This is a genomic window from Pseudomonas fluorescens (assembly GCF_902497775.2).
Classification (GTDB): Bacteria; Pseudomonadota; Gammaproteobacteria; order Pseudomonadales; family Pseudomonadaceae; genus Aquipseudomonas; species Aquipseudomonas putida_F.
The window spans coordinates 5,711,550-5,769,220 of record NZ_OZ024668.1 but is presented as its reverse complement, the minus strand read 5'-3'; the positions used below and the strand labels follow the sequence as shown (position 1 = coordinate 5,769,220).

At 59.8% G+C, this 57,671-nt stretch carries 51 protein-coding genes and 1 tRNA gene (2 of these 52 cut by a window edge); 28 read left to right on the top strand and 24 right to left on the bottom strand.

Annotated elements, in window-relative coordinates:
• On the top strand, positions 1-131 hold the 3' end of the coding sequence (locus F8N82_RS26570) for a methyltransferase (RefSeq protein WP_038998275.1). It extends 1,090 nt beyond the left edge of the window; only the last 131 of its 1,221 coding nucleotides appear in the window; its start codon lies beyond the left edge, outside the window; its stop codon occupies positions 129-131.
• A 230-nt stretch (positions 132-361) separates the two neighbouring features.
• Here the strand turns inward: F8N82_RS26570 and mdtI are convergent, their stop codons facing one another.
• On the bottom strand, positions 362-691 hold the full coding sequence (mdtI, locus tag F8N82_RS26565) for a multidrug/spermidine efflux SMR transporter subunit MdtI (RefSeq protein WP_038998274.1): 330 nt from the start codon (positions 689-691) through the stop codon (positions 362-364).
• Positions 685-1,044: a multidrug/spermidine efflux SMR transporter subunit MdtJ gene (locus F8N82_RS26560; protein WP_038998273.1), complete on the bottom strand. Its 360-nt coding sequence runs from the start codon at positions 1,042-1,044 to the stop codon at positions 685-687. The genes mdtI and F8N82_RS26560 overlap by 7 nt, the downstream gene beginning before the upstream one ends.
• A 516-nt stretch (positions 1,045-1,560) precedes the next feature.
• Here F8N82_RS26560 and F8N82_RS26555 point away from each other — a divergent pair.
• The 11 genes from F8N82_RS26555 to F8N82_RS26505 all read left to right on the top strand — a co-directional run bounded on the left by F8N82_RS26555 (position 1,561) and on the right by F8N82_RS26505 (position 9,435).
• The gene (locus F8N82_RS26555) at positions 1,561-2,139 is read left to right on the top strand and encodes a hypothetical protein (protein WP_010221300.1); all 579 of its coding nucleotides are present in this window, start codon (positions 1,561-1,563) and stop codon (positions 2,137-2,139) included.
• A 9-nt stretch (positions 2,140-2,148) separates the two neighbouring features.
• On the top strand, positions 2,149-2,355 hold the full coding sequence (locus tag F8N82_RS26550) for a helix-turn-helix domain-containing protein (RefSeq protein ID WP_010221299.1): 207 nt from the start codon (positions 2,149-2,151) through the stop codon (positions 2,353-2,355).
• Positions 2,356-2,373: 18 nt separating this feature from the next.
• Positions 2,374-2,754 (top strand): hypothetical protein, encoded by a 381-nt coding sequence (locus F8N82_RS26545; RefSeq protein WP_038998272.1) that lies wholly within the window; start codon positions 2,374-2,376, stop codon positions 2,752-2,754.
• A 24-nt stretch (positions 2,755-2,778) separates the two neighbouring features.
• Positions 2,779-2,985 carry a hypothetical protein gene (locus tag F8N82_RS26540; protein ID WP_038998271.1) on the top strand — a complete coding sequence of 69 codons (207 nt, stop codon included), beginning with the start codon at positions 2,779-2,781 and terminating at the stop codon, positions 2,983-2,985.
• A 24-nt stretch (positions 2,986-3,009) separates the two neighbouring features.
• Positions 3,010-3,276 (top strand): hypothetical protein, encoded by a 267-nt coding sequence (locus F8N82_RS26535; RefSeq protein WP_036994997.1) that lies wholly within the window; start codon positions 3,010-3,012, stop codon positions 3,274-3,276.
• Positions 3,277-3,373: 97 nt separating this feature from the next.
• Positions 3,374-3,449: transfer RNA gene (locus F8N82_RS26530), tRNA-Thr, on the top strand.
• Positions 3,450-3,621: 172 nt separating this feature from the next.
• Complete coding sequence (locus F8N82_RS26525; protein ID WP_150776908.1) at positions 3,622-4,956, top strand: tyrosine-type recombinase/integrase; 1,335 nt, start codon at positions 3,622-3,624, stop codon at positions 4,954-4,956.
• Position 4,957: 1 nt separating this feature from the next.
• Positions 4,958-5,287, top strand: a complete 330-nt coding sequence (locus F8N82_RS26520; RefSeq protein WP_072434748.1) for a hypothetical protein — start codon at positions 4,958-4,960, stop codon at positions 5,285-5,287.
• An 896-nt stretch (positions 5,288-6,183) separates the two neighbouring features.
• The gene (locus F8N82_RS26515; protein WP_150776907.1) at positions 6,184-7,161 is read left to right on the top strand and encodes an integrase domain-containing protein; all 978 of its coding nucleotides are present in this window, start codon (positions 6,184-6,186) and stop codon (positions 7,159-7,161) included.
• A 441-nt stretch (positions 7,162-7,602) separates the two neighbouring features.
• Positions 7,603-8,694, top strand: a complete 1,092-nt coding sequence (locus tag F8N82_RS26510) for an ATP-binding protein (RefSeq protein WP_191626729.1) — start codon at positions 7,603-7,605, stop codon at positions 8,692-8,694.
• Positions 8,695-9,435: a hypothetical protein gene (locus F8N82_RS26505; RefSeq protein WP_150776905.1), complete on the top strand. Its 741-nt coding sequence runs from the start codon at positions 8,695-8,697 to the stop codon at positions 9,433-9,435.
• 92 nt (positions 9,436-9,527) lie between these two features.
• On the opposite strand, the gene F8N82_RS26500 is transcribed toward F8N82_RS26505, so the two are convergent.
• Genes F8N82_RS26500 through F8N82_RS26490 form a run of 3 tightly spaced genes read right to left on the bottom strand, consistent with a single transcriptional unit; the run spans position 9,528 to position 12,893 of the window.
• Positions 9,528-11,414, bottom strand: a complete 1,887-nt coding sequence (locus F8N82_RS26500; protein WP_150776904.1) for a hypothetical protein — start codon at positions 11,412-11,414, stop codon at positions 9,528-9,530.
• The gene (locus F8N82_RS26495; protein ID WP_177009286.1) at positions 11,398-11,907 is read right to left on the bottom strand and encodes an ABC-three component system middle component 2; all 510 of its coding nucleotides are present in this window, start codon (positions 11,905-11,907) and stop codon (positions 11,398-11,400) included. Before F8N82_RS26495 ends, F8N82_RS26500 begins: the two co-directional genes overlap by 17 nt.
• Entirely contained in the window at positions 11,895-12,893 is a 999-nt protein-coding gene (locus tag F8N82_RS26490; RefSeq protein ID WP_177009287.1) for an ABC-three component system protein, read from the bottom strand. Before F8N82_RS26490 ends, F8N82_RS26495 begins: the two co-directional genes overlap by 13 nt.
• A gap of 555 nt (positions 12,894-13,448) precedes the next feature.
• Between F8N82_RS26490 and F8N82_RS26485 the strand changes: the two genes are divergently transcribed.
• Positions 13,449-13,787, top strand: coding sequence for a hypothetical protein (locus tag F8N82_RS26485; RefSeq protein ID WP_038999686.1), 339 nt, complete (start codon positions 13,449-13,451; stop codon positions 13,785-13,787).
• 76 nt (positions 13,788-13,863) lie between these two features.
• Here F8N82_RS26485 and F8N82_RS26480 read toward each other — a convergent pair whose 3' ends face one another.
• From F8N82_RS26480 to F8N82_RS26470, 3 genes are all read right to left on the bottom strand, one after another.
• Positions 13,864-14,193, bottom strand: coding sequence for a DUF3077 domain-containing protein (locus F8N82_RS26480; protein WP_038998264.1), 330 nt, complete (start codon positions 14,191-14,193; stop codon positions 13,864-13,866).
• Positions 14,194-14,633: 440 nt separating this feature from the next.
• Positions 14,634-14,924, bottom strand: coding sequence for a type II toxin-antitoxin system RelE family toxin (locus F8N82_RS26475; RefSeq protein ID WP_038998263.1), 291 nt, complete (start codon positions 14,922-14,924; stop codon positions 14,634-14,636).
• Complete coding sequence (locus tag F8N82_RS26470; RefSeq protein ID WP_038998262.1) at positions 14,914-15,153, bottom strand: type II toxin-antitoxin system RelB/DinJ family antitoxin; 240 nt, start codon at positions 15,151-15,153, stop codon at positions 14,914-14,916. The genes F8N82_RS26475 and F8N82_RS26470 overlap by 11 nt, the downstream gene beginning before the upstream one ends.
• Positions 15,154-15,617: 464 nt before the next feature.
• On the opposite strand from F8N82_RS26470, the gene F8N82_RS26465 reads away from it, so the two are divergent.
• A complete protein-coding gene (locus F8N82_RS26465; protein ID WP_038998261.1) occupies positions 15,618-16,997 on the top strand; it encodes an NAD(P)-binding domain-containing protein in 1,380 nt (459 codons plus the stop codon).
• On the opposite strand, the gene rfaD is transcribed toward F8N82_RS26465, so the two are convergent.
• From rfaD to tagH, 15 genes are all read right to left on the bottom strand, one after another.
• Positions 16,998-17,990 carry an ADP-glyceromanno-heptose 6-epimerase gene (rfaD, locus tag F8N82_RS26460; protein ID WP_038998260.1) on the bottom strand — a complete coding sequence of 331 codons (993 nt, stop codon included), beginning with the start codon at positions 17,988-17,990 and terminating at the stop codon, positions 16,998-17,000.
• Positions 17,991-18,060: 70 nt separating this feature from the next.
• Entirely contained in the window at positions 18,061-18,483 is a 423-nt protein-coding gene (locus F8N82_RS26455; protein ID WP_038998259.1) for a hypothetical protein, read from the bottom strand.
• Between the two features lie 2 nt (positions 18,484-18,485).
• Entirely contained in the window at positions 18,486-19,418 is a 933-nt protein-coding gene (locus F8N82_RS26450) for a hypothetical protein (protein ID WP_038998258.1), read from the bottom strand.
• A 79-nt stretch (positions 19,419-19,497) separates the two neighbouring features.
• On the bottom strand, positions 19,498-20,451 hold the full coding sequence (tagQ, locus tag F8N82_RS26445) for a type VI secretion system-associated lipoprotein TagQ (RefSeq protein ID WP_038998256.1): 954 nt from the start codon (positions 20,449-20,451) through the stop codon (positions 19,498-19,500).
• Between the two features lie 81 nt (positions 20,452-20,532).
• Positions 20,533-22,272 (bottom strand): formylglycine-generating enzyme family protein, encoded by a 1,740-nt coding sequence (locus tag F8N82_RS26440; RefSeq protein WP_052251612.1) that lies wholly within the window; start codon positions 22,270-22,272, stop codon positions 20,533-20,535.
• Positions 22,265-23,467, bottom strand: coding sequence for an FtsX-like permease family protein (locus tag F8N82_RS26435; protein WP_038998255.1), 1,203 nt, complete (start codon positions 23,465-23,467; stop codon positions 22,265-22,267). Before F8N82_RS26435 ends, F8N82_RS26440 begins: the two co-directional genes overlap by 8 nt.
• A complete protein-coding gene (locus tag F8N82_RS26430; RefSeq protein ID WP_038998254.1) occupies positions 23,467-24,183 on the bottom strand; it encodes an ABC transporter ATP-binding protein in 717 nt (238 codons plus the stop codon). The genes F8N82_RS26435 and F8N82_RS26430 overlap by 1 nt, the downstream gene beginning before the upstream one ends.
• Positions 24,183-27,137: a serine/threonine-protein kinase gene (locus F8N82_RS26425; protein ID WP_038998253.1), complete on the bottom strand. Its 2,955-nt coding sequence runs from the start codon at positions 27,135-27,137 to the stop codon at positions 24,183-24,185. The genes F8N82_RS26430 and F8N82_RS26425 overlap by 1 nt, the downstream gene beginning before the upstream one ends.
• Before the next feature lie 11 nt (positions 27,138-27,148).
• Positions 27,149-27,868 carry a PP2C family protein-serine/threonine phosphatase gene (locus F8N82_RS26420; protein ID WP_038998251.1) on the bottom strand — a complete coding sequence of 240 codons (720 nt, stop codon included), beginning with the start codon at positions 27,866-27,868 and terminating at the stop codon, positions 27,149-27,151.
• Positions 27,869-28,519, bottom strand: a complete 651-nt coding sequence (gene tagF, locus F8N82_RS26415) for a type VI secretion system-associated protein TagF (RefSeq protein ID WP_038998249.1) — start codon at positions 28,517-28,519, stop codon at positions 27,869-27,871.
• Entirely contained in the window at positions 28,519-32,022 is a 3,504-nt protein-coding gene (gene tssM / locus F8N82_RS26410) for a type VI secretion system membrane subunit TssM (RefSeq protein WP_038998248.1), read from the bottom strand. The genes tagF and tssM overlap by 1 nt, the downstream gene beginning before the upstream one ends.
• Positions 32,019-33,329, bottom strand: a complete 1,311-nt coding sequence (locus F8N82_RS26405; protein WP_038998247.1) for a DotU family type VI secretion system protein — start codon at positions 33,327-33,329, stop codon at positions 32,019-32,021. Before F8N82_RS26405 ends, tssM begins: the two co-directional genes overlap by 4 nt.
• 6 nt (positions 33,330-33,335) lie before the next feature.
• Positions 33,336-34,670, bottom strand: coding sequence for a type VI secretion system baseplate subunit TssK (tssK, locus tag F8N82_RS26400; RefSeq protein WP_038998246.1), 1,335 nt, complete (start codon positions 34,668-34,670; stop codon positions 33,336-33,338).
• Positions 34,671-34,685: 15 nt separating this feature from the next.
• Positions 34,686-35,183 (bottom strand): type VI secretion system lipoprotein TssJ, encoded by a 498-nt coding sequence (gene tssJ, locus F8N82_RS26395; RefSeq protein ID WP_038998245.1) that lies wholly within the window; start codon positions 35,181-35,183, stop codon positions 34,686-34,688.
• 36 nt (positions 35,184-35,219) lie between these two features.
• Positions 35,220-36,542, bottom strand: a complete 1,323-nt coding sequence (tagH, locus tag F8N82_RS26390) for a type VI secretion system-associated FHA domain protein TagH (RefSeq protein WP_038998244.1) — start codon at positions 36,540-36,542, stop codon at positions 35,220-35,222.
• Positions 36,543-36,934: 392 nt separating this feature from the next.
• On the opposite strand from tagH, the gene tssA reads away from it, so the two are divergent.
• From tssA to F8N82_RS26325, 13 genes are all read left to right on the top strand, one after another.
• Positions 36,935-37,975: a type VI secretion system protein TssA gene (gene tssA / locus F8N82_RS26385; RefSeq protein ID WP_038998242.1), complete on the top strand. Its 1,041-nt coding sequence runs from the start codon at positions 36,935-36,937 to the stop codon at positions 37,973-37,975.
• 95 nt (positions 37,976-38,070) lie between these two features.
• Positions 38,071-38,586 (top strand): type VI secretion system contractile sheath small subunit, encoded by a 516-nt coding sequence (gene tssB / locus F8N82_RS26380; RefSeq protein WP_010221277.1) that lies wholly within the window; start codon positions 38,071-38,073, stop codon positions 38,584-38,586.
• Positions 38,587-38,601: 15 nt separating this feature from the next.
• Positions 38,602-40,095, top strand: a complete 1,494-nt coding sequence (gene tssC, locus F8N82_RS26375) for a type VI secretion system contractile sheath large subunit (RefSeq protein ID WP_010221276.1) — start codon at positions 38,602-38,604, stop codon at positions 40,093-40,095.
• Between the two features lie 81 nt (positions 40,096-40,176).
• The gene (locus F8N82_RS26370) at positions 40,177-40,665 is read left to right on the top strand and encodes an Hcp family type VI secretion system effector (RefSeq protein WP_038998241.1); all 489 of its coding nucleotides are present in this window, start codon (positions 40,177-40,179) and stop codon (positions 40,663-40,665) included.
• A 106-nt stretch (positions 40,666-40,771) separates the two neighbouring features.
• Positions 40,772-41,287, top strand: coding sequence for a type VI secretion system baseplate subunit TssE (gene tssE, locus F8N82_RS26365; RefSeq protein WP_038998240.1), 516 nt, complete (start codon positions 40,772-40,774; stop codon positions 41,285-41,287).
• Positions 41,284-43,143, top strand: coding sequence for a type VI secretion system baseplate subunit TssF (tssF, locus tag F8N82_RS26360; protein ID WP_038998238.1), 1,860 nt, complete (start codon positions 41,284-41,286; stop codon positions 43,141-43,143). Before tssE ends, tssF begins: the two co-directional genes overlap by 4 nt.
• Complete coding sequence (gene tssG / locus F8N82_RS26355; protein ID WP_038998236.1) at positions 43,107-44,159, top strand: type VI secretion system baseplate subunit TssG; 1,053 nt, start codon at positions 43,107-43,109, stop codon at positions 44,157-44,159. The genes tssF and tssG overlap by 37 nt, the downstream gene beginning before the upstream one ends.
• Positions 44,152-46,830, top strand: a complete 2,679-nt coding sequence (gene tssH, locus F8N82_RS26350) for a type VI secretion system ATPase TssH (RefSeq protein WP_038998235.1) — start codon at positions 44,152-44,154, stop codon at positions 46,828-46,830. Before tssG ends, tssH begins: the two co-directional genes overlap by 8 nt.
• 23 nt (positions 46,831-46,853) lie before the next feature.
• Positions 46,854-48,797, top strand: a complete 1,944-nt coding sequence (locus F8N82_RS26345; RefSeq protein ID WP_038998234.1) for a type VI secretion system tip protein VgrG — start codon at positions 46,854-46,856, stop codon at positions 48,795-48,797.
• A 15-nt stretch (positions 48,798-48,812) separates the two neighbouring features.
• Positions 48,813-49,247 carry a DcrB-related protein gene (locus F8N82_RS26340; RefSeq protein ID WP_038998232.1) on the top strand — a complete coding sequence of 145 codons (435 nt, stop codon included), beginning with the start codon at positions 48,813-48,815 and terminating at the stop codon, positions 49,245-49,247.
• 12 nt (positions 49,248-49,259) lie between these two features.
• Positions 49,260-53,684, top strand: a complete 4,425-nt coding sequence (locus F8N82_RS26335; protein ID WP_338918944.1) for an RHS repeat-associated core domain-containing protein — start codon at positions 49,260-49,262, stop codon at positions 53,682-53,684.
• A gap of 1 nt (position 53,685) precedes the next feature.
• Entirely contained in the window at positions 53,686-54,117 is a 432-nt protein-coding gene (locus F8N82_RS26330) for an Imm30 family immunity protein (protein ID WP_038998230.1), read from the top strand.
• An 80-nt stretch (positions 54,118-54,197) separates the two neighbouring features.
• Entirely contained in the window at positions 54,198-55,349 is a 1,152-nt protein-coding gene (locus tag F8N82_RS26325) for a lysozyme inhibitor LprI family protein (RefSeq protein ID WP_052251611.1), read from the top strand.
• 262 nt (positions 55,350-55,611) lie between these two features.
• Here the strand turns inward: F8N82_RS26325 and F8N82_RS26320 are convergent, their stop codons facing one another.
• On the bottom strand, positions 55,612-56,802 hold the full coding sequence (locus tag F8N82_RS26320) for an MFS transporter (protein WP_038998229.1): 1,191 nt from the start codon (positions 56,800-56,802) through the stop codon (positions 55,612-55,614).
• Positions 56,803-56,899: 97 nt separating this feature from the next.
• On the opposite strand from F8N82_RS26320, the gene F8N82_RS26315 reads away from it, so the two are divergent.
• Positions 56,900-57,671, top strand: partial view of a LysR family transcriptional regulator gene (locus F8N82_RS26315; RefSeq protein WP_038998228.1) — the 5' portion only. Its footprint extends 131 nt past the window's final position; 772 of the gene's 903 nt are visible here — the first part of the coding sequence; the start codon lies at positions 56,900-56,902; its stop codon lies beyond the right edge, outside the window.

Below are 57,671 nucleotides of genomic sequence, written 5' to 3'. Positions count from 1 at the left end.
CGCTGGAATTGTGGCTGGTGCTGGATCGCGCACTGTTCCTGCAGGAACAGTCCTATCAGGTACAGCTCGGGGTGTTTTGTGAACAGCCTCTCACGCCACGCAACCTGATGCTGTTGGCCGAACGTCAGTAAAGGTGCTCAGCCTGTGGATAAGTCTGTGCGCAACCTTGCGTCGAACCCCTGCAAATTCGTGGATCCAAGCGCTTTCACAGGCTGGTCATTTTTTGTTCACCGATTAATCGCCAGCAAAAACAGCCATTTGCGCAAAGACCAACGGCGGGCGTTGGTCCGATGCAATGCGCACCTGCTTGGCATGCGGCTTGTGCATAAGCCTTCGCGCGAATAGCGCTAAGCAGGCTAAATCAGGCCAGTTTCAACAGGCTCATGCCCACCAGCAACAGCGCCAGCCCCAACCAGCCACGGCCCACCAGGCGTTGACCAAACAACGCCCAGCCCATGGCCACGGTGGCGAGGATGCCGAAGCCACCCCAGATGGCATAAGCCAGCGACAGTTCGATATCTCGCACAGCCTGAGCCAGTGCGGTAAAGGCGGCCAGCACACAGAGAATCGAGGCAATGCCCAGGCCGCGCTTTTTGAAACCGTCGGAATACTTGAGCAGCAGGTTGGCGATCACTTCCAGCACGATCGCCAGGCCCAGCCAGGCGAAGGGAATCCAGTTCATGCTCAGCATGGCAGGGCCTCCATGTTGCGCGGGGCAGGTGCGGCGCGGGTACCCGACTTGATCAGCAGGATACCGGCGATCATCACACCCAGGCCGGCGGCCTTGAGCAGGCCCAGGCTCTCGCCCAGCCAGGTGACGCTGATCAGGGTAATCAGCACGATACCGATGCCTTCCCACAGGGCGTAGGCCACGCCCACCGGCACGCGTTTTACCGCCAGTGCCAGGAAGAAGTACGACAGGCCGATCATCAGGTACATCAACCCGTGACCAAGAATCGGGAAATGACTGGCGGCGAATTTCATCGACGCGGTACCGATCACCTCAGCGGTGATGGCGATAAACAGATAGATCCAGGAACGCATGATGCCCTCCCACGGGCGACACAAGCCGAGCGAAATCGCGCTGACGGCTGCAGACAAAAAGAGAAACGAGGCTGTTTGTCGGGGGAGGCGCTAGAGGTCGCCGGTCCAGTGACGTTCACGGGAAACCAGGCGGGAGGTGAGGAGCGGAAACGCTTTAGTGTTCAACATAATGAACAACAAATTAGCTCAAGGCATCGTTAAAGTCAAATCGATAGAAAATGACTAATTAATTTTCGCGTCTTTCAGTCCGTATTTAGGTGAAAGCCCTTAAAGGTTACAGAAAGGTTCGTAAATTATATTACCCGGCCATTTTGGGGCTGCTGCGCACCCCATCGCCGGCAAGGCCGGCTCTGTGGGAGCTGGCTTGCCAGCGATTCAGCCACCGCGCAGCCTCTGACACCCCTCTCCTGCCCTCGTGTCAAAACGCCGCACCCCTACCAAAATCACAATTAATTATTGTAATACGATAATTTTTCACAAATAATGCACCCCGCTCAACTAGCACGGAGGGAAACCATGAACAGTAAGACAGTGGCTTACGCGAGATCGCGTCTGCGAGTGATCGGTGCATTCGCCGCGGTACTCGCCTGGGGTACAGGGATCGTCGAGTTCGGCGGCAACGTACTATTGTGGGTGTTCGAAAAAGCCCAGGTGCAAGGCGCCTACCTGCAAAGCTTTGGTGAAAACATGCCGCTGCTGCTGGCCCCGGACTACCAGCCTTCGCACCTGGCCCTGGGCCTGGTGATCGGCCTGGAACTGATCCCCGCCAGCCTCTCGGCTTTTGCCTTGTACCTGACCGGCTTGTTCTTCCTGCGCCTGTCGCGGGGCGAAACCTGGACGACGCAAAACATCAAGATGCTCTGGTGGGTGGGCTTGCTGTGCATCGGCTTGCCGATGGTCTGGCCGATGATCGGCACCTTGCAGGGCCTGGCGTTCTCCATCGACCTGCCCAAAGGCGAGAGAAGCTTCAGCGTATCGATCGGTGTATCATCCCAGGCGGTTTACGAGATCATGAAAGGCATCTTCCTGTGCGCCTTCTCACTCCTCATGCGTGACGCCAAAACCATCAGCGATGAACACAACTGTTATGTCTAGCTTGCCCCTATGCCGATAATTATTCGACTCGATGTAGTCATGGCCAAGAACAAGATCCGCTCCAAGGATCTGGCCGAGATTATCGGTATTACGGAGGCGAACCTGTCGTTGCTGAAAAACGGCAAGATCAAGGGTTTCAAGATGGAAACCCTCGAGAAGCTCTGTCGCGCGTTGAACTGCCAGCCAGGTGACCTGCTGGAGTTCAGCGAGGAATGAACAAGGAACTGGCAACTCGTGAGCAATTCACTCAAATGGCGCGCTGCGCTAGTGCTGGCCGTCGGCCTGCTCGGCGGCTGCGGCCCCAGCTACACCTATAGATACTCCCCACCGCCAAGCATGGCGGGCATGAACTGCATCAACTCCTGCTCGATGGAGCGCAACCACTGCAAACAGATGGCGCGCCTGCAGGAAAACAGCGACCAGGCCCTGTACCAGGCCAACTACAGAAGCTACCAGCTTTGCCAGGCCGGCAAGAGCAAAAAGGAAGCGCGCAAAAGCTGCTACTACCCCAGCTACCCGTTCAACAGCGGCTCTAGCTACTCGTGCGGCAGCGACTACGACAGCTGCTACCAGGCCTGCGGCGGCACCATCCAGCGCATCCTCAACAAAGACTGACGCCTCGAATAAACGGAATTGACTGTGGATATCATCAGATCCATCGCCCTGCTTGCGTCCGCGTTTTACCTGAGCGGCTGCGCTTTCATGTCCGACTGGCAAGTCCCGCCACCTGAGTCCAACTGGCAAGTGCCGCCCATGCAGAGGTACGGCAACCAGAGCTTCCCAGGGCCGGACTTCAGCCGCGACCACCGCGCCATCCAGCACTACCTCGACACACACAAACACTGACACTTCGACCAAACGGAATTGCCTGTGGCTATTATCAGATCCTTCCTCCTGCTGGCGTGCGCGTTTTACTTGAGCGGCTGCACGACCGGCGACTACACCCCGATGTCTGGCTGGGAAATCCCGCAGATGCAGATCTATGGCGACAAGGGTTACTCGGGCCCGGCCTACACCTGCAAGAAAAAGCACGGCTGCCGAGAGCACTGTAAAAAGCACGATTGCCGCTACAAACCGCTGATATTCGACCCCACCAAAGCCGAACCCAGCGCCACCACAATGCACCGCGGCTGGTAACAAAACACCTCGCGATAGCCGCTGAAACCGGGCATCGCGAGGAATGTTGCAGAAGTAGTTTACAGACGCAAACTGATCGCTATAATGACGCCCCTGTGCCGGTATAGCTCAGATGGTAGAGCAACTGACTTGTAATCAGTAGGTCCCGGGTTCGATTCCTGGTGCCGGCACCATACAAGGTTCCATAGAAAGCTTTCAAAGCCTCTGGAACCCCCGAAAAACCCGCCTTCTGGCGGGTTTTTTCGTTTTAGCGTTCCATCGGTTTCCGTCAGAAACTGGTGGATTCCAACCGTTTTAAGGGTAGAGTTTGGGATACAGGTCACTTCGATAAAAGGGAGTACCCTTATGTCGCGCACCACAGCTCCGCTCTCCGACGCAGCTTGCCGCTTGGCAAAACCTACAGACCGCGCCTACAAGCTTTTCGACGGCGATGGCCTCTACCTCCTAGTCCAACCCAATGGCCGCAAAGGCTGGCGGCTCCGTTACGTCAAACCTGACGGACGCGAAGGACTGACCTCGTTCGGCAACTACCCCGTCATTGGCCTCGCCGATGCACGCCGCAAGCGCTTGGAAATCAAGCGAATGCTGGCGGACGGCATTGATCCCATAGAGACCAAGCACCAAGCCAAGGCGGAAGCCGTAATCAAAGGCAGAACCTTTGAAAGCGTTGCGCTCGACTGGCATACGGAAATGTCGGCCAAGTGGGCACCAGGCCACTCCAAGACTGTGATGAGCCGCCTCAAAACCCACGTGTTCCCGCTGATCGGCGCCCGCGCCATTGTCGACCTCGACACCCATGACCTCATGCAGCCCCTGGAAGCAATCAAGAAGCGCGGAACGATAGACGTTGCTTTAAGGGTACAAAACTACCTGCAGAGCATCATGCGCGAGGCAAAACGCCTCCGACTTATAACCGCAAACCCTGCCTACGACCTCGAAGGCTTGATCAAAGCCCCGCGGGTGGTACATCGCCCCGCTCTATCCTTATCGCGACTGCCGGAACTGCAGGAGCGGATCGACACCTATAAAGGCCGGGCACTTACCCGTCTGACGGTGATGCTGTCGCTGCATGTGTTTGTACGATCCAGCGAGCTGCGTTTCGCCCGCTGGAGCGAGTTCGACCTCAAGCGCGGCACCTGGGAGATACCGGACACTCGACCCGCGCTGGAGGGAGTACCCTTTTCCACAAGGGGTACGAAGATGGCAGGGGATATCCATTTAGTACCCTTATCGCCGCAAGCAGTGGCGCTACTCGAAAAAATCCATGCACTCACAGGCAAATTCGCATTGGTCTTCGCAGGGGATGCCAAACCCTGGAAGCCCATGTCCGAAAATACCGTGAACAACGCGCTTCGGACGATGGGATACGACACCAAAACCGATATCTGCGGACATGGGTTTCGTTCGATGGCCTGCAGCGCACTGATCGAGTCAGGGCTGTGGTCCGAGACCGCCATTGAAAGGCAAATGAGCCACAAGGAGCGCAACAACGTCCGCGCCGCTTACATCCACAAGGCCGAGTTCATCGAGGAGCGCAGACTGATCATGAACTGGTGGAGCCGGTATCTGGAGGCCAACCGGCAGGAGCATGTTACTCCACACGAATTTGCCAACCAGATTGGAGATAACGTTACTCGGATAAAGGCGAAGCCTGGCATTGGCGCAGAGAGGAGGAATTGATATGGATATCTCAACCGCACAAAGCATCAAGCTCGCCATTGTGTCGGCAACCGGACTGTCAAAAGACGCGCTGCATATTTATTTGGGCATGGCGATCTATTTAACGTTGATCGTCGGCACCCGACGATTCAGGCCATACCTTGGCTGGCTGGTTGTTTTCATCATTGCGTGTGCTGGCGAGTGGGTAGATCGGCGAGACGATATTGGAAGCTTCGGATACTGGCGCTGGCAGGCAAGCGCTCACGACGTTCTCAACACGTTGTTTTGGCCGACGGTGCTAACACTGCTTTGGCTTTTAAAGTGCCGCAGTAAAGTAAGCGTACATCCGTAAGACTCTCGCAATCTGCTCTGCCACGCGGGTCCATCCAAACAGGGCTGCAAAGCCGCCCTGCTTGGATGGACCTCACTTAAAAATCTAAAGCCCACACAACTGTCTGTGGAAAACCACTGATTTCCACCGGTGGATAATTTCATCCACAGCCGCAGAACTCCCGAAAATTGGAGTCTTGACCCGAATTATCCACAGGCGTAGAAAAGATTGGGCAAAGCGCTGTCGTCGACAGCAACCCAGGTAGCCAGAACCTTTAAGGCTACGCCACACCGTGGTGGTTCTCCCAAAGTGCGATTAGCGTCCGGCGGCTCGCACGGTCACAGCGATGTGATGGATGCCTACTTTTATCAGTGTGCCCACTGCGGCAACTCATACTCTTTCATAGCTGCCCTGCAGCAACCTATTCGCTTGGCCATTTTCTTGCGCCAACCTGCGCCCGTCTCTTTCTTCCGGAAAGAGACGGGCGCTCCTACCGCTGCTGCAGCCCAACTCGTACAAGGCATTGCGGCATTTCCCCTCGTGACAATCGGCGTGACAAACACCGAAGTCACCAGCAACAGCGATGCAGGTGATGGTGCTGCAGCCCAGGGAATGGACTGCACCTGACTGACAGTCAGGCATGCCCCGGTCATCGCTTCACTGCCTTCACCCGACTCAGGATCTCGCGGCGCCGGCCTCGTCAGCCAGCGCAGCTTCCACCCGCCCACTTCTTCGGAAGTGCTCAGGAGGCCAGATCATGAGATGCCCAAGCTCCCGGTCGTAAAGAGCCGCCAGTCCCGCGTCAGTGGACAACCCTCACAGGCCGCAGGGGCCTTGATCCCTGATAACACTCAACATTCTTGGCGGGATGACGTGGGGAAAGTTTCAAAGATTTTGGCTTCGAGAGGAGTTTGATCATGGCATTGGTAGGCAGACGGGATGGGCGAAATTTTGGATATGGCCGGCAGTTGAGCTATGCCGGGACACAAGCATTGCGTGATCTTTTTGGCGGCGGCCATTACGGCACGGTCAAAGCGCACAGTGATCGCTGGCAGGCGTTTGTACGCTGGTGTCGCTCGGAGGATGGTCCTGGGTTTAACGATGCGCGAAAAATTGATCGGCAGACCTTGCTGAACTACGCGATACATCTGCGTCACCGAGTTGAACAAGGCGAGCTCGCCATCGCCACCGCGCAAAACCGACTGTCCAGCGTGAACCGAACGATGGCGGCACTTCGCGGTGATCGGTATGTGAAAGTGCCGAGCCCGAGCAAGGCGCTGGGAATGCAGCGCACTACGGTCCGTACAACAGCCCCGCAAGGCCAAGAACGCGAACAAGTAATGCGGATCTTCAACGCGCTTTGCGAGCAGCATCCACGCGCCGCAGCGATTGTGCACCTGGCACGAGCCACTGGGATGCGCTTGCGCGAGGCCATTTTGGCCGACCTTCCGCGCTTAAAACGTGAAGCCGAACAATACGGCAAGATCAACATCCAGGACGGCACCAAAGGTGGCCGCTGCGGTGCAACAGCACCTCGCTGGATCATGATGGACGAGCATATCCGAGATGCGATCAGGTTCGCAGACTTGGTTTCACCCAATGATAGCCGCAACCTGCTTGCGCCAACCGAAAGCTATCTCGACTTCCAACAGCAAGTCGTCCGCCCCGCAAGAGACATCCTCCATCAGCAATGCCTCAAAGGCTTCCACGAGTTACGGGCAGCCTATGCGTGCGATCGCTATAAACAAATCACACATCACCGGGCACCGATCTCCGGAGGCAGGTGCTACCAGTTCAACCGACAGGTCGATCAAGAGGCTCGAGCACAAATCAGCTACGAACTTGGACACGGACGCATCGACGTGGTATCGGCTTACATCGGTGGCCAAGTATGAGCAAATCATTCAACATCGAAATTTTCCTAACCGGGGTGCTTACCGGATCGAATGCGACTCGCCAGCGCCATGTACGTCAGGCAAAGCTTATCCATGAAGCAATCTCGAAGCGCTGGCATCTTGACAACCCATGGAACTGGAAGCGAAAACATTTGTTGTGGTTTATTGAGCACCACAAAAAAAACAAAGCGGAGGTAACACGATATAGGTATAAGTTAACAATAAACCTGATAGCGAAACGACTTGGAAAAAACTGGTGCTTTTTAACAGAACTATCTCCACCTACGGTCAATGCAGAGCTCCACATTAGAAATATCCAACACGTGAATCGTTAGCACAAACCAAACAACGAGAACCAATTAGAGATAAGCAGAGCGGACTCCAGACACAACCAGTACTCACCTACAAAACTATCGCAAACCTCGAAAAAGGAAGAGCTTGGTGAACCCAATAAAATTCACAAAAATCAGAATCGATAACATTGAGATATTATTTAAAGAAGGTGCGAACTACATAATAGGAAATAGCAACACAGGAAAAACCACGATATTCAACTGCATGAGATATGTCCTTGGCTTAACCAAAGAGCTGAAACACAAAAACATCAATCAAGTTGAGATCTCAATAAGCGTCAAAAATCAAGCCATGACCTTCTCCCGGGAGAATGATAGCCCGGCATTAACCATCTCAACTAATGATAAAGTTGAACGATACAGGGCACTTTCCACAGAGCTAAATAATTTTTTCAATGCGATCTTAGAGCCAAACTTTCTATACGAAAGCGCCTTAGAGTCATCGTTAAAAATATTAGACTTTTGCTTCCTGCCCGAGGCTTTCCAGATTAACAGAAAAGCCAACTGGGATGCCGTCCGCTTAATTTGTGGATTTAATATTTCAATGCTCGCAAGTGTAGAAAAAGACATCACCACACTTGGCAGTGAAGTTCTAAAAAACAGACAGATAGAAAATGCAGTAAATGCATTTACAAAAAAACTAATTGAAGACAGCAAAAACCAAAACACAAGCGACCTTGAATTAATAATTGGAAATACAAAACAAAACTTCTTCGAAGAGCACAGAAGCAAAGAAGACCTCTTATTCAACGTCACCATGAAACTCGAAGAATTTAAAACAAAATCAAACAGCCAACTAACTAAAAAACTTTCTGAGTTTGAGCACTCCTACTTAAATCTTATGAGTTTGGCGGATATCAACGATCAAGATTTCTCAACAATAGAACAATTAATCATAGAAAGAAAAAGTTCGCATGGAATGGAACGCATATCAAAATTAATACTCAGCCTAGCCATTGCACACGTATCAGGCGACAACCAGAAAACCTATAACCATCCGATGTTTCTAATTAATGACCACACCAGCTCGGGGATTTTTCCAAGCCTTAACCATACAATACGACCTACGATTGCCGAGGCAATATCACGAACTCCAGAACTACAATATATAGAATTCACATACAATGAAAATATCTCCCTGTCAGACGTAGTTATTGATCTAAACAAGGAGGGCTTTTAAATGCCTTCAATCACATCCAGGATGTCACTAGGAGAAAAGTTCACGTTAGTTATCTCGGTATTAAGTTTCATCGTCGGTTTTTTTGGACTTGCTTTAAGCGAAAGCGTATCAAATCTTTATAGTGATGCTAAAATTTTCGCAACCAAAGATTCCAGCAACTTAAACTCACTAACCGGTCAAGAAGGCTACATAGGAGTCATCACCATTTCCAACCGCGGCATTAGCGCCTCGGAAAAAATGAAACTGGTAATTTCATTTGACTCTACCCCTCCTAAATATGAGGTCACGAGCGATGAAGAAATCAGTAAGTCAGAAACGAACGGAAACGATATAAAAATCTTCTTAGATAGGCTATCGAAGGACGCAAAAATAAAATTTACGATGTACTCCAAACTTCCTATCTCTTACAGAATCCAGTATATCGATAACAAAGGGAAGGGCCCCATCGAACTGGAAGATCACTCCAAACAAGACAATATAAAAGAAATAATACTTCTTCTAGTAACAATAATTTCGATATTGGTCATATTTTACATATTTAGACGTCACGCAGAAACTTTAGTAACCGAAAAAATAAATTCGCACTACATCGAATTACAAAGCAAAATTAGCGAGTTGCGCGATGAAATTGGAAATATCGAAATATTGATTAGCGAACCTTCAAATAGTAGCGCACCAATTACTGAAGAGACATCAAAGGGCTTTACTCAACGACTGGCTGATTTTATGTTAAAAACCTAACACCAAAACACATTATAAAAATACTCGGCTGGCAACTAATTTTACCAGTAGTCAGCCGAGATCATTACGATAAAAAACAAGAACTGTACAACTTATGTCTGAGGCAGCATAGGAAATAGCCCATAACGACCGCCACCTGAACTACCATAGAAAACTTCTACTTTAGCAATATCCTCTATACCATATGGAGGATCAATATTTTCCAAAATTATAAATTGGCCCAAATCGCTTATTCTAGAAAGATGCTCGAAGAAATTTGCCTTTACAGATGTCTTAGCCAGTTTAATCTCGTCATCACTTAACTCTCCACGACTTGGGTTCTTCAGAGGATCCCGATAGGTTAACAACGGCGAATCCAGAATCACAAATCCTGGGTGTGGAAGATTATGCTCCCTGCAATACAGTAAAAGCGCAACCTTGAAAGCGGCATGCGTGATTGCACGAACCCCCTTTCCGTTATCCACTCGCAATTTGCCATCAATTATTATTTCGTATTTATCTTTATCGAAGCTAACCAAGTGCTCGCCAGGAAAACCCCACTCTTTCAACACTAGGGAGATAACCTTACAAAACTCATGAACGACATCACCAGGAACCGAAAGATTGGGACGATCCGCTTTAGTAGGCGCTTTAAGTGCTTCAAACTCCTTTATTTTTAGAAGGTAACTACTCTTCTGATCTAACAATGAAACCCCTCTCATAACTTGGTCTTTTTTAGTGAGGATTTCATTAAGTGACAATTGATGCTCGCCCATCTCAGGTAATTGGACGGCTAGAATTCTCTCTATTTCTATAATTCGTTCTTCAACTGTAGGGATACCTTCTTCTATCCTATACAACTCAACACGAAGAGCCCCGATAGTCGACTCGAGTTCAGATTGCAATGTTTTTATTTTCTGAATTTCTATCAATGCCGATTGCTGTTCATTTTTCACTTGCTGCAATTGGGTCTTCATACTTTGCGCTTCGGGAGGAGCACCACAAACAGAACACTCTACTTCCTCTAGCGTCAACAGAAAACTGGCTTCTTCAATAGAAGTCAGCCTAGCTATATCTGAATCATAAATACTGTTCAGCTGATAAAATCTCTGCAGGTGCAGGCGGATATCCTCTGCCCGCTCTGAAGACTGAGATAATGTTTGCGACAGAGTTCTTTTTTCTGAAAGCAACTCTGTTGATAGTGACCTATACGATTGCATCTGAAGCTTGATTTTGTCTAAACTAGCATCAAGCCTGTCTTTCTGAGCATATAAGTCAGAAACATCTGGATAATCAGCATCTAGCCGCGACTCAATATCTTTCAGCAGACTTTGTATTACTTCAATTTTCGTCGACCTCGACGCATTGAATCGTGTCGAATCAAGGACAGGGATAATTGATTTATCATCAGCACCGGTTAATAATGCTCTAAAGACGCTACGCTCCTTCGGCCTTGTTACCGGTCCAAGATCAGTCTCCACAGGTGATCGCTCAGCTTGAATGCTCGTTTCGTCCACTAGGACATATGGCATAAGCTCTCGAAAACTCAAGTTCTCCTTTTCTCCAGATTGGTTTTTTGCCAGCTGTTTACCGGAAAGCTCCAGATACTCCAAAAGAAAACCAGGAAGGCTCTCCTTATTTCTACTTCTCTGAGTAGGTTGGAGAACTTTACAGGTTTCCGGAAGCTGCGAAAAATCATGCAGTCCGTCGAAAAACTTATAAGCACCACCTGATAACGAACGTAGTATTGTGTACTTTCCTACACCACGTAACTCTATTCCCATCAAGATTGTATCGTAATCACTTCTCTCCGGAAGATCAGGTAAGCTATCCCCTCCTCCAAGCATGAAATCTATTGCTTTTAACGCAAACGACTTTCCTGTGTTGGAAGCTCCGTAGACGAGATTCAGGCCTGCTCCAAAACTAAGCCTCACTGGCACAACTTGAGCACCGACAAATTCCAGACTTTTGATTATTATTCCTTTATAGTCCATTGTCATCTAACTCCATGAAAAGGTCGCTCTGAAACTCAACTGCCCAATTACCTATCTTTGAATTTATTATATCTCTTAAGTCAACCTTAGATAAGTTCGCCACCGTATCAGCAAGCCATTGCGCCCTATCTTTAAGATTTTTTGAATATTCCGAGGACAGTAACTGCACCAGCGGATAAGCACTCTCTGTAGCTTGGTAACATATCCCGCTAGTCGATGGAACGACTGCGATCAGTCCAAACTTCTGCATTAAATTCAAACCATTTTGAACGAGTTCCCGACGCACTAGGATTTCCCCGCTCCGTTGCGGAAGTTTAGGATGGATACTCGGAGGGCCGCCTACATCAGCACTATGGACAACCAAGTGATCAAACCAAACCAACTCATTTATATCATGAGCAGATGGGTAGGTTGCATTCAAAATAACTAATGATCTAACCCCTGTTTCAATCGGGCTATTAAATAGAGAACGTGCGCCGGAGTCATTCAACTTATCCATTTGAATTTCCCATCATTTACGAAGTGGTGGCAAATACCTTGCTTCACTGGCACTCTCGCGTATTTTGCAGTGGCCCCTGAAGTTTGGGTCGCAGCCGCCTGAGTCATCACAGATTGGATTTTTTCCATTCCACTCTTATGTGGTGACTCAAAAACATCTACGACACCGTGAAAAACGTCCTCTTCAAAACTATCAATAACAGTGGGGTCGGTATTATCTCGATAGTAACGCTTAAATGCGTCCGCATCGAAAAACCGTTCTCGCTGTAGCGTTAGGTTTTTTTGATACTGAGGATAAAGCTCTAAATCTTCATGATTATTGAAAACCACACATTCCTTCTCAGCGTATGCGCCGACAAGCTGCTTTATATACTCAGATTCAGACTCTAAAATAGCTATTGGCACAATTCCTTTAGGTGAACTCCCAGGATCAGCGCCAAAATATTTATAAAGAACTTTTTTTGCTGCCGGATCTGAAAGCATATCCTCTAGTGCTATACGCGTAACATTCGAGTAATTGAACCTCTCCAAAACATCCAGCAAATCATCCGTCAGCGGAATATCTCCATTCTCAATTATCTTATACCGACAGAATTTATCCCATTCATCAATTAGCTTGGACTTCAATTTGCTAGGATTAAATATCAATGTTTCTAAGTTTCTGTTCAAGCCTTTGGGGGCCACGAAGAAATACTTCGTTGGCGGGGTGAAGTCTCCCTGCCATGAGTAATATAAAATTTTTCCAAGTTCGCAAATTGCAGTATCCGTTGGAAGGCGCTTCCCATACTGCTTGCATTGATAGTTTTCCCAGGCTCCTTCATGCTTCTCAGGTGTCAAAAACCCTACAACATCCCTGCCAAGGTCCTTTGCTCCTGAAAACCGACATACTTCCACATAAGTTTCCAACTTATTTGAAACCCAGTCTCTTACAAAGAGCTCTAACTCTGTATCATCCAATGTGAGTACAGCACGAGTATAATTCTCCATTTCTCACACCCAACTTCCAGACTGTCGAATCCATATATACCCCCTCAACATTTCACCAGTCGAGGCCATGTATACAGCGCATTGTTCAAATTTTAGCCAACAAAGGCAAAATGATACTACGGCCGAAGTATTTGTTCCAACGCTCCTTACTCATTGGGAGGGTGAAAGAAATTTCTGACACTCGTAATTTTCGCCCCCACTCAGCGTCTGCCAGACTCTAATCAACCTTAAGGGTAGAATTAGGGATAATGTGTTATGCAAAATTTTTTATCTGTTTGATTTAATTAGACAAAATAAATAGTTCGACTCCTGGTGCCGCACCATACGCAGTAAAAAAGAGGCTCACCGCAAGGTGGGCCTTTTTTGTTTGCGCCGCCTACACCGCCTCGGTAGGAGCGGGCTTGCCCCGCGATAAGGCCGACACATTCAGCCCATCAGACGGCGCTTGAATTACGACCGCTGCGCGCTCGATCGCGGGCAAGTCCCGCTCCCACATGTATGTGCGGTATGATCCAAACTATCCTCTCAGCCACCAGAGGGGGGAGAATCATTGGTATGGAAACCTCAACCGCACAAGCCATCAAGCTGGCTATCGTCTCGGTTACCGGGCTTTCGAAAGACGCGCTGCATATCTACTTCGGTATGGTGGTGTTCGTCACCCTTGCAGCCATCAGCAAGCAACCAAGGCCCTACCTGGCCTGGTCTTGTGTATTAGCCCTGGCCTGCATGGGCGAGATAGTCGACGGGTGGGATGACCTGCATAGCCTTGGCTACTGGCGGTGGCAGGCGAGCCTTCATGATGTGCTGAATACTGTGTTTTGGCCGAGCGTGCTGACACTGCTTTGGTACCTGAGATCTCGGGCAAAGAATGGCCCGAATTTCCCAGAAAAATGATCAGCAACGCTCGTAGACGATGGGCTGCCAAGCAGCCCTGAAGCAAGAAGACAAACCTTTCGCATCGTCGACTAGATCAGACAGGCTGTACCAATCCTTTGCGCCTCAGCGCTTCACTCTCGAGCCCATCCAGCACGGCATCCACCAACCCCTTGGCCATTTCAGCCGAATGCAGGGTTGACCAGAGCAGTCCCTTCTTGGGCAGGCCATCGATGTGCTCGCATGCCTGCTGAGCGCTGTCATAGATGCCTTGCAGCAAGAGAGAAACGTGAACCAAAGCGTCTTCAGCCTCGATTCCATCACGCACAGCGAATAACGGTGGATGTCCGGCACTACAGGAGCCGAAGGGAGTTGCGGCAGTCTTGCCAAGGAGGGAGTGCGGGGGATCAGGAACTATTTTTGTCATTGTGAGCGTCTCTATTGTGATGGAGCCGTCACCGCTTGCGACCAAACAAGTTGGGTGGCAGCTGTACGCAGGTTGGTCGACCAGGACAATAGACAAACCCGGCAGGCACGAATGCCTCCCGCGCACAGCTGCCATAAAACGAGGCACCTGACGAGCGAATCGTCGGCGTTCGTAGATGGACGCTGTAGCGTCTGTTGTTGAAACGGGCGACCAAACCCGATCGCTGATTTTGCAGCGACCGGGGAAGCCTAACGTTCACCATGCCGAAATGGCAAGGCGAGAAACACACGAGTACATAATCAGGTGGCGGTAACTCGCGATCTTTTGCACTGACAGCAAGCTTGTGCCGGCAGTTGCGCCGGTGACGATAGTGTCGATGCCATGTCCCCCTCTGAGGATGCAGAGACGGCCTTTTTTGTCTCCAAATGAGCTGGCTTCGCTCAGTCTGCCAATCGCTCAGACGCCTTGCGGTACACCTGCTCACGCTCCCGCTTGTCCACCGCCACCACGAACACCACAACCTCCTGATCTATCACTTGGTAAACCAAGCGATAGCCGCTGCTGCGTAGCTTTATTTTGTAGCAATCCTGCAGACTGCGAAGGCGATTGGCCTCGATTCTTGGTTCCAGCAAAACCGCCGCCAGCTTCTTCTTGAACTGGGCACGTACGGTGTCGCCGAGCTTGTGCCATTCCTTTAGCGCCCTTGCATCGAACTCAAGGCTATAGGTCATCCAGGGAGACCTTCACTCGCTGTGGTGCAGCCAACCGCTCGCGTACTGTTGCGAGCAAAGCCTCGTCATCCTCCGTCAACAGCACCGGCTTGAACGGCAGCTGACCCCGCTCTGCAACGTACTGCAAAGCCTGGCGCATCAGTTCGGAAGGCGTAACGCCGAGCTTTTCGAGCTCACGATAGGCACGGGCTTTAAGATCGTCGTCGATACGAACGTTGATAGACGCCATGGCTTTGGCCTCACTGTAATGACATTAGTCTGTACAGTGACCGAAAGCAGCTCAACGAGCAAGCACCTCCAGCAGCTTGGCGACCACCTGCAGGTGGTTGTAATCCCCTTCCCCATCCGTTATAGCTAAAAAAAGCATCCATAACCACAAGAGGCAGAATCAGCCCGCCATGTACGAGACCACACGTATCTTTCGCCCTTCAGGCCCGTTTGCCGCGCTGTTCGGCAAGCCTTACGGGCCCAACGCTGTCGCTCGCCCTGCGCTGACCAGCTCCCCCCTGTCGACGCTGTTCCACACCTTGTCGATCCCACCTCGCGACGTCTTGCTCGCGCACAAGCGCAAGCGCCCTGTCCCTCCGCCTGCCAGCTGACATCTGAAGTTTCCGCTTCCCCTCGCCCTCGGTTCTGCCGCTCAGGGCTGGAGATGCTTTGCATTTTTTTCAGTGTTTTCTGTCAGGAAATATTATGACTATTCGTGTTGCCATTATCGGCGCGGGCCCGTCCGGCCTGGCGCAGCTACGTGCCTTCCAATCCGCTCATGCCCAGGGTGCCGAGATGCCCGAGGTGGTGTGTTTCGAGAAACAGGCCGACTGGGGCGGGATGTGGAACTACACCTGGCGCACCGGCCTGGATGAGCACGGCGAGCCGGTGCACGGCAGTATGTATCGCTACCTGTGGTCGAACGGGCCGAAGGAATGCCTGGAGTTCGCCGACTACAGTTTCGACGAGCATTTCGGTCGGCCGATTTCGTCTTATCCACCGCGCGAGGTGCTCTGGGACTACATCCAGGGCCGGGTGAAAAAGGCCGGAGTGCGCGATTACATTCGCTTCAACACCGCGGTCAAAGCAGTGCGATTTGACCAGGCTAGCCGCACCTTCACCGTCAGTGCCTATGACTACAGCATCGGCCAGGGCATCGAGCAGGTGTTCGATTTCGTCGTGGTGGCCAGCGGGCATTTCTCTACCCCGCATGTGCCGGCGTTCGACGGCTTCGAGCGCTTCTCCGGGCGAATCCTTCATGCTCACGATTTCCGTGAGGCAGTGGAGTTCAAGGGCAAGGATGTGCTGATTGTCGGCAGCAGCTATTCGGCCGAGGACATCGGCTCGCAGTGCTTCAAGTACGGTGCGCGCTCGATTACCAGTGCCTACCGCACCCAGCCCATGGGCTACAAATGGCCCAAAGGCTGGGAAGAGCGCCCGCAGTTGCTGCGGGTCGAGGGCGAGATGGCGTTCTTTGCCGACGGTTCGAGCAAGCGCGTGGATGCGATCATCCTCTGCACCGGCTACCAGCATCACTTCCCGTTCCTGCCCGATGAGCTGACGCTCAAGACCAGCAACCGCCTGTGGCCGGCAGGACTGTACCAAGGAGTTGTCTGGGAGCAGAACCCGCAGTTGATCTACCTCGGCATGCAAGACCTCTGGTACAGCTTCAACCTATTCGACGCCCAGGCCTGGTTCGCCCGCGACTACATGCTCGGGCGCATCAAGCTGCCGCAGCGGGCGGCGATGGCTGCCGACGGCGCACAGTGGCGCGCCGATGAACTGGCGTTGGAGTCGACCGCGTCGATGTACGAGTTCCAGGGCCGCTATATCAAGCACCTGATCGAGCAGACCGATTACCCGAGTTTCGATATCGACGCGGTGAACCGGATTTTCCTCAAATGGAAGTCGGACAAGAAGCAGGACATCATGGGTTACCGCGACAAGTCCTACCGCTCGGTGATCACCGGTACCGCTGCCGTGCCGCACCATACCCGCTGGCTCAACGCGCTGGATGACTCACTGCAAGAGTACCTGCGCGAGACCTCGGGCAAGGGCGATTTGAAGACCTTGCGCCAGCACTGACTACGGCGCGCACTGCAACCAGTCGCAGTAACGTGCCACACCCTGCTCCACCGTCAGCGTTGGCTGCTGATAGCCAACGCTGCGCAAGCGCTCAAGGTCGGCGCAGGTGTAGCACTGGTACTTGCCGCGCAGGTGCTCGGGGAATTCGCTGTATTCAAGAATGCCTTCCAGCAGGGCCATCTGCAGCGACAGCGGCGGCTGGTCCTGCTGCTCGCGCAGGCGGTTGATCACTGCCAGGGCCACATCATTGAAAGGCTGGGCGCGGCCGCTGCCGACGTTAAAGATGCCACTCAACTGTGGCCGGTCGAGGAAGAACAGATTGACCCGGACTACATCCTCGACCGCCACGAAATCACGCAGGTGGCCGCCGCTGGGGTAGTCGCCATAGCTGCCGAACAGGCTGACCTTGCCGGTGGCCTGGTATTGGTTGAAGCAGTGCAAGGCGACCGAGGCCATGGCGCCCTTGTGCTGTTCGTGGGGACCGTAGACGTTGAAGTAACGCAGGCCGACGATCTGGCTGCGCGCCTGTGGCAGTTGCCGCCGCACGCGCTGGTCGAAAAGGAATTTCGAGTAGCCATAAACATTCAATGGCCGCTCGCATTCGCGCTGTTCGCGAAAGTCGCGCCCGGCGCCATACACCGCTGCCGACGAGGCATACAGCAGCGGCACCTGCAGTCCTTGAGCGGCGTCGAGCAGGTCGCGGCTGAAGCGGTAGTTGTTGTCCATCATCAAGCGCCCATCGCCTTCGACGGTGCTGGAGCAAGCACCCTGGTGCAGCACGGCGCGCACCTTGCCGAACTGGCCGCGAACGAAACGCTCGAGAAAATCGTCCTTGTCCAGGTAGTCGGCGATTTCGCCGTCAGCCAGGTTGCGAAACTTGTCGCCATCGCTCAAGTCATCGACCGCAATGATCTCGGTTTCGCCGCGTTGGTTGAGGGCCTGAACCAGGTTGCTACCGATAAAACCGGCGGCGCCGGTGACGATAATGGTCATGCCATGTCCCCCTTTGAGGGTGCAGAGGCCTCAGTCTAGGGGGTGGTAATTGAGCAAATATTAACCAGGATCAATGGTTCTGGCGTTTTTCCCGCAGCTCGACCAAGTACTCGCGCATCTGCCGATGACGCTTGCCATTGAGCATCAACCCGGCAAGCAGCGGCAGCAACAAGGCAAAGGCAAACAGGCCTTTGCTGATTCGCTCATCGAACAGGCTGATCACGGTCAGCAGGCTGAGCAGCAGCAATCCCACGAGCAGCCAGACACTCCAGGCCCTGCCGCGAATGATCAGGAAATTACCCAGGCACAGCAGGACGATACTGCTGGCCATTAGCCCGACGCTGTAGGCCGAATTATCGGGGTGGTTGCGCAGATGCGTGTCGGTCCACAAGGTCACCGCGCAAGCCAGGGAAAACAACGAAAGAAAAAACGTGCAGATAAAGGTCGGAAAGTAACGCGTCATGAACGCGGCGTAATCCTGGCTGGCGCTCATGCTCAGAATTCCTCGTACAGGCCGATGGCGATGGTCTTTATCTCGCTGCTCGCGGAGGTTACAACGCCCTGCACGGAGGAGCTGCCAGCCAGGCCGAAGCCGGCGCCGATCGAGTCCTTGAGCAGGGTCTTGGTCGCATGGCTGATCTCGGTGGGGGTGAAGCGCTTGGTCAGCAAACCTGCGCTCTGCTGCAACTTGAGCTGCTTGGCGGTCAGTGACGGGTGCTTGACCGACAGCAGTTCAGTGGTAAGCGCCTTGCGCTGCTGACGACTCAAGCCCTTGCTCAGCTCGAACCATTTACGTCCGGTTGCGGCCTTGTGCATCTGCAGGTATTTGAAGGTGGTCAGCCCTGAGGTGCCGACGCCCAGCAAAGACACCGCGTCCAGCACCATGCTCACATTCTGGTACCACTCTTCCTGGTCGAGTGCGTCGTTGGCGCCAGGGTTGTTGGCCTCGCGCACGGTACGCATGATACCGATACCGCACTGTACGCTACTGGCCGTGGCTGCAGCGGCGCCGATATAGGTCACGACCATGCTGGTACCGCCGGAAAACGGCGCGGCAATGGTGCCGCTGACCACCACCATCCAGCCCAACACTGCGCCAAAGCACGACAAGGTGGTATTCGCACCTTCCTTGATCGCCTGGGATTCACGCGGGTTGGTCTGCAACTGCTGGGTGTACTGGTCGGGCGTCTGGTAACGCTTGAGCTCACGCAAAATGATGCGCTTGGGGCGGATGCTGCAAATCGGCTGGAACTCGCGCAGGACCACGACGTTGTAGTCCAGGTCGATGTACACCACGCCGGCACCGACAATCGATGGATCGGCGTCGATGGCGGCAAACAGCCTGGGCAGGTTGATGCTGGACTGGATGCGCTGCCGCGCGTTGAACTGGGGATCGATGTAGCCAAAACGGGGGATGGCGCTGCTCATTGATTCGCTTCCTTGAACCTGCAGCGCAGGTCACCCGCCACCTTGCATCAAGGTAGCGGGCAACCGCGCTGCTCAAGCCTTACACGTTAGGGCAAGGCACCGGTGCCCAGTCACCCATGTCCGGGTTCTTGCACATGCTGTTGACCTGGCTCTGGCCGGCGCTGGCAACCTTCTGGCTTTCAGCCTTCTTGGCGTTGGCATCCTGCAGGGTCTTCTCGGTGGCAACGGCTTCCTTCGGCACTTCTGGCAGCTTTTTCTTCGCTGGAGGTGGCGTCTTGGTCTTGCCGGTGTTGGTCTTCTTGGCGTTACCGGTGGCCAGCACCGGCGCCTGGGCTTCGGCAACGATCACCACGTCGTTACGCGGTACGCCGACCTGCTTGAGGTCTTGCTCGTAAGCCTGGGTGTAGTTGTTGAGGTTCTCACCCAGACGGCCGTTGACCGCAGTGATCAGGTTGTTCGACTCCTGCAGGCCGGCGATGATTTCCGCCAGGCGCTTGCGACCTTCGCTGTCGTTGATCTTGTTGGCTTTACGGCCGTCCATCAGGTTGGCGAACTCACGCTGGTAGCACGCCTGGGAGGCTTTGGCGTAAGCGGTGCTGCGGTCCATGTCGGCCGCGCTCTTGTTGATGTCGGTGGCGTAGGAGCCGATGCGCTGGTTGTCGTCGCTGATCTGCTTCTGGCGCTCGGTGTAGTAACCGGCCGCACCGCCGACCAGGGCACCACCGGCAGCGCCGATGGCAGCATTACGGCCACGGGTGTCGGAGTTGCCGGTCAGCGCGCCGGTCAGCGCGCCGCCGACGGCACCGATCAGGGCGCCGGTGGCAACCGACTTGGTCATGTCCGAATCGGTGGCACGCAGGTGCTGGACCGGCTCGTAGCAGCTCGGGTAGTACTCGACCTTGGTCGTCGCACCGACCTTGGATGCCGGCGAGCTGGCGCAGCCAGTCAGCAGGACGGTGCTGAAACCGGCCGCCAGCAGCAGCGCGGCCCGGCCGTTGGAAGCAGTGAAGAAGGGCTTGCGAGTTGAAAGCATGGTCAGGTTCTCTCTCTGTTTAAACACGCCCGGGGCAACCTCATGCCGCCCCGGTCACTACGATGCTCGCTCGACAGCCGCTCAAGGTTGCACAGCGGTTGATGCGAGCAGTTCTTTTAAAATCGTCGCCGGGTCGGCGCGCCGTTGCTGGCGATAATCCCCGACATGGCGGACGAACAAGGTCGCGCGGCTGAGCAGGCTCTTGCCCAGCACCGGCTTGCGATTGAGTTCTTCCTTGACCCGCTGGAACTGCGCCTGGATCACCGCGTCGGTGTAGCGTGTGCCGGTGGCAAGGTTGTCGATGTAGATCGCCACGGCGCCGTCGAGGGCGCTGCGGCCGTTGTTGATGGCCGCGGCGAACAGCCTGGCGCTGGTCTCGTCGCCGGAGGCCTTGGCCTGTTGCTGGGTCTTTTGCAGGTTGGTCAGGCGGATGTTGTAGTTGTTGATGGTTTCGGCCACCAACGCCGCCGACTGGATCAGGTTGCCGGCCGCTTCTTCACGCTGCTGGGCGATCAGCGAGACGTTGCGCTTGAGCTCTTCGTTGACCAGGCCAAGCTCGGCCTGAAGGTGCGGGTCGACGCTGGCGGCGATGATGCTGTCCAGGCGTTTGGTCGGGTCCTGGGCGTCGTCGATGGCGTCGGTCAGCGCGGCCAGGCGGCCCTCTTTCTGCCACTGCTCGAACAGCTCTTCGTAACGCGAACGCGGCGCCGACAGGGCGCCGATGGCGACCCGAAAGCCCGTGGTTTCGTTGCTTTGCTCAGTGCCATCGGCGCCGAACAGCGGGTACTCACGGCGCATGCCGGTGAACAGCGTGCCCTCGCCTTCGAGGTAGTTGCCGCCCTTGACCACGAAGCCGCCATAAGCGCCCTGGCGACGCCCGGCATGCACCAGCTGGAACGACTCCTGGACCATTTCCGCGGCGTTGCCGAGCACGTCGAACATACCCAGCGGGTTGGGCAACTTGGTGCCGATCGGGGTCAGGCGCGCAGCCTGGCCGGTGCCACCGGCGACCTGGTTGAACACCGCCCAATCGGCCAGCGGGCCGTCGCTTTCGCTGCCCTCAAGGCGGCGTGGGAACAGCCGGCCTTCCAACTCCTGGCGGCTGACTGCGGAACCACCACGGGCGGCAAACTCCCATTCCACTTCAGTGGGCAGGCGCACAAAGCCGACACCGCCATCTTCAGCCTTCTTGCCACGGCCACTGACTGGCAGCAGGTCGCGATGATTCTTCATCAACCAGGCACTGTAGACCGCAGAAAAGCGCTCGGCTTCAAAACGCGACAGCTTCACCTTGGGCAAGCGCCCGGCCATGCCACTGGGTGCTTCACAGGCCGGTGCTGGCTCGCCGCTGGCCAGTGACTGGGCCTGGGCCATCACCTGGGCGTACTGGCGGGCAGTGACTTCGTACTTGCCGATGAAGTACATCATCGGTTTCAGCGGGCTGCCGGCATCGGTTTTCGGCAGGCTCGGGCTGATGCGTTTTTTCCAGTCGGCGGACAGGTCCTGCAGGCTGAACTGACCATTGATGAAGTCACGGCGATAGCCGGAAATGAACGACTGCTTGTAGCCCGCCTCACCTTCGCTGAAGGGGTAGCCGAGGTTCACCTCACGGTCATCCAGGCTGCCCTGGGCCAGCACGTAGACGTGACGGAAAACCATCTCGCCCTCGCACGGCAGCGGCAGGCTGATGTCGTCGGCCAGCGGCTTGGGGTTGTCCAGCTTGTTACTGGCAGGCTTGGGGTCATCCTCGGCCTGGGCGCAGGACACCAGGCTCAAGGCGGCGACGATCAGCGCCAGGGCGGGTAAGCGGCGGTCAAACATCTCGAATTCCTTCACAAGCGTCTATTCGTGCCACGCGCCAGCCCCCCAGGGCGGCAGCGGCCGCGCTGGCCAACAGCACAGCAAGCAAGGCGACAAGGTAATGCGACGGGAGCAGGTGGCTGGCGTACTCGCCGGGCATCTGCATGAACAACTGGTTGAGGCCGCTTTCGGCCAGGGTGTAAAGCACCGCGCCAATGACGGCGGCAAACACGCCGCTGTACAGCGCCTGCAGCACAACAAATGTCAGCAAGGCGAAAGTGCTGAAACCGAGCAGGCGCAGTACCGACAGCTCGCGGCGCTTGCGCTCGACCGCAGCCAGGGCGCCGGCGCAGATCGCCGCGAACGCGCCTGCCACTGCCAGCGCGGCGATAATCCAGAACACCAGGGTCAGGTTGCGGCTCAACGACTGCACCTGGGCAATGGCCGGGGCCTGGGTCGAAACCAGCAACTGGCGATCGGCAAAGAAGCGGCGCAACGGCTCGACGTCGGTGAGGCTTCGCGCATACAGGCGGAAAGCCGGGTAGACCCGGTGCGCCTCGCCAGCCGGGGTTTCCCCTTCCCACCCCAGCGCAGGCACGGCGCGACCATCGCGGTAGTCTTCGGCGGCTTCCAGCAGTGCCAGAGGCGCGAACAATGCGTCGCGCTCGAAAGCCTCCAGCGGAAGTACGGCCACGACCTTCAAGAAAGTGCGCTGGGCCTGGATCTGCCCGGCCAGCTGGCGGCTGAACGAGGCATCGAGCTGATCGCCGGCCTGGGCGCCGAGTTTTTCCGCCGCTGTGCGGCTGAGGACGATCTGTTCGATTGCACTGGGCACTGCCAGCCCTTGCAGCAAGGGGTCGTTGAGCGCAGTGGGGATCATCTCGACATTGACCACTACCTTGCGCGCAGACAGCACCAGGTCGGCCGTCGCGGCAATCTGCCGGGTACGCGGCAAGGCGAAAGCGACGTCGTTGCGCGCGGCCAGTTCTGCGACAAAGTCAGCACTGAAACGACCGCCACCCAAGGGGATGATTTCGCGCACCGCCGGGTCGCGCTCCAGGCGCTCGGTCAGGCTGCTGACCAGGCCGAACTTCAAGCCGAACAACACCAACAGCGGCGCAATCACCGCCACCAGTGCCAGCACGCTGCACACCGACAGGCGTGCGTCGTTGCGGTAGTCGCGCCAGGCCAAGCTGGCAATCAGCAGCGGGCGCATTACGGCTGGCTCTCGAGCATGGCCGTGACACCACCGTCGGCATCCCGACGGCAGACCATGCGCACGACCTGCAAGCCAGCATCGCGGGCCAGGGCCTCGTCGTGGGTGGCGATCAGGCAGGCCACCTGCCGCGCTTGCGCCTGGCGCAGCAGCAATTGCATTACCCGCTGGGCATTGAGTGGATCTAGCGCTGCGGTCGGCTCATCGGCCAGCAGCAGGTCGGGATTGTGCGCCAGGGCACGAGCGCAGCTGACGCGCTGGCGCTGGCCGACCGACAAGGCAGTCGGCTTCTTGTCGAGCTGGTCGTCAATCTCCAGTTGCTCGGCCAGGCGCTGCACGCTGCCGTCATCGCCCAGGCCAAGCACCTGACGAGGCAGAACGATGTTGCTGCGCACATCGAGAAAACCCAGCAAGCCGCCTGCCTGCAGCACATAGCCCAAATGCCGGCGGCGCAGATGCGCCAACCGGTCCTGACGTTGTTCACGCCACAACTGCTGAACGTCGTAGCTGTGCGAGTCGGTGCTGAATACGAAGCGCTCAGCCCCATCTGGTTGCAGCACCAAGGCCAGCAGGTCGAGCAAGGTACTCTTGCCACAGCCACTGGGGCCGACCAGCGCCAGCTGCTGACCGGCGCGCAGCTCCAGACGCTCGATCTCCAGGCTGTAGCGCTGGGCTCCGAGGCCGCGGGTTTTACGCAGCGCGTGCAGGCTGATCATCACGGCAGCGTCGACAATGGAACACGATACAAGGCGTCACCGGGCTCGGCGTTGCCAAAGCGCACCCAGTTGGCCATGTCGTTGTGGAAGGTTTCGTACAGGCGGATCTTCGAATCCAGTTCGTCGATGAAATCTTCCTGTTCGGCAACGCTGAGCGATAGCCACAGGTCCTGGGTCATGCTCAGGGATTTGCTGCGGTACGGCAGGCCCTCCAGGTACTCACCCAATACACCGCCTTCGGCGAGGTTGGCGCCCTTGCGCAGGGCGACCGGGTCACGGCTCATGTAGGCACTGGCACTGGCGATTTCCTGGAAGAAATCCTTGGGCGAAGTGCGGGTCTTGCGCGCGGCATCGACGATCAACTTCAGCGATTGCTGCAGGTCGTTGAGTTGCAGCTTGGTGAGCATCACGCAGACCTGCAGGGTTGGCAGCGCCGGGTTGGTCAGGTCGCGGTCGGAGGTCCAGGCACTAACCAGTTGCGGAGCCTGGCTGGCGCTCTTGCGGCCGAGAAAGTCCATGTGCATGGCGTAGCCAATGGCCGCGGTCTTGTCGGCAACGCTCGGCGATGACGCCAGCAGCGGCGTCGGTTGCGCCGGGTTGCTGCGCACCTGGTGGACAAGCTCGGCGAACGTCGAGCCGATCTCGCGCACTCGCTCGCCAAACTTGTTCACATCGCCACCAGGCACCGAGACATACAGATCGCCGATCTGCGGGTTGGCGTCGGCAGTCAGCACCCGGTACTGCTGTTCGGCGTAGGCGTGGTTCTTCTTGCCGGCCTCGGTGCGCAGGTGCAGGGCGTAGATCTTGATCTGCTTGCTCAAAGCCGCCTGGCGCACTTCGGCTTCGTTCATCTGGGTGCTGCTGTAGCGGTCGTTCTTGCGCAGCGAGCCGGCGTCGCTGACCAGCAGGATCAGGCGCCCGCCGTAGCCAGACCAGTCCATGCCGTCGACCGCCTGCATGATCCCGGCAAAGGCGTCTTCATTGAACGAATGGCTGGAGACATTGGTGGCCTTCACCTGCTCGGCCAGCTTCAGGAAGCGCTCGGGATCGCGGCCCTGGTCGAGGGTGACCAGGGTCTTGGTCAGGTATTCCAGGGCCGGGGTGCGCGTGGTGTTGTTGCGAAAGCCGACCAGGCCGAAGCTGACGTTGTCCAGCTCGCCACGGCGTGAAATCTGCCCATGCAGCTCGTGCACCACCTGGCGCACCTGATCGATATAGGGCTGCATCGATACCGACGTGTCCACCACCAGCACCACGGCGGTGCGGAAGGCATCGCTGGAGCTGGCCACGCCCGCAGCCTTTGGCTCGCTGCTGCGCGCGCTACTGCCCGGGTCGATGGAGGCGACATTGAGCAACTGCAATGGTTGGCCGTTCTCGTCGAAGCTCTCGCGCGCCTCGAAGATCGGCATCAGGTAGAACTGGTCCTGGGGTACGGCGCTGGCGCCGGGCTCCAGGGCCATCACTTGCGGTACTTCGTCCGGGTTGTTTTGCGCCTTGAGCAGCTCGGCACGGGCGGCCGAGGTATCGCCAAGCAGGCGTTCAAGCTCATCGGCCTGGCGCAGGAACATCACCGGCGCACGCCCCGAGCGTTCGGTGAACTTGAGCACCAGGCTCTGCTTCCAGTCGCTGACCTGGGAGGCCGGCAACCAGCCGTCGCGGCGGCCGTCACTGGCGGTGCCGACCTCAAGCCAGGGGCTGCCATCGAAGTCCTGACGCTGGTAGACATAGAGCACGCTAAAGGCTGGCAAGGTATCGCTGGGCGCGGCGCCCGGCTGACTGACGATCTGCGCACCCGGCTTGCTCAGCACGCGCTGGAACAGGGTCTTCTTGCCGGCCATCAGCAGCGGGCGATTGTCGTCGTTGCTAACCGCTACAGGTGTCTGCGGGGCTGGCTCGCGGGTTTGCACCGGCTGCGCCTCAACCACCTGCTCATCGCCACTCATGGCCCAATAGCCCACGCCGCCCAGGCCCAGGGCGGCGGCGACGGCAATGGCGAGCAAGGCCACGGCCGGGCGCTTGCGTGGCGTGGGCGATGGCGATGGCGATGGCTTTACGGTGGGCTCAGGCTTCGGCGCTGGTGGTGCTGGCGGGATTGCAACCGATACAGGCACCGGCACGGGGCTGATAGGCAGCGGCTGGATCAGGGTACTTTGAGCATCTTGCGCGGGCAGCCGATCGAGCGCTGCCAGCAAGGTCTCGGCATCGGCAAAGCGCTCGGCCGGGTCCTTGGCCAGCAGGCCACGAAGGATGTCCTGATAGCGGCCGTGCTCAATCGGCAGCTCCGGCAACGGCTCGGTCAAATGCGCCAGCGCCGTCGACAGGGCATCGTTGCCGCTGTACGGTAGCTTGCCAACCAGCATCTCGTAGAACACCACGCCCAGGGCATAGAGGTCAGCGCGGCCGTCGATCTCCTGGCCGCGTGCCTGCTCCGGGCTCATGTAACTGGGGGTGCCGACGGCAAACCCGGCCTGGGTGAACTGGGTCCGGTCATCCAGCGACTTGGCGATGCCGAAATCCGACAGCACTGCCGTGCCGTCGGCACGAAAGAGAATGTTGGCTGGCTTCACGTCACGGTGCACCAGGCCCTGGGCATGGGCGTAACCCAGTGCCGAAGCGATCTGGCGGATGTACAGCAGGCCCTGCTCCGGCGTTACCCCGGCAGCGATACGCTCCTTGAGGGTGCCATTGGGCAGGTACTCCATGGCCATGTAGTACAGCTCACCGACATTACCGATGTCGTGGATGGTCACCGTGTGCGGGTGTGACAGCCGCGCCAGGGTCCGGCCCTCACGCAAGAAGCGCTCGCAGAAGGTTGGGTCGGCAGCCAGTGCCGCAGCCATCACCTTCAAGGCCACCTTGCGCTCCAGCGAGCGCTGGGTGGCCAGGTAGACGGTAGCCATGGCGCCTTCGCCAATCTCGCCGTCGATGTCGTATCCGGGGATCACTTTGTCCATGCGTTTGGTCTTCAACCGGCCTTGATGACGACGGCGGTAATGTTGTCGGGGGCGCCCCGGGTCAGGCCCAGGTGCACCAGGCTGCGGACCACCTGGTAGGGGTCGCTGTGGCCCAGCACTTCGCGAATTTCATGGTCTTCGACGGTCTTGTTGACGCCGTCGCTGCACAGCAGATAGGTATCGCCGGGCAGAATCTGCACAAGCACGCTTTCCAGCTCCAGCTCAGGCTCGACGCCGATCGCCCGAGTGACGATATTCGCCCTTGGGTGGACCCGTGCTTCAGCCTCGCTGAGCAGGCCGCTGTCCTGCAGCTCCTGCACATAGCTGTGATCGCGGGAAATACCGTCCAGGCGCCCGTCGCGCAGGCGATACAGGCGGCTGTCACCGGCCCACAGGCAGATGCCCTGATCAGCGCGCACCGCCAGCAACACCAGGGTACTGCCCATCATCGCCACGCCACGCCGGACACTTTCTTCGCGCACTGCGGCATTGACCGCCGCCAGCCGCTCTCGCAGCACCTGCGTGTAATCGTTCAGGGATGGCGTGGCCGGCAACCGGCGCAAGGTATCGACGATCAGGCAACTGACGTAATCGCCCGCCGCATGCCCGCCCATGCCATCGGCAACTGCCCACAGGCCTTCACTGCCAAGGTCCAGGCAGGCGTCTTCGTTAACGCTGCGGACCATGCCGACATGGCTGTAGCTGGCTGCGGTGTAATGCAAAGCCGTCATCTAGCGCACCGCCTCACTACCCAATAGAAAACTGGCGAAATCCTCGCTGCGCGGCAGGCCGGCACAGCGCAACAATCCCGCCTCGATATGCTCTGAACCGCGCCCCCACCACAGGCTCATGCCGGTGCAAGCGCTTTCGGCCAAAGCAGCCTGACGGGCCTCGGCGGTCACCGCAGCAAAGCGCTGCAAGCCAGCCACCGCAGGGCTCGAAAGCACATTGAGACGTGGCGCGGCAAAGCCCTGAACCGCCTCATCGAACGCCTCGAAGCCAGCTTGCGGCTCCAGGGTTGCCAACAACTGCGCTTCGCAATGCTCGAACCAGTCATCCGGGCCGCTGACCACTGCCGCCAGTGACTCATCCGAGGCCAGGACCTGAGCCAGGGTAAGTGGGAAATAGCGCCCTACCCGATCGATACTGGGCATCAGCACGCCCACTACCGCCTGCGGCCCGCACAACCCCGGAGCCAGGGCAAAGCGCCACAAGGGGCTGACCAGATAGGCCGGCAACCAGCGCTCCGCCAGTTGCTGCTGGCTGGCCATAAGCCCCGCCGCCAGCCATTGGTCCCAAGGCTGGATAAAGCTTTGCGGCAGGCCGCGGCTGACAAAGTCGCCGCGGCTGGCCAGCTTGCCGTAGAAGCCAACGTCACTCATCACAACCGCTCCGGCAGGCTGAAGCCGTTGAGCACACGGCTCTTGAACGGGTTGAAAGCGCTGTTGGCGCGCAGCTCGTAAGAGACGCTGGCGCCGTCGACGCGCAGGCGCAGGCTGAAACGATCCGGGCCGTTACCCGCGACCAGATCCGACTGATCCAGCAAGCGGAACCAGGCCCACGGCCCTTCCAGGGTCAGCCCGGAACGGCCGTTGGCCGAAGGCGGCATGATCGACAGGCGCACCACGCCGATACTGTTGGGGTTCGGCCACTGCATCGCTACCGGGCGGCTCGGGCCGTGGTCATAGCTGATCTGCTGGCCGTCGAGGTCGAGCAAAAACTGGGTGATCGAGGCGTCCATGGCCACCGGTTTGAGCTCGAAGCGCACGGTTGGCTGCATGCCCCCGGAGCGGAAGAATGCATCGCGAATCGCCGCCGAACGCTGGAAGGTGTGCAGCACCCCAGGCCCGATGCCAAGCTTCTGCGCCGCGCCCGGCTGCCAGCGCCAAGGGTTGGTCGAGGTGTCGACATAGGGCTGCAGGTACTTGCGAAAGTAACTGTCCATCACCCCGCCGACGCCGAAGAACTGGCCGAAGTCGTCCAGGGTGGCATCCCGCGAGCTGCCCGGTGACAGCGGATAGCGCCCACTCAGGGACTGGCGGTAAACGTTGACCACTTCGCTGACCCAGGCGGCATTCAGTTGGTTACGTACACCGCCCATCATGGTGTTGGTCGTCGAGCTGACCACCGACTTGACCAGGCCCTGGACCATCGGCGGCTGGCGCTGTGCGGTGAGGCTGACGCGGTTGGCGGCGGCAGTGGCCTGGTTCTTGGCCTCGCCGAGCAAGGCGTCGCCACTGGCACCGACCATGGCACTGACTTGCACGTACAAGGCGTTCATGTCGGTGAGCAGGCCATCAATGGCCGCCGGCTCGCCCTCGCCCTTGCTGACCAGGCTGGCTAGGTCGGCAAAGTGCGCAGTGACCGGATCTTCAGCGTGTTGCACCTGACGGCTATCTGCCGGTGCGTCCTGGCCCAGCAGATTGCCCAGGCGCTGCTTGAGCTGATCGACACCCGCTTCGCTGGCTTTGGCCTGGGCAGCGGCGAGCGGATCCTGCTGTTGCAGGTTGGTTTCCTTGGCCACTGCGGCCAGCAGTTTCTTCAGTGGCGAGGTCGGTCCGGAAATCACCCGCAATACATCGGCGGCCTGAGCCACACTGGTGATCGGCACAAAGTCGATATCGGCCAACAGCGCATCCCAGTGGCGGATGTAGTCGGCGAAATACAGGCGACGCACGTCAGCGGCGAGGCTGCTGACATCACCTTCATCGGCTTGCTCGCGGCCCAGCACCCAGCGCTCTTCGGCCAGGGTGTTGCTATGTTGCAGGCTGGTGGCGAGAAACGCTTTGCGATAACCCTCGACCGTAAACAGCCCGCTCAACGGCTCACCCAACGGCTTGCCGCTTTTGCGGCTGAACACCAGCGCAGCATCGCGACCGGCGGCTTCGCTCAGGCGAAAATCGCTGACGCCCGCTGGCAGTTTCTGGCGCTTGACCCGGTCATAGACACGCTGGGCCACCGGCAATTGCTGCAGCTGGCGACGCAGGTCTTCGATCAGGTTGGCATCCAGGCGCGCATTCGGCGGACGCTTTTCGAACAGCGCCTGCAGGTGCTTACCCAGCGCTGTGCGCTGCTCAGGCGCCAGGTCGCGGGGCAGGCTCTGCTCCCAGTCGAGGGTTACCCAGGCCTTGATGAAATCAGGGTCGTAATGCTCGCCATCAGCCAGCATCAGATAAGCCTTGAGGCCCTCGTAGAGGAAGTCGGAGCCGCCGCCACTGTGCAGTTGCTCTTCGATACGGGTAACCAGGCGTGGGGCGAACACGGCAATCAGTAGCTTGCGGTAGACACTGGCCGACTCGGCTTCGAGCATGTCGCCCTGGTACAGCCCCAGGCCCTCGGCCCAGCTGGGTGGCTCATCGGCCAGATGGCGCACGGCATTGAGCAACGGCAGTACCGCGAGAACATCGCGCTGGGCCGGGCTCAGGGTTTGCAGGACTGGCCCCAGCGGCGCGAGCTTACGTTCGACCTGGGCGATGTAAGCCTGGTTGGCGCGATAGCTCACCGCCCACACGCTGCCGACCAACACTACCAGGGCAACGCTGGCGGCCAGCGCAGCGCGGGCCAGCCACTTGCGCCGGCGCTCGACCTTCGGGTTGACCCCGACCAGGCCGCGTTCGGCAAAGGCCACGGCGCTGAACAGTTTTTCAATGAAGTAGCTGCGGCCGGTGCCGCTCTGGCGTGCCAGGTGCTGGCGGTCCAGGCCCATGCTCTGGGCCATGGCGCCGATCAGGCGGTCAATCGGGCTGCCTTCCTGGGTGCCGCTGGTGAAGTACACACCGCGCAACAGGGCGCGCTCTTCATAGGCATTGGGTTTGAACACGCCGTCGAGAAAGCCCTGCAGGTTCGAACGCAAGGCAGCGAACTGCTGGACGAAGCCATAGACCAGATCACGCCGCGCCGGGTCGCGCTCCTGCTGCAGGCGCTCGACCAGCCGCTCGTTGAGGCGTTGCTCAAGGCCGGCAAACTCGCGCTGGAACTGCGCCAGCGGCCCTTCAGCCGATTTGTCGTCGTCCAGGGCAAAGGTCATGCCCCACACCTGCGCGCGTTCTTCCTTGCTCAGGGTGTCGAAGAACTCCATGAAGCCCGGCACCAGGTCGAGCTTGGTCAGCATCAGGTAGATCGGAAAGCGCACGCCCAACTGGCTGTACAGCTCCTGGATACGCGAGCGGATGGCCGCGGCATGGGCGGCACGTTCCGCGTCGCTGCCCAACAGCAGGTCGGACAGGCTGATGGCAATGAAGGCGCCATCGATCGGCCGGCGCGAGCGCTGCTTCTTCAGCAGGTCAAGGAAGCCCAGCCAAGCCGCTTTGTCGACCTGGGCATGACTGTCCTGGGTGGTGTAACGGCCAGCGGTGTCGAGCAATACGGCCTGGTCGGTAAACCACCAGTCGCAGTTGCGGGTGCCGCCGACGCCGCGAATCGCCCCGGCACCCAGTTGCGCCGCCAGCGGAAAGTGCAGGCCGGAATTGACCAGCGCCGTGGTCTTGCCCGAGCCCGGCGGGCCGATGATCACGTACCACGGCAGCTCGTACAGATTGCGCCGTTCATCACCACCGAGGCGGGCTTTCTTCAGCAACGCCAGAGCCTCGTCCATGCGCTGGCGCAGGGTTGCCAGCTCTTCGGCGGTGGCGACGCTGGCGGGGTCCGGGGCGGTTTCTGCAGCCAGGCTGCGCATGACTTCGGCCGCCTGGCGGCGGGCCTGGATGATGCGCCACAGGCGATAGCCAATCCATACCGCAAACAGCAGCGCAATCAGCGCCCAGCGGCGACCTGCCGGGACCAGTACGTCCCACAGCGGGCCGACAAACCAGATGATCAGGCTCAGGGCGATCAGGCCCAGCAGCGGGATGACCCAGCGAATGACAAAACCGAAAAACGCCTTCACTCGACCCCCTCCGCCAATACAGTGATTTCAACCCGGCGGTTCTTTGCCCGGCCTTCGGCCGTGTTGTTCGGTGCCAATGGCTCGGTGTCGCTCAGGCCTTGCGCGGTAAAGCGCGCAGGCTGGCCGGTCTTGGCGGCCAGAATCTGCTGGACCTGCTCGGCGCGGCCCTGGGACAGCGCCCAGTTGGACGGGAAGCGCAATGTTGCGATCGGCCGGTTGTCACTGTGGCCGGTGATCCGTACCTGGCCCTTGACCTGGCCGATGGCGTCGGCAATGCGCAGCATCAGCGGCTGCAGGCTTTCGTTGATGCTGGTGCTGGCCGAGGCAAACAGTTCGTCGCCACGAATGGTCACCACCGAGCGGTCGACAGCGTCTTCGACACTGACCCGCCCGGCCTTGATATCGCTGGCCAGAAAACCCGCCAGGCGCGGACGCTCCACCGGCTTTGGCTGGGTCACCGGGCGGTCGATGGCCTGCACCGGGATCTCGCCCAGGGCATGAATGTTCTTGAATACCGGCTCGGCGTCAGCGGCGAGCATGAAGCGCAGGGCAAACAGCAAAGCCAGCAACAGCGCCAGGGCAATGGCCAGGCCCACCCAGGGCGGCATGAACTGCGACAGCCGATCACGGCTGACGCTGACCCCGCGCCAGTGCGGCGACAGTTCACGCTCGAACTCGCCACGGGCGCTGCGAATGGCGGCCGCCGTGCGTTCGCGCAGCGCTTCAAGCTGGGCACGGCCGCCATTCATGACCCGGTAGCGGCCTTCAAAACCCAGGCACATGCACAGGTACAGCAATTCCAGCAGGTACAGGCGTTCGCGTGGGCTCTGCAGGCAGTGTTCAAGCAACTGGAAGACCTTCTCGCCGCCCCAGGCTTCGTTGTGCACAGTGATCAGCAGGCTTTGCTTGCCCCAATCACTGCTGCTGCCCCAAGGCGTGCTGAGTACCGCTTCATCGAGTGCGGTGCACAGCGCGTAGCGGGCCAGCAGCACTTCGTTGCGGGCCACACCGGCCGCTTCGGCGCGTTCTTCGAACTGACGCAGATACGCCAGCAACTGCGCACGCAGGCTGGCCGGGGCCGGATGAGCGATGGTGCTGCGCAAGCGGGTCAGCAGTGCCAACAACGGGCCGGCGGCGCTTTCCAGCGGATTGAGGCCCAGCGCCTGGCCAGCAGGCAGCGGCTGTGCCGGCATCGACGGTGCAGCCGCCGGCTCCGGCGTACCCGCCTGCGGGCCGCGTCCACCGGGACGCGGCATGAACTGGGTGCGGTCATTGGCCGGTGGTGCCGACGGATCGTTAGGCTGCATCGCGGCTTATCCTCGGATGGCCCAGAAGGCCAGGTTCAGCCCCGGGAATTCGCCGGCAATGTAGAAGGCAAAGCCCCCGGCGTTCTGCAGTTGCTGCCAGTGCTCGCTACCGCGATCAAGTTCGTAATAGGTGGAGCCGGCATGGAACGGAATCTGCCGTGGCGCCACTGGCAACGGCAGCAGGCCGATGCCCGGCAATTGCAGGTTGACCAGGTCACGGATGTGCTCGACCGCACCGATCTTGCTCTGCTGGGCGAAGCGTCCGCGCAGGGTTTCGCTCGGCACATCGGCGCGTACCACGAGGATGAAGCTGGCGTTGTCGAGCAGGCTGCGGTCGGCGAGCATGGCGACGTGAATGCCATAAGCCTTTTCGACAATCGGGATCGGCGTGGCCTTGCTGTCGATCAGCATCGACAGGGCTTCGCGCAGCGCCTGCATGACCGGGGTGAAGCTCGCCGCCAGGTCGTCATGCTGGTACACCGGGAATTCGCCCGGACGGCGGTTGCTGGCACAGAAGGTGGCGAACTCGCCGGCCAGGCTGAGCAGTTCGCTGTACAGCCGCTCCGGGTGCAGCGGGCTCAGCTGACTGAGGTGCTCAACCAGCGGCTGCGCGCGGTTGACCAGCTGCAGCAGCATAAAGTCAGCGATCTCCGAAGCGCCTCCCGCCCCCGAGGCCACCACGCGCCCGGCCAGTGCCTCGCCGCGTTGATGCAGCAAGCCCAGCAGTTCGCTGCGAAACGCCGACAGGCTTTTGCTCGCCGAGACATCCAGCACTGGCGCGATATAGCTGTCATCCAGGACCAACGCGCGGTCGGCACGCTTTTCCTTGATGCGCACCAGCCCCAGTGCGGCATAGTCGCTCAAGCCTTCGTCGGCGGTGATCAAACGCAAGGCGCGGGAACCAAGGGCAACCGGCGAGCGGTTCTCGAACGGCGCATTGTCGTCGCGCACTTCGGCCACCCGGCTGACATAACGCGCACCGCCCAGTGCTTCGCCCTCGTCCACGGTGTCGCGGGCACCGGCGCGCTTGAGCGGCAGGGCCAGGTACACCAGGCCATCGCGCAGGTTATCGTCAATATTCAGCGGGCTGGGCGCCAGGTCATCCTGGGGGATGTTGAACGGCGTGCCATCGGGTAGCAGGCCACGAGCCGAGACGATGGCCAGCTTGCCCTGGGCCAGCAGGCCCTGGTCGATCAGCAATTCGGAAAAGCCCCAGGCACCTGCCGACAACGGCCGGCTGCGAGCATCGATGAGGTTTTCCAGGTAGCGGTCATGTTGTTGAAAGTGCTGGGTTCCGAGGAACATGCCTTCCGACCAGACCACACGATTGTTCCAGGACATGGCTTCTCCGATCGCCTATTGGGCGGTACTGGTTGGGGAGGTATGGACAGCGCCGCGTACAGCACGAACATCGAGGCTGATCTGGTAGTCCAGAGGTGGCACCGGCAGCAGGCTGCGCCACTGCGCCTGATCGACTTCGCGGTAGCCAACCACCAGGCCAATCTGGCGGGTAGTCGGGCTCAGTGGACGCTCGATGCGCAGTTGCTCACCAGGCTGAACCAGCACCTCGTCCTGATCGATCAGGTCGGCGCCCAGGGTCGCCGGGGCCCGGTCGGCCAGGGCGAAATAATCGGCACGATTGAAGTTGGCGCTGTTTTTCAGCTCGTAGATGCGCACGCGTACCGGCGCAGCCTGGCCGTTGGCGCCCGGGTTGAGCCCGGCGGCAGCACTGAAATACAAGGTGACGCTGGTCGGTCCTGCCACCTCGGGCTGGAGCGGTGCTGCGACTTCATCCTTGCTGCAACCACTGAGCAGCAGTGTGGTGACCGCTGCCATCAGCATTGTTCGAATCATCCTGCGTCCTCAATGACGTGGCACTTTCCGTTTGTTTCAGGAGCGCTGCAGACGCGCGCTGTGCTCCTCATAGGCGCGGCTGAATTCACGCCCGAACAGGTCCTGGAAGTCGTCTTCGGCTTCCCGGGAAATCTTGCTGTACAGCTCGGTGAACTGCTGCCAGTACTGGGCCTGGCGCGAGCTGCCGAACAGTTTCGACAGGCCGGCGGGCTCGCCCAAGCGCGACTCCAGCTGTACAGGCTCAAAGCGCGCGAGCAGATGTTTGATGGCTGCTTCGACACCCGCCATCACGGCCAGTTGGTGAGCACGCAGATCGTCGAAACTGTCGCGTACCGCCTGGTCCGGCGCCATGAACGCATGGTTGCCATGACGCAGCAGCAACAGCAGCGCCTCATCGGCATTCGGCGCGAACTTGAGCGGGTTGTTTTCCGCCGGGCGGATCATCGTCTGCTGCATACGAAACTCGCCTTTGAGGCTGCTGCGCGCGCGCAATACATCGATCAAGCCCTCGACCATCAAGCGATAACTGCGACCCAGGGCTTCCATCTGCGCCTCTACCTGGGCGTTGTCGATACGCAGTTGCTCCAGACCTGCGCCACGCAAGAAGGCCTGGACCAACGCACTTGAATCGGCGGGTTGTGCCGGGGCTTCGACGACAGGTGCTGGCATTGGCACGGCAGTTTCGACAGGCGAAGCTATCGGCGCGGGCGTGGGGCTCTCAGGTTCGGCGAACAGGTCCCAGTCTTCGGGAATAACCCCGGGGCTTGCCGAGGCAGGGGCAGGCGGGACGGGTGTTGGCGGGCGGAAATCATGCTGCTGCGCCGGTACATGATCGGACTGGGTCACCGGTGCAATGCTGGCCGGGGCGAGAAAATCGAACAAGTCGGGCAGGGTGTCACTACTCGACGCACCCTGGATGAACGCAGGCGTAGCAGGGTTCGAGGGCATCGGAGCGGCGCCGGCTTGATTGGCCATTAGCGCTTCGAAGCTGTTGGAGGCGTCAGCGCCATGCAGGTTGCCATCACCCATTTTGAAGCTTGAGTCGATTCGTGCCTGAATCTCGTACTCGCCGATACGGATGACTTCGCCATCCATCAACGGTTCACTGTTACCGCGACGCAAGCGAACACCGGCGTGAATTAATTCAACACCATTAGTGCTGTTATCGGTCAGGTAATAGCGGCCGTCTTTATATTGAATAACACAATGTTGTGAAGAAACCAGACGTTCCGGATCGGGCAACACCCAGTCATTACCGGGGCCGCGTCCAATACTGATGGCACCTGATTCGATGAACTTTTCAGGACATTGGCCAGGGGTAATCTTGTGATAACTGGTAATAGTAAGACTCAGCGACATCACGCCTCCTTAGCAACACCCGAATCGCTTGCCCAAACCTTGCGCAGGTTGTGGCAGTTAACGCGACTCGCTTCAAATCCCTGAAAAATCTCGCTCAAAATCTACTTTCGGCATTTTTAGCCGAACAACACCAGTGCGGAACGACGTCCACCGCCACCCTGACCAACAAGTCAATAAACCTGTAAGGCCCGATAGGCAGGTCACGGTGGGCCGATAGCTTACCTTGACAGCCAATTGAAAATAAACCAAAAATGCGTAACTTGCTGAACGCGCATGATATCACTTTGATATCAACTAATGATAAATCAGCAAATTATGTGCGCTTTGTCACAAAACCAACTTACGCACATTGGTTACCCCCCACCACGGGACGATATGGAGATCGAAATCTGGTGAACTCAGCGCATTTGCTCGCTGCCGTTTCGGAGAACTTCCCCTGCGGCGACGACCTTGAATACGACCCGGACTTCCTGCAATTGGAGCGTGACGCCCAAGGCAAGCCCGAGCGTGTCATGGGTGATGCCATCCAGCCTGCCGAGCCCCCCCAATGGCGGCAGATCGAGCAGTCCTGCAATGCCCTGCTGCAACGCAGCAAAGACCTTCGCGTCACTCATTTCCTGTTGCAAAGTGCCCTCGCCTTGCACGGCATTCCCGGCCTGGCCAGCACCCTGCAACTGATCAACGAACTGTTGCGCCAGTACTGGCCACAGGTGCATCCGCAACTCGACGCCGATGATGACAACGACCCGACGGTGCGCATCAATGCCCTCGCCGGTCTGGTCTGCGACACCAACATCGCCCTGCTGCGCGAAAGCCTTCTGACCCGCTCCCGTGCTTTCGGCCCAATCAGCCTGCGCGCAGCCCTGCACGCCAGCGGCCTGCAGCACTTTGCCAGCGAGACGCTCAACGCCGACGAACTCGGCGGTGCCCTGCGCGACAGCGATGGCGAGCAACTGCAAGCCATCCGCGAGGCGTTGCAGCAGGCCCGCGAGGCCGCCGAAGCAATCGAGCAGTACGTCAACGAGCAGGTCGGATCGGCCAGCGGGGTTGATTTGAGCGCCCTCAAGCAGCCGCTGCGCCAGGCCGCACAGATTCTTGCCGAACACGCGCCGGCAGCCGAGCAAGCTGCCAACGACGCCAGCGAAACCAGCGAAACCAGCAGCGCTGACGACAGCCCGAGCGAGCTTGCCAGCGCAATGCCTGCGCCCACCGTTGCTCGTGCCTCGGCCGATATCGCCAGCCGCGACGAAGTGCTGCGCAGCCTTGACCGAATTCTCAAGTACTACGCCCGCCACGAGCCCTCGAGCCCGCTGCCGGTGCTGTTGAACCGCGCGAAAAATCTGGTGAATGCCGATTTTGCCGCGATCGTCCGCGACCTGATCCCAGATGGGCTGTCGCAGTTCGAAACCCTGCGCGGGCCTGAGACTGACTGAGGCCTGCAGGCCAGACCCAACGCATATACGCAACACCGTTACCGGCAACGATCGATGACGCCAATACCGTCGCACCTGCGACCAGGAGGAACAACGTGGCGAACCCCAGTTCTCAGAAATTCATTGCGCGCAATCGCGCGCCGCGGGTGCAGATCGAGTATGACGTCGAGCTCTACGGCGCCGAAAAGAAGGTCCAGTTGCCTTTCGTCATGGGCGTCATGGCCGACCTCGCGGGCAAGCCTGCCGAGCCGCTGGCGCCGGTCGCCGAGCGCAAGTTCCTGGAAATCGACGTCGACAACTTCGACTCGCGCCTCAAGGCCATGCAGCCACGGGTAGCTTTCCATGTGCCCAACGAGCTGACCGGCGAAGGCAACCTGAGCCTGGATATCACCTTCGAAAGCATGGATGACTTCAGCCCTGCCGCCGTGGCGCGCAAGGTCGATTCGCTGAACCAGCTGCTCGAAGCGCGGACCCAGCTGGCCAACCTGCTGACCTACATGGACGGCAAGACCGGCGCCGAAGAAATCATCATGAAAGCCATCAAGGATCCGGCCCTGCTCCAGGCCTTGGCCAGCGCGCCAAAGCCCCAGGATGCCGAGCCGAACGCTTAATCAGGACATAGCCTCATGACCGATCCGATGCGTGATACCCAGGCCCAGCCAGCGGCCACCGAGCAAGCCAGCGAGTTCGCCTCGCTGTTGCTGCAAGAATTCAAACCCAAGACCGAGCGTGCCCGCGAGGCCGTCGAAACCGCGGTACGTACCCTGGCCGAACAGGCCCTGGCGCAAACCGACCTGGTGTCCAATGACGCGATCAAGTCGATCGAATCGATCATTGCCGCCATCGACGCCAAGCTCACCGCCCAGGTCAACCAGGTGATCCACCACCCCGAGTTCCAGAAGCTGGAAAGCGCCTGGCGTGGCCTGCACTACCTGGTCAACAACACCGAGAGCGACGAGCAGCTGAAAATCCGCGTGCTCAACATCTCCAAGCCCGACTTGCACAAGACCCTGAAGAAATTCAAGGGCACGGCCTGGGACCAGAGCCCGCTGTTCAAGAAGATGTACGAAGAGGAATACGGCCAGTTCGGCGGCGAGCCGTATGGCTGCCTGGTCGGCGACTACTACTTCGACCAGTCGCCACCGGATGTCGAGCTGCTCGGCGAGCTGTCCAAGGTGTGTGCCGCCATGCACTCGCCATTCATCGCTGCGGCCTCGCCGACCGTGATGGGCATGGGTTCGTGGCAGGAGCTTTCGAACCCGCGCGACCTGACCAAGATCTTCACCACCCCCGAGTACGCCGGCTGGCGCTCGCTGCGTGAATCGGAAGACTCGCGCTACATCGGCCTGACCATGCCGCGCTTCCTGGCGCGCCTGCCGTATGGTGCCAAGACCGACCCGGTGGAAGCCTTCGCCTTCGAAGAAGACACCGACGGCGCCGACAGCGCCAAGTACACCTGGGCCAACGCCGCTTACGCGATGGCAGTGAACATCAACCGCTCGTTCAAGTACTACGGCTGGTGCTCGCGGATTCGCGGCGTCGAGTCGGGTGGCGAAGTGCAGAACCTGCCGGCGCACACCTTCCCCACCGATGACGGTGGCGTGGACATGAAGTGCCCGACCGAAATCGCCATCTCCGATCGCCGTGAAGCGGAACTGGCGAAAAACGGCTTCATGCCGCTGCTGCACAAGAAGAACACCGACTTCGCTGCCTTCATTGGCGCCCAGTCGCTGCAAAAGCCTGCCGAATACGACGACCCGGACGCCACCGCCAACGCCAACCTGGCGGCACGCCTGCCGTACCTGTTCGCCACCTGCCGCTTCGCCCATTACCTGAAGTGCATCGTGCGCGACAAGATCGGCTCGTTCAAAGAGAAGGACGAGATGCAGCGCTGGCTGCAGGACTGGATCCTCAACTACGTCGATGGTGATCCGGCCCACTCCACCGAAACCACCAAGGCCCAGCACCCGCTGGCGGCGGCTGAAGTGGTGGTCGAAGAAGTCGAAGGCAACCCGGGCTACTACAACTCGCGCTTCTACCTGCGCCCGCACTACCAGCTCGAAGGGCTGACTGTGTCGCTGCGCCTGGTATCGAAGTTGCCATCGGCCAAGGGCGCCTGAGCCCAGGCTCGCTAAAGCGCCCCGCAATGCGGGGCGTGCACTGAAAAAACAATGTGGTAGATGCCACACTCTGGAGACAACATGGCAGTTGATATTTTCATCAAGATTGGCGACATCAAGGGCGAGTCCATGGACAAGGCCCACAAGGACGAAATCGATGTGCTGAACTGGAGCTGGGGCATGGCCCAGTCCGGCAACATGCACATGGGCGGTGGCGGTGGCGCCGGCAAGGTCAACATCCAGGACCTGTCGCTGACCAAGTACGTCGACAAATCCAGCCCCAACCTGATGATGCATTGCTCCAGCGGCAAGCACATCGACAAGGTCAAGCTGACCGTGCGCAAGGCCGGTGGTGAAAGCCAGGTCGAGTACCTGATCATCAACCTCGAAGAAGTGCTGATCAGCTCGCTGAGCACCGGCGGCTCGGGTGGCGATGACCGCCTGACCGAAAACGTCACCCTGAACTTCGGCAAGGTCACGGTCGATTACCAGCCGCAGAAAGCTGACGGCACCAAAGACGGCGGCCCGGTCAAGTACGGCTGGAACGTGCGCCAGAACGTCAAGATCTGATGCGTTTTGCCCTGTTCGCGGGGCAAACCCGCTCCTACCTGGTGGGAGCGGGCTTGCCCCGCGATAAGGCCAACGCAATACCGAACCCCATCCCCGGAGCCGCCCCTTGGTAGCCGAAATCGCTGCACGTGACCGCCTGCAGCCTTCGCTGCTCGATCGTCTGACCGACGATGAGCCCGGCAACCTGCAAGAAGCCAACGACAAACGTGTGCTGTCGCTGAACCAGCTCAAGGCGTCGGTACTGCGCGATCTCACCTGGCTGCTCAATACCACCTCGTTGCTTGCTGCTGGCGCCACCCTCAACACCCCCGCCGGCACCTCGGTGGTCAATTACGGCCTGCCGGCACTGGCCGGTAACAGCGCCTCGAATATTGATATCAGCGCACTGGAGAGCATCATTTACCAGGCCATCGCCACCTTCGAACCGCGCATCCTGCGCAGCAGCCTGCGGGTTCGCGCCCAGGTCGCCCCGGGTGAAATGAACAACAACGCCCTGAGTTTCGAGATCGAAGGCGACCTGTGGGCCCAGCCGGCGGCACTGCCATTGCTGCTGCGCACTGACCTGGACCTGGAATCCGGGCATGTCCGAGTTGCCCCCGCCGAGCGCCGGAGACGTCCATGAACCCGCGCCTGCTCGAGCTGTACAACCAGGAACTGCAACACATCCGCGAAAGCGCGGCAGAATTTTCCCGGGAATACCCGAAGATCGCCGGGCGCCTGACCCTGTCCGGCATTGACTGCGCCGACCCCTATGTCGAGCGCCTGCTCGAAGGCTTTGCCTACCTGACCGCACGGGTGCAACTCAAGCTCGATGCCGAGTACCCGACCTTCACCCACAACTTGCTGGAAATCGCCTACCCGCACTACCTCGCCCCGACACCGTCGATGACCGTGGTGCAAATGCAGGCAGATCCTGACGAAGGTTCGCTCAGTGCCGGCTTCACCCTGCCGCGCGGCAGTGTGCTGCGCGCCACCCTTGGCCGCGATTCGCAAACGCCCTGCGAATTTCGCAGTGCCCATCCGGTCACCCTGTGGCCGCTGCAGGTAGCCCAGGCGGAATACTTCGGCAATCCCGCAGCCAGCCTCGGGCGCCTTGCCGCCAGTGAGCCGAAGGCCCGCGCCGGGTTGCGCATTACCTTGCGTACCGGCGCCGAACTGCCGTTCAACGCGCTCGACCTCAACCGCCTGCCGCTGTACCTCAATGGCGCCGATGAACTGCCGTTTCGCCTTTACGAGCAGTTGCTGGGCAACGCCTGCGCGGTGTTCGCACGCCAGCCGGGCAGCGATTGGGTCGAACGCATTCCGACCTCGGCCCTGCGCCCGTGCGGCTTCGATGACCGCGAGGCGGCCCTGCCGGTTGTCCCGCAGGCATTCCAGGGTTACCGCCTGCTGCAGGAGTACTTCGCCCTGCCGCAGCGTTTTCTGTTCGTCGAATTTGCCGAGCTGGATCGCGCAGTAAAACGTTGCAACGGCCAGGAGCTGGAGCTGATCGTACTGTTCGAGCGCTACGACCAGACCCTGGAAGGCAGCGTCGGCGTCGAGCAGTTCGTGCCCTTCTGTACCCCGGCGATCAACCTGTTCCCGCGTCGGGTCGACCGTATTCACCTGAGCGACCGGGTCAACGAGCACCATGTGATCGCCGACCGCACTCGGCCCACCGATTTCGAGATCCACTCGCTGAGCAGTGTGACCGGCCATGGCACCGGCCCCGACCAGAGCTTCCTGCCCTTCTACGCTGTGCGCGACCCATCGCGCTATGGCCGCGACCAGGCCTATTACGTGGTCCGCCGCGAGCCGCGCATGCTGTCCAGCGAGCAGCGCCGCAACGGCACCCGCTCGACCTACATGGGCAGCGAAACCTTCATCAGCCTGGTCGATGGCCAGCAAGCACCTTACCGCCACGACCTGCGCCAACTCGGTGTCAGTGCCCTGTGCACCAACCGCGATCTGCCGCTGTTCATGAACGTCGGCGATGGCCGCAGTGATTTCACCCTGGCCGACAGTGCGCCGGTGGCCGCCATTCGCTGCCTGGCCGGGCCAAGCCGGCCGCGTGCCAGCCACGCCCATGACAACAAGGCCTGGCGCCTGATCAGCCAGCTGTCGCTGAACTACCTGTCGCTGACCGAGCAGGGCCAAGGCGCCGCCGCCCTGCGCGAATTATTGCGCCTGTACGGCGACAGCCATGACGCTGCCCTGCAATTGCAGATCGACGGCCTGCGCGAGGTCAGCAGCAAGGCGTGCACGCGCCGGCTGCCGATGCCGGGGCCGATCGTCTTTGGCCGGGGCCTGGAGATCACCCTGGAATTCGATGAAAACGCCTTCCGCGGTACCGGAGTGTTCCTTCTCGGTGCGGTGTTCGAGCGCTTCCTGGCACGTTACGTGTCGATCAACAGCTTTACCGAGACGGTACTCCGTACTACCGAACGCGGCGAGATCATGCGATGGAAAGCCAAGCCCGGACGCCGTCCGACCCTGTGAACATCCTCAGCGAGATGCAGGCCGAACCCTGGAACTACGATTTCTTCCAGGCCCTGCGCCGGCTGGAATGCGAGTCGCCACAATTGCCGCGCTTCGGCCATTCGCTGCGCCTGGCCGATGATCCGGTTCGCTTTGGCCAACAGCTCGATTGTGCATTTGCACCGGCAACCCTGGCGGCGCTGACGCCTGCCAGTGAGCAGGGCCCGGCGCGCCTGGAACAGTTCTTCTTTGGCCTGGGCGGCCCCAACGGCCCCTTGCCCCTGCACCTGACCGAGTACATGCGCGAGCGCCAGCGCAACAACGCCGACAGCACCAGCAAGCGCTTTCTCGATGTGTTCCATCACCGCCTGCTGAGCCTGTTCTATCGGGCCTGGGCCGAGGCGCGGCCGACGGTCAGCCATGACCGCCCCAATGACGACTACTGGGCCGCTCGCCTGGCCGCCCTGAGTGGTCGCGGCACCCCGGCGCTGCGCGATCAGGGCCCGTTGCCAGACACTGCCAAGTTGCACTACAGCGGCCACCTCGCCGCCCAGACCCGCTACCCGGATGGCTTGCGCGGCATTCTCGGGGCTTATTTCGGCGTGCCGGTGAGCATCGAGGAATACGTCGGCCAGTGGCTGCAACTGCCCGAGCGCAGCCGGTTGGGGGCAAGCGCCAACCAGTTGGGCATGGACGTTTGCCTGGGCAGCCACGTCTGGGACCGCCAGCACAAGTTCCGCATCTGCCTGGGGCCGCTGAGCCTGGACCAGTACCTGTCGCTGTTGCCCGATGGCACTGCCTTTGCCGAACTGGTGGCCTGGGTCGCCGAACACCAGGGGCACGAACTGGACTGGGACCTGAAGCTGATTCTGCAGCAGGACGAAATACCCGCCCTGCAACTCAACACCGGCCGACGCCTGGGTTTCGATACCTGGCTGGGCCGCCCGCAACACGATGCCAGCGACCTGACACTGGCTCGGTACTACGCCGAGCAAACGAGCGCATCGCAATCCACTAGGAGTTCGGAACATGGGTGAAATCAGCCGCGCCGCGCTGTTCGGCAAACTCAACAGCGTCGCTTACAAGGCCATCGAGGCCGCCACGGTGTTCTGCAAACTGCGGGGAAACCCTTATGTGGAACTGGCCCACTGGTTTCATCAACTGCTGCAACTGCAGGACTCGGACCTGCATCGCATCATCCGTCAGTTCAACCTTGAGCCTGCGCGTCTGGCCCGCGAGCTGACTGACGCCCTGGACCGCCTGCCCCGTGGCTCGACCTCGATCACCGACCTGTCTTCCCACGTCGAAGAAGCCGTCGAGCGTGGCTGGGTGTATGGCAGCCTGATGTTCGGCGAAAGCCAAGTGCGCACCGGCTACCTGGTGCTCGGCATTCTCAAGACTCCGAGCCTGCGCAATGCCTTGCTCGGCCTGTCGTCGGAGTTTGCCAAGATCAAGGTCGAAGCCCTCAGCGAGCGCTTCGACGAGTATGTCGGCGACTCACCGGAAAACGCCCTGAGCGCCAGCGACGGTTTCAATGCCGGTGCGGTGCCGGGCGAAGCCAGCGGTGCCATGGCCCCCAGCGCCCTGGGCAAGCAGGAAGCGCTCAAGCGCTTTACCGTCGACCTCACCGAGCAGGCGCGCAGCGGCAAGCTTGACCCGATCGTTGGCCGCGACGAAGAAATCCGCCAGCTGGTGGATATCCTCATGCGCCGGCGGCAGAACAATCCGATCCTCACCGGTGAAGCCGGGGTGGGTAAAACGGCGGTGGTCGAAGGCTTTGCCCTGCGCATCGTGGCCGGCGATGTCCCGCCAGCGCTCAAGGACGTTGAGCTGCGCAGCCTGGATGTTGGCCTGCTGCAGGCCGGGGCAAGCATGAAAGGCGAATTCGAACAGCGCCTGCGCCAGGTCATCGAGGATGTTCAGGCCTCGCCGAAACCGATCATTCTGTTTATCGACGAAGCCCATACCCTGGTCGGTGCCGGTGGCGCCGCAGGGACCGGTGACGCGGCCAACCTGCTCAAGCCCGCCCTGGCCCGCGGCAGCTTGCGCACCGTCGCCGCGACCACCTGGGCCGAATACAAGAAGCACATCGAGAAAGATCCGGCCCTGACCCGGCGCTTCCAGGTGGTGCAGGTCGCCGAGCCGAGCGAAGACAAGGCGCTGTTAATGATGCGCGGCGTGGCCTCGACCATGGAACAGCACCATCAGGTGCAGATTCTCGACGAGGCCCTGGAAGCCTCGGTCAAGCTCTCCCATCGCTACATTCCGGCCCGGCAGTTGCCGGATAAATCCGTCAGCCTGCTCGACACCGCCTGCGCCCGCGTCGCCATCAGCCTGCACGCGGTGCCGGCCGAGGTAGACGACAGCCGCCGACGCATCGAGGCGCTGGAAACCGAGCTGCAGATCATTGCCCGCGAACAGGCCATCGGTATCGCCATCGGCAACCGCCAGCAACAGTCGCAAACCTTGCTGGATGCCGAGCGCGAGCGCCTGGCCGAGCTGGAAAGCCGCTGGGCCGAAGAAAAAGCCCTGGTCGACGAACTGCTGGCCACCCGTGCCCAATTGCGCGAAAACGTCGGTGTGGTCGACCACGACACGGGCAGCGAACAGCGCCATGAGTTGCGCGAAAAACTCATCGACCTGCAGCAGCGCTTAAGCGCCCTGCAGGGTGAAAACCCGCTGATCCTGCCGACCGTCGACTATCAGGCGGTGGCCTCGGTGGTTGCCGACTGGACCGGCATCCCGGTCGGACGCATGGCCCGTAATGAGCTGGAAACCGTGCTCAAGCTCGACCAGCACCTGGCCAAGCGCATCATCGGCCAGGACCATGCCCTGCAGATGATCGCTAAGCGCATCCAGACCTCCCGCGCCGGCCTCGACAACCCCAACAAACCCATCGGCGTGTTCATGCTGGCCGGCACCTCCGGTGTAGGCAAGACTGAAACTGCCCTGGCCCTGGCCGAAGCCATGTACGGTGGTGAGCAGAACGTCATCACCATCAACATGAGCGAGTTCCAGGAAGCCCATACCGTCTCGACCCTCAAGGGCGCCCCACCCGGCTATGTCGGTTATGGCGAAGGTGGTGTGCTGACCGAAGCGGTGCGGCGCAAGCCCTACAGCGTGGTGCTCCTGGACGAGGTGGAAAAAGCCCACCCGGACGTGCACGAAATTTTCTTCCAGGTGTTCGACAAGGGCGTGATGGAAGACGGCGAAGGCCGGGTGATCGACTTCAAGAACACCCTGATCCTGCTCACCACCAATGCCGGTACCGAGTTGATTTCCCGGGTGTGCAAAGACCCGCAGAACATCCCGGAACCCGAGGCCATTGCCACCGCCCTGCGCCAACCGCTGCTGGAAATCTTCCCGCCAGCACTGCTCGGCCGCCTGGTGACCATCCCCTACTACCCGCTCAGCGACGAGATGCTCAAGGCTATTACCCGCCTGCAGCTCGAGCGCATTCGCAAGCGTGTGCAAGGTACCCACAAGGTTGCCTTCGACTACGACGACGAGGTGGTCGAGCTGATCGTATCGCGCTGCAGCGAGACCGAAAGCGGTGGGCGGATGATCGACGCGATCCTGACCAACAGCCTGTTGCCAGACATGAGCCGCGAGTTCCTCACCCGCATGCTCGAAGGCAAGGCCCTGGCCGGGGTGCGCATCAGCCGCCGCGACAACGACCTGCACTACCACTTCAGCGACGCGCCGTGATGGCGCGTTTGACGAGATAAGCGATGCTATTCAAGCAATTCACCCGACTGGCGCAGATCAACAGCCCGCTGGGCCCGGATGCACTGATCCTGGCGGAGATGGGCGGCGGCGAAGAGCTGGGGCGGCTGTTCGACTACGAGTTGCAGCTGACCTCGGACAACTCGTCCATCGACCTCAACCAGTTGCTGGGCAAGCCCATGAGCTTGAGCCTGCAGCTGGAACTGGGCCGCTCGCGGTATTTTCACGGCATCGTTTCGCGCTGTAGTCAGAGTATCGACCGCGGCCAGTTCGCCAGTTACCGGGTGACTCTGCGGCCGTGGCTGTGGCTGCTGAGCAAGACCTCCGATTGCCGCATCTTCCAGAACCAGACCATCCCGCAGATCATCAAGCAGGTGTTTCGCGACCTGGGCTTCTCCGACTTCGAGGACAGCCTCAGCCGGCCGTACCGCGAGTGGGAATACTGCGTGCAGTACCGCGAGACCAGCTTCGACTTTGTCAGCCGCTTGATGGAACAGGAAGGGATCTACTACTACTTCCGCCACGAAAAGGACCGCCACGTGCTGGTCCTGGCCGATGCCTATGGCGCCCACCAAGTGGTGCCGGGCTACGAGTCGGTGCCGTACTTCCCACCCGATGGCCAGCACCGCGAGCGTGACCACCTCAATGACTGGCACCTGGCCCAGGAGGTTCAGTCCGGCTCGCTGGAGCTCAACGACTACGACTTCCAGCGCCCCAGCGCGCGCATCGACGTGCGCTCGGAAATGCCGCGCCCGCACACCGCTGGCGATTACCCGCTGTACGACTACCCCGGCACCTACGTGCAGAGCGAGGATGGCGAGCATTACGCCCGTACCCGGATCGAGGCGCTGCAAAGCCTGCATGAACGCATCGAACTGCGCGGCAACGCCCGGGGCCTTGCGGCAGGCAACCTGTTCAGCATGAGCGGCTTCAGCCGCCAGGACCAGAACCGCGAATACCTGATCGTCGGTGCCCGCTACTACATCGTTCAGGAACGCCTGGAAACCGGTGCTGGTGGCGGCAATGCGCAGTTCGAAAGCAACCTCAGTTGCATCGATGCGCAGCAGAGCTTCCGCCCCCTGGCCAGCACCCTGCGCCCACAAGTCAAGGGCCCGCAGACCGCCATCGTGGTCGGCCCGACCGGTGAAGAGATCTGGACCGATCAGTACGGCCGGGTCAAGGTGCACTTCTACTGGGACCGCCATGACCAGTCCAACGAGAACAGCTCGTGCTGGATCCGCGTATCCCAGGCCTGGGCCGGCAAGAACTGGGGCTCGATGCAGATCCCGCGGATCGGCCAGGAAGTGATCGTCAGCTTTCTCGAAGGCGACCCCGACCGGCCGATCATCACCGGCCGGGTGTACAACGCCGAGCAGACCGTGCCCTACGACCTGCCGGCCAATGCCACCCAAAGCGGGATGAAAAGCCGCTCGAGCAAAGGTGGCACACCAGCAAACTTCAACGAAATCCGCATGGAAGACAAGAAGGGCGCCGAGCAGCTGTACATCCACGCCGAGCGCAACCAGGACATTGAGGTCGAGAACGACGAGAGCCACTGGGTGGGCCACAACCGCAACAAGGTAGTCGATTTCAGTGAAGTGGCGACCATCGGCGAGGACCGGATTCGTGCGGTCAAGCGCGATGACATTTTGCTGGTGGGCTCGACCAAGACCGACAGTATCAGCCGCAGCTACCTGATCGAGGTCGGCGAAAACCTGCGCCTGGTGTGCGGCAAGAGCGTGCTCGAGCTCAACGCCAGCGGCCAGATCAACCTCACCGGCGTGCAGTTCAACTTCAACGCCGAAGGCAATGCCCAATTCAATACTGGCGGCACCCTTGACCTGAACATCGGCGGCGCCCCCGGCGCCACTGCGGACGGGCAAGGCATCAAAGGCACCATCGATGGTGCCGTGGAAGCGATCTTCCCCAAGCCCAAAGCCAGCCAATAAAGAGATTCGCGCGTCATGACTTATCGCCTCAACGAATTCCAGTTTGCCCTGCCCGATGCCGAGGTGCAGGACACCAGCATCAACATCCTGCGCTTTGCCAATCTCGGCACCTCTTTGATCGTCAGCCGCAGCCTGCTGGCTGACGGCGAAACCCTGCAAAGCAACTTCGACGGCCAGCTCGAGCGCCTGCAACAACAGGTCAAGGATCTGCGCTTTCAACCCGGCCAGGCCGTGCGTCTGGGCGCCGATCAGTCGGTGGACGGCATCGAGCTGCGCAGCCAGTTCAGCAAGGGCAACGAAAAGGTCTACCAGTACCAACTGGCCCTGGTACTGCCAGGCACCCGCAAGATGTTCGCCCTGAGCTACGTCAAGGCCCAGCCGCTGGGTGATGCCGAGGCCGCGCACTGGGCGGCGATCAAGCAATCGTTGAACTTCGACGCCCTGGCCTGATGAGCACCTTGCATGTCTGACGCTCTTTGGGCCGCCCGCCAGGGCGATGCCCTGATGCACACCTCGATGATGGCCGACATCGTCAGCGGCGTGCTGGAAGTGGCCGCCAACGTCGCCATCGGCGTCCTGGCCACTGCAGCGGTGACCGCGGCGCTGGGCCTGACCGTGGTCACCGGCGGCCTGGGCTGCTTCGTGCTCGGTGCGGTGGTGGGCATCGTCGTCGGCGTGGCCATGAGCAAGACCGGGGCCGACAAGGGCTTGAGCCGTTTATGCGAGGGCATCGGCAACTTTCTGTTCCCGCCGTCGGTACAGGCCAACATTCTCACCGGCTCGAAGAACACCCACACCAACGGCAAACCGGCTGCCCGTGCCGCAGGCGTGATCGTTGCCGCCGCGGCGCCCGCTGGCAGTGACGCCGCTCAGCCGCCGGCCGAAGAGGAAGAAGAAAGCTTCCTCGACATGGCCAAGGGCTTTTTCTCGCAGATGTGGCGGCCCACGGTCGCCAGCCCCGCGCCGAACACCGAGCCTGCCGACGACGACAAGATCCTCTGCAGCAAGCATCCGCCGATGCCGCCGCAGTACCTGGCCGAAGGCTCGAGCAAGGTCACCATCAACGGCCATCCGGCTTGTCGCAGCGGCGATCGCAGCACCTGCGAAGCGGTGATCGTCGACGCCGGGCTGATCTCAAGCAACGTGCGCATTGGCGGCGGATCGATCGTGGTCCGCGAGATTCGCAGTGGCAAGACCCCGGGCATCGGCCTGGCGATTACCGCCTTGATGCTGCTGCGCGGGCGCGGCGGCAAGTTCTACAGCAAGTTCGGTTGCATGGCGATTGGAGGCATCGCCAGCGCGGTCACCAGCCAGGTCAGCGGAGCGATCACCAGTGCCATCGCCGGCTCGCTCAACCCGGTGCATGTACCCACCGGGGCGAAGATCCTCAGTGGCGAAGAGGAACTCGACTTCAGCCTGCCAGCGCTGATCCCACTGGACTGGCAACGCTATTACAACAGCCGCGATGAACGCCGTGACGGTCTGTTCGGTGCGGGCTGGAGCGTCGACTACGAAGTCTTCGTCTCCATCGAGGCAGACCCTGAAGGCGGCGAACGCTTGCTATTCACCGACGAACAGGCGCGGGTCGTCGACATGGGCAACATTCCCCGCGGCGATGCGGTGTTCAGCGCCGGCGAGGGCCTGAGCGTGCGCCGTGCCCTCAACGACGAGCTGCTGATCGAAAGCAGCACCGGCCTCTATCGCCTGTTCCAGCCAACCCCGGGCAACCCGCAGCGCCTGCGCCTGGCGCAACTGGGTGATCGTAACGACAACCGCGTCTACCTCGACTACGACGCCGGTGGCCGCTTGCTCAGGCTGCGCGACACCTTCGATGAGGTTCAGGTCCAGCTGGTTTACAGCAGCCAATGGCCGGCGCGGGTCAGCCATATCGAGCGCCTGTACAGCGACGCCTCGAGCGAGCTGCTGGTCAGCTATGCCTACGACAGCAACGGCGATCTTGCCGAAGTCCGCGACGCGAGCGGCCAGTTGCAGCGACGCTTTGCCTACGACCACGGTCGGCGCATGGTCGAGCACCAGTTGCCCAGCGGCCTGCGCTGCTTCTACGAATGGATTCATGCGGCCGACGACTGGCGCGTCGCCCGGCACTGGACCGACGACGGCGACGAGTACCGTTTCGACTACGACATCGACGCCGGTATCACCCGGGTCACCGACGGCCTGCAGCGGGTCAGCAGTCGCCACTGGAACCCGCAGTACCAGATCACCGAATACACCGACGCCATGGGCCTGACCTGGCGCTTTGAGTGGAACGACGAGCGCCAGCTGCTGGGCGCCACCGATCCGCAAGGCGGACAATGGCAGTATCTGTACGATGAGTCCGGCAACCTCTGCGAAAGCATCGACCCGCTGGGCCGCAGCGAGTCGACCCTGTGGCTGGAACACTGGTCGCTGCCCCGGGTACAGACCGACAAGGCCGGCAATCGCTGGAGCTACCGTTACGATCAACGCGGCAACTGCAGCAGCGAAACCGATCCGCTGGGCCACACCACCCGCTACCGCTATGACGAACGCGGCCAGGTGGTGGAGATCATCGATGCGGCGGGCAAGCACAAACACTTGCGCTGGAGCGACGTGGGTCAGCTGCTTGAGCAGGTCGATTGCTCGGGCTACCCAACCCGATTCCACTACGACCGCCGCGGCTACCTGCAGGCGGTCGTCGATGCCCTTGGTGAGCGCACCGAGTACCAGAATGATGCCCAGGGCCGGGTCATCGTCACGCAGTTGCCTGACGGGCGCAGCGAACAGTTTGAGCACGATGGCAGCGGTCAGCTCAGCCGCTACATCGACCCCGCCGGGCATGTCCTGCAGTTTCGCTATAACCGCCGCGGCCAGATCCAGCTCCGCATCGACCCGCACGGTCGCCAGGTGCAGTACAGCTACGACAACTACGGTCGGCTACTGGCCTTGACCAACGAGAACGGTGAGAGCTATCGCTTTAGCTGGGACCTGGTCGACCGCCTGACCCAGCAGCAAGACCTCGACGGCAGTGCCCGGCGCTACCACTATGGGCCGCTGGATAATGTCAGTCGTCTGGAGTTTGTCCCTGCGCCATACGGTAGCGGCCTGGCCTTGGTAGCGGAAACTGCACTGACGCCGATCGTTCATGAATTCGCCCGCGATGCGGCGGGCCGGCTGATTGCCAAACAGACCGACGATGGCCGTACCGACTTCAGCTACGACCCACTCGACCAACTGACCGCCGTCAGTTTCACCGACAATGACGGCAATACCGAACAACTGGCCTTTGCCTACGATGTCGCCGGCCAGTTGGTGCAAGAACACAGTGCCGACGGTGAACTGCAGCATCACTATGACGAGCTCGGCAACCTGACCCAGACCCAGTTGCCCGACGGCCGCTGGCTCAACCGCCTGTACTACGGCAGCGGTCACCTGCACCAGTTGAATCTCGACGGCAAGGTGATCAGCGACTTCGAGCGCGATCGCCTGCACCGCGAAGTGCTGCGCAGCCAGGGCCGAATCAGTACGCGCAGCGAGTACGACCGTAGCGGCCGTTTGCGCTCGCGCCTGCGCCGCCCAAGCCACCAACCGCCACAACTACCGTCTCAGGTACAGCAACGCTTCGATTTCGACCCGGCAGACAACCTGGTCAGCCGCTTCAACCAGCAGCCCGGCAGCCAGCATCAGCAACTGCTGCACTACGATGCCAGCGGGCGGATCATGGCCAGCCAGGACGCCGGCCAGGGCCAGAGCGAGGCCTTCGCTTATGACGCCGCCGCCAACCTGCTCGACGGACCACAGGCCGGCAAAGGACTGGTGCGCCATAACCGGCTGCTGACGTACCAGGACAAGCGCTATCGCTATGACGCCTTTGGTCGCCTGATTGAAAAGCGCAGCAGCCGGCGGGGTGTGCAGTACTTCAGTTATGACGCCGAACACCGCCTGATCCAGGTACTAAGCCAGCATGGCGGTCGTCAGCGGCGGCTGAATATGCGCTACGACCCGCTGGGCCGGCGTACCGAAAAGAGCGAGTATGACGACCACGGCAACCTGCTCGACCAGACCAGGTTCGTCTGGGACGGCCTGCGTCTGCTGCAGGAACATCGCCACGGCCAGACCAGCCTCTATCTTTACGTTCAAAACAGCTACGAACCGCTGGCCCGGGTCGACGGCACCGGCGCGCAACAGCAGGTGCGCTATTACCACAACGACCTCAACGGTCTGCCCGAGCAACTGACCGAGGACAGTGGCGAAACCTTGTGGCAGACGCGTTACCAGGTCTGGGGCAATACCTTGCAGGAAGTGCGCGAAGCGCATTTCATCGAAGAGCAGAACCTCAGGTTCCAGGGCCAATACCTGGACCGCGAAACCGGCTTGCACTACAACCTGTTCCGCTTCTATGACCCGGATGTTGGACGCTTTACCCAGCCGGATCCGATCGGCCTGGCCGGCGGCCTGAACCTGTACCAGTATGCCGCCAACCCGGTGGGCTGGATCGACCCGCTCGGGCTCAACGCGTTGCTGCCCGGTGAGGGTGGTGTCGGCGCCTACGGCAAGCTTCCCGGCACGCCAGGGGACAACCTGACCGGACACCACATGCCGTCAGCCGAATACATGAAGCAAAAATTCGAAATCAGCCGCAACAAATCCATCGCCATGCAGATGCAGCATATTTATCCTGAGAACAAAGGTCGTCACCCGATGACGCGTACCTATGCACGGCGACCTTTCCTTGATGAGAAACCCAGGGACGCACTCGCTCGAGATATCTGGGACGCTCGCAAGATCTACAAGAAGCAGGGCCTTTACACCAAGGAAATTCAAGCGGGTCTGCGCGAAACGATACGGCAGAATAAAAGCACCTTCCCGAAAATATTCAACAAACCATCGAAGTGCGGAGGACAATAGAATGAGCCTGACAACAGACCTTGAAGACTGTGCAAGCTTGAACAGCGACGCTGAGGTGGCGCGATTTTCTACGACACTGCGTGCCATGGCACAGACCCGCGACAAGCAGTACCTGAAGGTCATGCTGTCGCACCTGGACGATGACTGTGAGTATGGCGACCTCATGAAGGACATCATCGGGATGGCTGAATCCTTCGACCCCGCCAGTTATGTCGAAGCGGTGGTCGAAGTCACCGACACGCTCAAGGACAAGGCCGGTGACTGGCTGGAAAGCATCCACTACCGGATCTTCAACTCCCCCGAGTACACCAAGCTTTACCGCACTGCGTTGGCGCACAGTGCCAACAGGGCAGCAGTCGCAAGCTACCTTCAGTTTTTTCTCGCCGGTAACCCGGAGAAGCAGTCTGAAGTGGACTGGGTTCTGGCAGGTTGAATGAAAGCGCGGCGGCCAATTCCGCTACGGCCGCCGCTGACGTATTATCCGCACCCCGCTTGAACTCACATGGATGTCCGATGAAAGCCGCCGCGCGCCTGCTTCCTGCCGCTCTGTTTGCTGCCTGCCTGCACAGTCCTGCCAGCGTTGCGGCAGGCTTTGACTGCAGCAAGGCCAGCACCCTGCTGGAAACCGCCATCTGCACCACGCCGTCGCTGTCGGCCAAGGACGACCAGCTCAACGAGCGTTACAAGCCGCTCAAGGACCGCAAGATCTTCCGTGAGCTGGAGAACTTCTGGCTGCGCGAGGTGCGCAACCGCTGCGAGACCGCCGCCTGCCTGGAGGTCGCCTACGACCAGCAGATCAAACTGCTGACACCGGTACCGGCACTGGCCCAGATCGACCCCAAGAGCCTCCAGCCCCTGCCTCGCGATCAGCGCTACACGCAGGTCGAGGATGAGCCGTGGCAACGCTTCCCCCTGGCCACTGTCGCCGACATGAGCGAAGACAGTTTTGTCTATCTGGTCGACGTCGCCACCCTCGATGGTGTGCTGAACGTGGTGCTGTTCGTCGCCGAAAAGCAGGATGAAGAAGGCAGCAACCCCGGCAACATCTATGACAGCCGCCCGATCGGCACGCTCTACGAATACTCCGATGCTCGCCCTGGCCTGCACGCCTTCGCGCGCAATGTGCGCTTTGATGGCTGGAACAGTATCACCGCCAACGATCAGGGTCGGCGCTATGCCGGGATCATTGACGGGGTGTTCTACTACCGGCAGAAGATGACCGGCGACGCCCAGCAAAGCATGGCCTACAAACTGGGCTCCAAGGCTGCGCCGCAACCTTCAACGCAACTGTACGCGGCCGAGTCCAACAGCAAGCGCTTTGCCAAGGCGCAGATCAGCGGCGACCTGAATCACGACAACTCCGGCCTGCTGATCTATTACCCGCATATCAGCGGCGACAACCCCTACGACCGGGTAATGGACAAGGATGCCGGCGGCTGGAGCCTGGTCAATCCGACCTGGAGCCCGACCCGGCCAGTCCTGTACTTCGACAACAACGGTGGGTTCGCCTGTATCTGGCGGGTCGACCTGGTAAGCAAGCGCCTGGAAAAAATCGTCCCCGAGCATGAAGCGGTTGCCGCCCGCCCGGTGGATGTCATTGGCCGCGAGGCGATCGTCTACCTGGAAGCCGACCAGCTGATGTTTGCCATCGCCCCGGATCAGTAAGCCATCAGCTCGCCGCAGCCAGTATACGGGCGCGCCTGCGCCCGATCAGGCGACCACTGCCGAACACGGCCCAGTCCTTGAAAACCCGGGGCGAAGGCAGGCAGTAGTTGTTGGTTTTAGACCACCTGGCAAAAATCACGCAGCACCGCAGGCGAATGTTTGAGGGGACCGGCCGGTATGTCGTTGAGCACGGGTCCGACTAACGTAAGCAGCTTGCTGTGCAGGACTATCACGGTGTTCATCTGATTGATTGACGTCCTTGTCATGGATGGGACAACGGTTTTTTGAACGCGTTTGTGTCGGCAGACTCGGTGCGCTGCCAACCGAACCAGGCAATCAGCATCACCAGCAGCTGTGCCCACATGATCAACGGCACACAACCAGCCCAGCCCCAGCGCTCCCAGAACAGCGCCGGCAACAGCGCGCCAGCACTGCCTCCCAAGTAATAGAACGTCAGGTAGCAGCCTACGGCGCCGGCCTTGTTGTGCTTCGCGGTGGTGGTGACAAAAGCATTGGCGGCCGCCTGGGCGAGGAATACCCCGGTGGAACTCAACGCCAGTCCCAGTACGATCCACCAGAGGCTGCTGAACAACGTCAGCAAGGACCCGCACAGGCCTAGCACGCCGGCCACCAGCACCAGGTGTGCAGGCGGCCTGGCACCGCGCAGCTTACCGGCAATCGGCGTGACCACCAGGGCCAGGAGAAACACCGCATAGACCGAGCCCAGTGCCGCGACGCCCAGATTGAAAGGCGCGGCCAACAGATGGAGGCCGACATAGGTGAAGGTGGCGATCTGCGAAAACAACACGCAAAAGCCGACCAGGTAAGCTGCCAGCAACGGCTTGTTGCACAGCCTGCTGATACGGTTGTTAGTGAGGGTGCTCTCTACAGGGCGCACAACACGGGGCAGCAACCCGTGGATGCCCAAGCCAATCAGCAAGGTCAGCATTGCCAGCAGCACGAATGCCTCGCGCCAGCCGAGGTATTCGCTCACGAGGCCTGTCAGGAAACGTCCGGCAAAACCGCCGAGAATGGTCCCGGCGACGTACAGGCTGGTCACTTCGGTGACCTTGGCGCCGCTCCAGCGCTCGCCGATGTAAGCCACGCTGGTGGCGAAGATCACCGGGATCAGCATGCCCTGAACAAAGCGCCAGAGCAGCAGGCTGTTCAAATCACTGGCGCCTGCCAGCATCAAGCCCGGCACGCTGAGCATCAGGGTGGCCGCAACCAGTACGGTTTTCTGGCTCCAGCGCCGGGTCAGCACGCCGACAAAAGGCGCGACCAGGGCCACGGCCAGGGTAGTGGCGGTGATACTCCAGCTGACGTGCCGGGCATCCACAGCGAAACTCTGCGCCAGCTCGGCAAGGATGCCCTGGGTGGCATAGAGCGGCAGAAACGCGGCGCACCCGCAGAGGAACATCGCGATTCGTGCGGCGGACAGGCGCAATTGCATGGGAAAACTCGTTACAGTGACGAGTATTGTTTATAAGGCGCGGTCATTGGCCCTGGCCAATACCGAATTAGGACCGATTGATACCTCAAGGTGCAACATGCTCGATGTGCGAAAGCTGCGCTATTTCATTGCCGTCGCCGACGACCTGCATTTCGGCCGGGCCGCGCAGCGCCTGCACCTGGCGCAGCCGGCACTGACCCGGCAGATCTCGGCCCTGGAAAACCAGCTGGGGTTTCGTCTGTTCGAGCGCAGCAGCCGTGCCGTCAGCCTGACCGGTGAAGGCCAACAGTTCCTGCCCTACGCCCGCGGCGTACTGGAGCAGATGGCCCGCAGTGAAAGCTTCGCCGCCAAGCTGGCCGCCGGCACTGCCGGGCTACTGAGCATCGGTTATGCCAGCTCGGTGGCTTTAAGTGACCACTTCACCCAGGCGATCCAGCAGTTTTCCCACGCCTACCCGCAGGTTCGTCTGACCCTCGTTGAAGAAGCCTCCAGCGCACAATGGCGCAATATCGTCGAAGGCACCCTGGAAATCGGCCTGAGCCGCCTCATGCCTCCCCAGGAGTTCACTGAGCTGCAGGTCCAGCCGCTGGACCAGGAGCCGCTGCTGGTGGCACTGGCCGAGAACGACCCACTGGCGGCGCTCGACACCATCAGCCTCACCCAACTGCAAGCGCACCCTGTGGTGCTGTACACCGACGAGCAAGGCACCGGCCTCAACGATGCCATCGAGCGCTTGTTCCAGCATTGCCAGTTGTCCTTGATGCGCGGCCCGCGCGGACGGCAGATCACCTCGATCATCGCCCTGGTGGCAGCCGGCCAGGGCATTGCCCTGGTGCCTGCCTGCGCCCGGGCTTTGAACCAGCGCGGCG

Coding starts and splice junctions, on each gene's coding strand:
- mdtI (WP_038998274.1), bottom strand. CDS start 691: ATGCTGAGCATGAACTGGATTCCCTTCGCCTGGCTGGGCCTGGCGATC.
- F8N82_RS26405 (WP_038998247.1), bottom strand. CDS start 33,329: ATGCAGCCTAACGATCCGTCGGCACCACCGGCCAATGACCGCACCCAG.
- tssF (WP_038998238.1), top strand. CDS start 41,284: ATGAACCCGCGCCTGCTCGAGCTGTACAACCAGGAACTGCAACACATC.
- F8N82_RS26465 (WP_038998261.1), top strand. CDS start 15,618: ATGACTATTCGTGTTGCCATTATCGGCGCGGGCCCGTCCGGCCTGGCG.
- rfaD (WP_038998260.1), bottom strand. CDS start 17,990: ATGACCATTATCGTCACCGGCGCCGCCGGTTTTATCGGTAGCAACCTG.
- F8N82_RS26330 (WP_038998230.1), top strand. CDS start 53,686: ATGAGCCTGACAACAGACCTTGAAGACTGTGCAAGCTTGAACAGCGAC.
- F8N82_RS26450 (WP_038998258.1), bottom strand. CDS start 19,418: ATGAGCAGCGCCATCCCCCGTTTTGGCTACATCGATCCCCAGTTCAAC.
- F8N82_RS26555 (WP_010221300.1), top strand. CDS start 1,561: ATGAACAGTAAGACAGTGGCTTACGCGAGATCGCGTCTGCGAGTGATC.
- F8N82_RS26335 (WP_338918944.1), top strand. CDS start 49,260: ATGTCTGACGCTCTTTGGGCCGCCCGCCAGGGCGATGCCCTGATGCAC.
- F8N82_RS26505 (WP_150776905.1), top strand. CDS start 8,695: ATGCCTTCAATCACATCCAGGATGTCACTAGGAGAAAAGTTCACGTTA.
- tssH (WP_038998235.1), top strand. CDS start 44,152: ATGGGTGAAATCAGCCGCGCCGCGCTGTTCGGCAAACTCAACAGCGTC.
- F8N82_RS26430 (WP_038998254.1), bottom strand. CDS start 24,183: ATGATCAGCCTGCACGCGCTGCGTAAAACCCGCGGCCTCGGAGCCCAG.
- F8N82_RS26455 (WP_038998259.1), bottom strand. CDS start 18,483: ATGAGCGCCAGCCAGGATTACGCCGCGTTCATGACGCGTTACTTTCCG.
- tagF (WP_038998249.1), bottom strand. CDS start 28,519: ATGAGTGACGTTGGCTTCTACGGCAAGCTGGCCAGCCGCGGCGACTTT.
- F8N82_RS26550 (WP_010221299.1), top strand. CDS start 2,149: ATGCCGATAATTATTCGACTCGATGTAGTCATGGCCAAGAACAAGATC.
- tssC (WP_010221276.1), top strand. CDS start 38,602: ATGACCGATCCGATGCGTGATACCCAGGCCCAGCCAGCGGCCACCGAG.
- F8N82_RS26490 (WP_177009287.1), bottom strand. CDS start 12,893: ATGGAGAATTATACTCGTGCTGTACTCACATTGGATGATACAGAGTTA.
- F8N82_RS26515 (WP_150776907.1), top strand. CDS start 6,184: ATGGCATTGGTAGGCAGACGGGATGGGCGAAATTTTGGATATGGCCGG.
- F8N82_RS26325 (WP_052251611.1), top strand. CDS start 54,198: ATGAAAGCCGCCGCGCGCCTGCTTCCTGCCGCTCTGTTTGCTGCCTGC.
- F8N82_RS26500 (WP_150776904.1), bottom strand. CDS start 11,414: ATGACAATGGACTATAAAGGAATAATAATCAAAAGTCTGGAATTTGTC.
- F8N82_RS26370 (WP_038998241.1), top strand. CDS start 40,177: ATGGCAGTTGATATTTTCATCAAGATTGGCGACATCAAGGGCGAGTCC.
- tssK (WP_038998246.1), bottom strand. CDS start 34,670: ATGTCCTGGAACAATCGTGTGGTCTGGTCGGAAGGCATGTTCCTCGGA.
- F8N82_RS26435 (WP_038998255.1), bottom strand. CDS start 23,467: ATGCGCCCGCTGCTGATTGCCAGCTTGGCCTGGCGCGACTACCGCAAC.
- F8N82_RS26560 (WP_038998273.1), bottom strand. CDS start 1,044: ATGCGTTCCTGGATCTATCTGTTTATCGCCATCACCGCTGAGGTGATC.
- tssJ (WP_038998245.1), bottom strand. CDS start 35,183: ATGATTCGAACAATGCTGATGGCAGCGGTCACCACACTGCTGCTCAGT.
- tssG (WP_038998236.1), top strand. CDS start 43,107: ATGGAAAGCCAAGCCCGGACGCCGTCCGACCCTGTGAACATCCTCAGC.
- tagQ (WP_038998256.1), bottom strand. CDS start 20,451: ATGCTTTCAACTCGCAAGCCCTTCTTCACTGCTTCCAACGGCCGGGCC.
- F8N82_RS26420 (WP_038998251.1), bottom strand. CDS start 27,868: ATGACGGCTTTGCATTACACCGCAGCCAGCTACAGCCATGTCGGCATG.
- F8N82_RS26345 (WP_038998234.1), top strand. CDS start 46,854: ATGCTATTCAAGCAATTCACCCGACTGGCGCAGATCAACAGCCCGCTG.
- F8N82_RS26320 (WP_038998229.1), bottom strand. CDS start 56,802: ATGCAATTGCGCCTGTCCGCCGCACGAATCGCGATGTTCCTCTGCGGG.
- F8N82_RS26425 (WP_038998253.1), bottom strand. CDS start 27,137: ATGGACAAAGTGATCCCCGGATACGACATCGACGGCGAGATTGGCGAA.
- F8N82_RS26485 (WP_038999686.1), top strand. CDS start 13,449: ATGGAAACCTCAACCGCACAAGCCATCAAGCTGGCTATCGTCTCGGTT.
- F8N82_RS26525 (WP_150776908.1), top strand. CDS start 3,622: ATGTCGCGCACCACAGCTCCGCTCTCCGACGCAGCTTGCCGCTTGGCA.
- F8N82_RS26440 (WP_052251612.1), bottom strand. CDS start 22,272: ATGTTTGACCGCCGCTTACCCGCCCTGGCGCTGATCGTCGCCGCCTTG.
- tagH (WP_038998244.1), bottom strand. CDS start 36,542: ATGTCGCTGAGTCTTACTATTACCAGTTATCACAAGATTACCCCTGGC.
- F8N82_RS26520 (WP_072434748.1), top strand. CDS start 4,958: ATGGATATCTCAACCGCACAAAGCATCAAGCTCGCCATTGTGTCGGCA.
- F8N82_RS26495 (WP_177009286.1), bottom strand. CDS start 11,907: ATGGATAAGTTGAATGACTCCGGCGCACGTTCTCTATTTAATAGCCCG.
- F8N82_RS26340 (WP_038998232.1), top strand. CDS start 48,813: ATGACTTATCGCCTCAACGAATTCCAGTTTGCCCTGCCCGATGCCGAG.
- F8N82_RS26475 (WP_038998263.1), bottom strand. CDS start 14,924: ATGACCTATAGCCTTGAGTTCGATGCAAGGGCGCTAAAGGAATGGCAC.
- F8N82_RS26480 (WP_038998264.1), bottom strand. CDS start 14,193: ATGACAAAAATAGTTCCTGATCCCCCGCACTCCCTCCTTGGCAAGACT.
- F8N82_RS26470 (WP_038998262.1), bottom strand. CDS start 15,153: ATGGCGTCTATCAACGTTCGTATCGACGACGATCTTAAAGCCCGTGCC.